Here is a 57671-nt window from a genome sequence, read left to right on the forward strand (position 1 = left end):
CACGGGACCATCTGAGCTGTTCAAAAGCGCATAATATCCATTGTGACTGCCGACCAGCCAACCCGAGGTCACTCCGGCCGTCGTTCGATTCCATTGTATATCGCCAGTTTCAGTGTATTTGAGTACAGTGAAGGACTGTTCCGCAAGGTTCAGATAGGAGACCAGGAAACCGCCATCCTCCAGTGGCTCCAAGCCAACCTGAGAATCCTCCCCATGAGATATCAAGCCATCTGTGGGTAATGTTTTGGACCACAAGGTGTTTCCATCCTCGTCCAATCGTGAAGCCTGCAACTCTCGTATTCCGTTCGGTTTTGTATATTCAATCAGAAACAGCAAGCCACCATCCGACGTCTCCCGCTGGACTCCCCTGCTGCTTGTTCCAGGCTGTACGTTCAGATCCTGCTGATGTTTCCATACAGCCTCCACAGAACTGTCCAGCTTGCCATATGTGACGTGTACTACACTTGCTTCTGTATCGTCCTCGACGTTCAGCGTTAAAAACCCACCATTTGCTGTGGGTTGAATGTAATTGTGAGCGTTTCCTAAATCCTTAATACTGCCAATGGCCGCACTTGTTTCGATTTCGGCTTGTTTGGGCACAAACGCCTCGGACACCTCGGAGGCATAGGACGGTGCAGCACTATATCCCATCAAGCATGCCGCCAAAGCAGCTCCTGCTGCCCATGTATACACACGTGTACGTAAAACTCTACTTTGCTTAACCTTCAAGCGTTCCAGCTCCCTTCATGACTTCCTCAGAGATGTTGTATGAACCTTAGATGTGATAAAACTAGAGACGGTTTCGCTTCAACTTGTAATGGTGTCACGTGGGCACGGAACTTTGTATGATGCTATGACGATTTATATATTTACCTCTTCAAGTCCGAACCTAAACATCCAAAACTCCAAAATTTAGAGACTACTCAGAGACTTTCTGTCGATGAATATACGTATAGATTTATTATCCCAGCGCTTGGTAAACTACGTGTCACATGCTTTAACGCAGGAATTTGATAAAAGTTTTCTTTTTTTACAAAAAAAATAAAGCCCTGCCAAGGCGAAGGCATAAATACAGTAGTTCGTATTCTGCCTTCCTGCCTGTGCAGGGCTTTTAAAGCGTACGTTAAACGATATCTATAGATCGACTGTCTGAAGCGCTTGGCTACGCTCTGTATCCCGTTCAAGGATCGGCTTTAAGTATCGACCTGTATAGGATTCTTCGACTTTCACGAGTTGCTCCGGTGTCCCGGTAGCCAAGATCGTTCCACCGCCACTTCCGCCTTCCGGTCCCAAATCAATCAGATAATCGGCTGTTTTAATCACATCCAGATTATGCTCAATGACCAGCACCGTCTCTCCTGAATCAACCAAACGATGCAGCACCGTCAATAATCGATCAATATCGTGAACATGCAGACCAGTTGTCGGTTCATCCAAAATATAAATGGTTTTGCCTGTGCTGCGACGATACAATTCGGAGGCCAACTTCACACGCTGTGCTTCACCGCCAGACAAGGTAGTCGCAGGCTGACCCAGCTTGATATACCCCAAACCTACATCCATCAGCGTCTGGATCTTGCGATGAATCTTCGGAATATTTTCAAAAAACTCCGTCGCATCCTCTACCGTCATCTCCAGCACATCGGCAATACTTTTTCCTTTGTATTTAACCTCCAGGGTCTCCCGGTTGTAACGCTTGCCTTTGCACACTTCACATGGAACATACACATCTGGCAGAAAATGCATCTCAATCTTGATGATGCCGTCGCCTCTACAAGCTTCACAACGACCTCCCTTAACGTTAAAGCTAAAGCGGCCTTTCTTGTAGCCTCGTACTTTGGCCTCGTTCGTCTGCGAGAATAAGTCACGGATATCATCAAATACACCAGTATACGTTGCAGGATTGGAACGCGGTGTACGGCCAATTGGCGATTGATCGATCTCAACAACCTTTTCGATATGCTCTAGCCCGCGAATTTCTTTGTGCTGCCCTGGACGCACTCTCGCCCGGTTCAGATCACGCGCCAACGTTTTGTACAAAATTTCGTTGACCAGCGTCGACTTTCCAGAGCCGGATACACCAGTAACAGCCGAGAAAACACCCAACGGAATTTTGACATTCACATTTTTGAGATTGTTCTCCTTGGCTCCGCGAATCTCCAGCCACTTATCAGCAGGCTTGCGCCGCTCGGTATTGACCGGAATGAACTTGCGTCCGCTCAAATACTGCCCGGTTAAGGAATTCGGGTCTTCCATAACTTCCTGCGGGGTCCCCTGCGACATAATCATCCCACCGTGGATTCCAGCTCCCGGCCCGATATCAATGATATAGTCCGCCGCCATCATCGTATCTTCATCATGCTCCACCACGATCAAGGTATTGCCAAGATTCCGCATATGCTCCAAAGCACTAATCAGACGATCATTATCTCGCTGATGCAGCCCGATACTAGGCTCGTCCAAAATATAAAGCACACCCATCAGACTGGACCCGATCTGTGTCGCCAATCGGATACGCTGTGCCTCACCGCCTGACAACGTGCCTGCCGCACGGCTTAAAGTCAGGTATTCCAGACCCACGTTAACGAGGAATCCCAGTCGGCTGTTAATTTCTTTTAAAATGAGATTGGCAATCGACTTCTCCTTCTCACTCAGCTCCAGTGTATGGAAAAAGTTTGAGGCTTCACCGATAGACAGGGCTGTTACATAAGCAATATTGCGCTCTTGAATGGTTACCGACAGGCTTTCTTTTTTCAGTCGATGTCCCTTACAGGTGTTACATGGCTTTGCACTCATAAAGCCTTCAATAAATTCACGTATGCCCTCAGAAGCCGTATCACGATACCGACGCTCCAAGTTGGGGATAATCCCCTCAAAGGTCACATAGGCTTCCTTACGTTGACCAAAATCATTTTCATAGCGGAAACGGATCTTCTGCTCACCCGTTCCATGTAAAATGAGGTTCATTTGTTCTGTCGTCAATTGACTAACAGGAATGTCCTGTGGAATACCGTAGTGCTCGCATACTGACTGTAAAAATTGAGGATAATAAGTGGAAGTTCCCCCACTCCAAGCCTGAAACGCCCCATCTTCCACACTTTTTTCAGGATCGGGAATGAGCAAATCAGGGTCAACCACCATTTTAACTCCTAACCCATCGCAATCCGGGCAAGCGCCGAACGGACTATTAAAGGAAAACATCCGCGGAGACAGTTCATCTATGCTGAATCCACAAATAGGACATGCAAAGTTGGAGCTGAACCGCAACTCCTCTTGCCCCATAATGTCTACAAGCAACTGCCCGCCTGAAAGATTCAATGCCGTCTCAATAGAGTCAGACAGACGCGCACGCACATCTTCCTTGACAACGATGCGGTCTACGACCACTTCAATCGAGTGCTTCTTATTCTTTTCCAACTCAATCTTCTCAGACAATTCACGCAGTTCGCCATTCACACGTACCCGCACAAAGCCCTGCTTGGCTATATCCGTAAACAGTGTTTTATGCTCACCTTTGCGACCCGATACCAATGGAGCTAGGATTTGCAGTCGTGTCTTCTCAGGATACTGCAAAATGCGGTCTACCATCTGTTCGACGGTCTGTGACGTGATTTCAATGCCATGTTCAGGACAATGAGGATGACCCACCCGGGCAAACAACAACCGCAGGTAGTCATAGATTTCGGTAACTGTTCCGACAGTAGAACGCGGATTCCGACTTGTTGTTTTTTGGTCAATGGAAATGGCAGGAGACAGACCGTCAATCGAATCAACGTCCGGCTTCTCCATTTGCCCGAGAAATTGACGGGCATACGCAGATAAAGATTCCACATACCTCCGCTGCCCTTCCGCATAGATCGTATCGAAAGCCAGCGACGATTTACCTGAGCCGCTAAGCCCTGTCAGGACGACGAACTTGTCCCGTGGAATCGTCACGTCAATATTTTTGAGATTATGCGCGCGTGCGCCTTTGATGATGATGCTTTCATTCGCCAAATGTTTCATCTCCTTAGCCGTAGTTCACGTCATGCTATATCGCATTGGATTATCCCATGGAAGTGATATATCGCAAAGAGAACGACCACATAGGCCGCCCTCACTATTTTTAAAAGCAAAGCAATCAAACATTTTATTTTCATATGTTTTGCTTCTAGCTTATTCTCAATGTTTAATCAGCTCGCAACTCCAGCAAAGCATCACGCAGCTCGGCTGCCCGCTCGAACTGTAGGTTCTTGGCGGCGTCTTTCATCTCTGCTTCCAGACGCTGAATGAGTGATTGGCGCTCCTTCTTGGAAAGTTTACCCGTCTCATTAGGAAGGTAATCATTCTTCGATTCTGCCACCTTAGTTGCTTCAATAACATCACGAATCTTTTTACGTATGGTTTGCGGGGTAATCCCATGTTCTTCATTATACTGAATTTGAATCGCACGCCGACGTTCCGTTTCCTTTATCGCTTTATCCATAGAATCGGTAATCTTATCGCCGTACATAATAACACGACCGTCACTGTTCCGTGCTGCCCGTCCGATTGTCTGTATCAGAGAGCGCTCAGAACGCAGGAAGCCTTCTTTGTCTGCATCCAAAATCGTGACCAGAGATACTTCCGGCAAATCAAGACCCTCCCGCAAAAGATTGATCCCGATTAGCACGTCGAAGGTCCCTAGACGAAGATCCCGCAAAATAGCCATCCGCTCCAACGTCTTAATCTCGGAGTGCATATACCGGACCTTGATGCCTACTTCTTTTAAATAGTCAGTCAAATCTTCGGACATCTTCTTCGTAAGTGTGGTCACCAGCACCCGTTCTTCACGTTCTATGCGAAGCCGTATTTCATTAATAAGATCGTCAATCTGCCCCTTGCTCGGACGCACCTCAATAATCGGATCAAGAAGCCCGGTAGGACGAATAATCTGCTGCACCATCGTTTCGCACTTCTCCATCTCATAGGGTCCTGGAGTAGCTGATACATAGATAATCTGACTTACCTTGTCCTCAAACTCTTCAAACTTCAACGGGCGATTATCCAATGCAGACGGCAAACGAAAACCATGATCCACCAGTACATTCTTACGTGCTTGGTCACCGTTATACATGGCACGAATCTGCGGCAATGTAACATGGGACTCGTCAATGACGATCAGCATATCATCCGGGAAATAATCCATTAGCGTATATGGTGTTGCTCCTCGCTCACGGAATGTCAGTGGACCTGAATAATTCTCGACACCGGAACAAAAACCAACCTCTTTCATCATCTCGATATCATAGCGGGTACGTTGCTCCAAACGTTGCGCTTCTAACAGCTTCCCTTGCTCCTTCAACTCTGCTAACCGCTCTTCAAGCTCACGTTCAATGTTGACCAATGCTACCTTCATCGTATCCTCATGAGTAACGAAGTGAGATGCCGGGAAAATAGCAATATGATCACGTTCACCGATCAATTCACCTGTAAGCACATTAATCTCGGTAATTCGTTCAATTTCATCCCCGAATAGTTCTACACGTATAGCATGTTCCCCATGGGAAGCCGGGAATATTTCAACAACATCCCCCCGTACACGGAAAGTACCCCGCACGAAGTTGATATCGTTCCGCTGATATTGAATATCGACCAAGCGGGACAAAATCTGATTGCGGGGTTTCTCCATGCCAACTCTAAGCGAAAGCAGCAGGCTTGAATATTCTTTCGGCGAACCCAAACCATAAATGCAGGAGACACTCGCTACAATAATAACGTCACGACGCTCAAACAGAGAGCTTGTCGCTGAGTGGCGAAGTTTATCAATCTCCTCATTGATGCTGGAATCCTTCTCAATATACGTATCGGAAGACGGGATATATGCTTCCGGTTGATAGTAATCATAGTAGCTGACAAAATAATCGACGGAGTTATTCGGAAAGAATTCTTTAAACTCACTCGCCAGTTGAGCAGCCAAAGTCTTATTATGTGCAATAACCAGCGTAGGCCGATTTAACTTGGCAATGGTTTGTGCGATGGTAAACGTCTTACCTGTTCCCGTAGCACCCAATAGCGTTTGATGCTTCTTTCCTTCTGCAATTCCCTCTACCAATTCAAAAATGGCCTGGGGCTGATCGCCTTGAGGTTGGAATTCCGACTGAATTTCAAAAGTCTTATCGCTAACAACGATATCACTCATTGCCCTGCATCACCCTTATCGTCTAAAATGGAAACATCATGATTTTACACCAGTCGAGCTTTAACGTCTTTACCTGTAACTCTATGTCGATATTTCCCGAGCAATGATACTTGGGAAATATGGTTGGATAAGAATGTTTGTTCCCGTATTATACCTCTTTCTTACTGCGGATGCAAACGATAAGTCTTGAATAGGAGTGAATTAAATTTTGGATATCACCATCGTATTGGGCATCATCGCAGGAATCATAGCATTAATCGGTGGCTTCTTATGGGAAGGCGGCGAATTTACCGGGCTGCTTCAAGGTACATCGGCTCTCATTGTATTTGGGGGAACTTTCGCCGCAGTTGTGATCAGCTACCCCGCTTCCAAGCTGAAGACGATCCCCACCGCTCTACGGATGGCATTTAGCCGTGAGGACAATCCTACGGAGCAATATATAGAAGATTTGGTTTCCATGGCTGCCACCTCACGCCGATCCGGTGTGCTTGCGCTAGAGCGTATTTCATCAGAGCATCCGAATGCATTTTTGCGCGAAGGTCTTCAGTTGGTCATCGACGGCACCGAGCAGGAACAGATCAAACAGATCTTAGAGCTTGAGTTAGATGCCATTGAACACAAACATGAAGGGTACGCCAAAATATTTGAATCCGCAGGCGGTTATGCCCCTACGATGGGGATTATCGGTACGGTTATGGGCCTAATCCATGTACTGGGCAGCCTGACCGAGCCTACTGCGCTTGGTCCGTCCATTGCTGTTGCCTTTATCGCAACCCTATACGGCGTTGCTAGCGCCAATCTGATCTTTCTGCCCATCGCATCCAAAATAAGAGCAGCCAGTGAGAGTGAAATTATCACGATGGATTTGCTGCTGCAAGGTATTCTGGCTATCCAAAACGGAGAGAATCCAAAGCTTGTACGCAAAAAGTTGGAGTTCTTTATCCGCTCAGAGCAAAATATAGATCGCAAACCGCCTCGTCGCTCACGCACTGAGGACGCATCTCCAAAGGAGGACTTCCATGAGAACGCGCGGTAAGCGCCGTGGGGGTCAAGGAGGCGGCGGAGACCATCGTGACCGCTGGATGATTACCTATGCCGATCTAATCACCCTGCTGCTCATATTTTTCGTTGTGATGTATGCCATGAGTAGTTTGGATGCTAAAAAATACGATGTCGTTGTTCAATCCCTTCAGGATACGTTCCACAAGGGAGATTCTATTTTGGAGCAAGGCTCGGGCATTACAGGTACTGCCGATCGTTATACCAGCAAGAATCCACCCACGACCAAGCAACCAGCAGCCGATAAAAAGGAAACCGGATCGACAAAGCTTACCGAACGTGAACAAGCATTCCGCACGCAGGAAAAAGAGCTGCAAAATTTAATGGGTGTCATTCAAGAATATATTACGGACAACAAACTGGAAAATCAGATTTTTGTGTCAGACCAGCCGCGTGGTATTGTCATTACGCTGAATGACCGCTTTCTATTTGACCAAGGCAGAGCGGCACTCAAGCAGGGTTCTGCAAACACGTTATCCAAGTTGGCCAGTCTATTTCGAGATTTGAAAACACCGATTAGCATTGAGGGCCATACGGACAACATTCCGTTCACTCGCTCATCAAACTCATCGATGTATAAGGATAACTGGGAGCTTTCCGGCGCACGGGCACTGTCTGTACTCCGATTCTTTCTCGACCGAGAGCAACTTTCACCCACAGGATTTCAGTATGCAGGTTATGCAGATACCCGACCGGTTGGTGACAATAGCACCGAAGCTGGACGACAAAAAAACCGCCGTGTCGAAATCACCGTACTACGCCAACTTCAACAGTAAAACCCAAAAACCTCCTGAGTCACGTAATAACGTGAATCGGGAGGTTTTTTTGATACATATTCATCATTAATACATGGCTTCCGCCTGATGTAGACGCAGAACAATAAACCGTACGAACAACGTGGATAAGAGCAGCGTACGAGATGCAATAGAGATTATTTTGTTTATTCTATATCCCACTATGTATTAGAAGCCCTGGTGAAGTTAGATTCTATCTTGTCATGATGCTTGAAGATTAATAAGATAGGACAAGCTCGTGTTGCTTCTCTTGTATTTGTGAACTTTGGGGGATGCTCTGTTGTCTACGATAGCTATATTTCCAGTCGCTGTATTTATTAAGAAGTCGATCTAACTCCATGGACTTGATTAACACCCGCCGATCCTTCAATCCCACCTCATTCGCCAAATCATTTAGTTCCTTCCGCTTTTCTTCGATGCATTCCTCCAATTGTTTCCATTTCACATCAATAAACCTCCTGTTCGGTGTGGTATTTACATTAGTTTACAAGCTGATACCTTCCCTACAGGTTAAAAATATAATAAAACCCAATTCATCCCTTTAACGGGATGAACCAAAAAAGCCAATCCATAGGAATTGGCTTTTTTGATAACTTGATAACTATTAAGCTCCAGTTCCATGTCCAAAAACAGTAATAGTATGGGACAATTCAAAGAAACTAAAAAGCCCTATAATTAGCATGTATTTCAGGTTTTTTACTTGCATTGATTAAAACCTCCTCCATGATACTTTCATATTCTGCTTTTTGGTCTTTCGTGGCCTCAAGTCTGAATCTTTCGAACAAAGCTGTACAGACCATACACTTTTCTTTGTTATTGATTTCAAGATATTTTCTTAAGCTTTTTAAAATATAATAAACACCTTTCTCATGGAAAAGGTTATTAAACATATATATGGCCAGTTGGTAACACAAATCAGCATAAGTGTCATAACTAAATGACTGCTTATAATAACTCGTACCAACAGATAATTCAGTATTAAAGGACATCAGTTCGTTAGAAAACTGCTGTAGAATATGTTCTATCAAAAAACCATACTTGTTAGCCGACTCTACTATCGTTAATAAACCCAACAAAATCTCGGGTGGGTTACTTTTAAGAAATTGAATATACATTGGCAAACTACTTGTATCACCCATAAGAATATTCAAGTTAAGTTGATTAACATTTGCCCAAAGTGTGAACCTTTGCACTTCTTTTTGTCCAATTTCCCCTAAATCTTCAAACCAACTCAAATCAGCATAGCCAGAAATAAACTGCATGGCCTCTTCGTATTTCCCTTGCTTTTCCAACGCATTTCCCTTCGTCAAGTAACCTTGACCATAGTAGACCACTAAATGTCTCTCAGTTTTCAATGTAGAATTCTTTTTATTAGTTTCTCTACTTTTACATACAATAGTTGCAAGCGCTCTTAATTCATCTGCATAACGCTCTGCTTCTTTCCAATGATGCAAGTTGTAATAAAGATTTGACAGTTTAAGCAGACCATCTAAATGATAATCTAAGGGTACCCGATTCCTAAAGGGTACAAATCTTAAGGCGGCTTCCAAATTTATCTTCATATTTTCACTAACAGATATTGAAAAAATTCTATAGTGACTGATAGCCAATCTCTCGGAATGTTGGTATTTCTCATTTTCAATGACACATTCATAGAAAGGAATTGCCTCTTGTAACTTCCCTTCTTCATAAAGCTCCTCTGCCAAAGCAAAGATTGTTGGAATGTGGTTAAGATCCTCCATTAAGCGTGAAAGCACTTTCTCAACACATCGCAGGTTTCCCACTTCGACACAACGAATCAGGAACGGCTTGACCCTTTTCCAATGTGGTCTTCCATCATAAAAACATTCATCCACATACAGATCATACAACCAGCCCTCTGGATAATTAAAGGCTTTGGTAATCAAGTCCATTTGTCTTACAGATATAGGTTTAGGTGGATTTCCGTTAAGCATCGCACTAAATATACCCCGGTTAAGCCCCGTAGCTTGTCCAAAACTATTAAACGTGTAGCCACCAAGTTTTAATTCTTTCTCAATTTCCGAACGAATCGTGGTTGCATTTTCCAATAAAAACACCCCCGGCATATTCAGATGATTTTAAAAAATCACCCTCCTCGACAATCAATTACAATATACTAGAAATTATATGAATAAATTGGATGATGGTCAACCCCTTTTCTACACTGTTTTATTATATTATGGAATTTGATGTTTATTAAATAGTTCTCACAAAAACTAAATATATAACAATTTAGGCAATACAATTACCTCCACGCCTGATCTGGCTTTGTCTACACTCATACTATAGGAGTGTGGAGGTCTATGGAAACGACGAAACTTATAGGAACGAAAATTCGCCAATTTCGAAAATTGCAGGGTATTACACAAGAACAGTTAGCAGAAGCATCCGATTCAACAGGTTCCTATATCGGCAAGTTGGAGCGCGGTGAGGTCAATGTGCAGATCAAGACATTGGAGAAAATAGCAGAGGCGCTGGACACAAATGTATTCGCATTTTTTGACTATAATCCATATGAAGAACTCAAAAGCCAGCCTTGGATTTGGGAATGCATTCATATCCTTTCCCAGCAGAATGAAGCGGGGCAAAATAAAGCTTATCGCATATTGAAGGAACTTTTCTCGTCAGAGAGTGAGCTTTTAGTGAGTAACTCAGGTGATTCGGATGCTAATGAGAAATTAAATTCTCAGAATTAGCCGTGCACCATACTCTTTAAATGTCAAAAAAGGCTATGTTTCTCTACCTATAGTAGAAATGTACATAGCCCTTTTGAGTTTTAAGGCGTCATTTGCTTAATGTTATATTCGACAGCTTTAAGTACTTTTTATATTCTGCCCGTTGTTCATGTGTCGAATGGTTTTTGTATTTCTCAAACAATAACGTGATAGACTTGATATAGTAAGCCTTATCATTCAACTGTGAGGATACTTTGAGACTGTTCAAATTAGTTTAGAGAACCATTTGCTTCATACCATAACGCACTTCTTCAAGCACTTTTTCATATTCTGCAAGTTGTTCATGTGTAATATGGCCTGTTAGTTTTTCGAATAACAAGGTTACTCCTTTAATAAAATTACTCTTCGTATTTAACTGAGTGGATACCCTAAGGCTTTTTATTATATTGTCAATAGCTTCTGAATATCTGCCTATGTTGAAATAGTAACGCGCAAGTTCCAGATACACGCGGGAATAATTCCATAAAAGAGTACTTATTTGATAGTGTGATGGTGTTGAGACGAATTTCTTATAATCAGCAATTTCGTCAGAGAAAACATCTAGGACATCTTCTAAAGAGAAATTATACTTGTTTGCCGACTCTATAATGGTAATTAGACCATGAGAAATTTCTTGGGGATTTTGCTGTATAAGCTCGACATAAGCTGCTAAGCTGCTGACATCTCCAATTAAAACTTTTAAATTAAGAAGATTAGCCTTTGCCCATAATTGGAGCATTTTCACCCCTTGTAGACCATTTTCATCCAATCCCTCAAACCATGACAAATCTTCATAATAGGGAATGAATTTTAAAGCCTCTTCATACATTCCTTGATTCTCCAACGCGTTCCCGTGCAATAAATACCCTAGACCATAGTATACGACAAGGGGCTTCTCACTATTGATGTTATCCAGTTTCCTATTTTTCGAACAACTATAAACTTGCTGATGATAGACACTTATAGCCAGTGTCCGAAGTTCTTTCGCATACTTTATCGCAATCTCCCAATTACTTGTGTTGAAATAAACATTGGTTAACTTCAATAATCCATCCAACTGATGATTCTCTGGCAAGCTTTTGCGAAATGGATCGAATTTAATAGCAGCTTTTAAGCTGCTTTCTAAATCTTCAGTAAGCGAGTAACAAAACAATCTGTATTGACTAATGGCCAAGCGCTCCGAGTGGTAATACCTTTCATTTTCTATTACACACTCGTAAAAGGGGATAGATTCCTTTTGCTTACCTACTTCGTGTAGTTCTTCTGCAAGCTCAAATATTGTCGACACATAGAACAAATCCTCCGTTAGTCTCGTCAATACCTTTTGAATACAGTCTCCCTTTCCTAACTCTACACAACGCAATAAAAAAGGTTTGATCCGTTTCCAGTGCCCTTTCCCTTCGTAAAAGCATTCATCTATGTACAACTCATACAACCAGCCTTCGGGATACCCTAATGCCTTAGTGATCAAGTCCATCTGCCGAACGGAGATTGGCTTGGGTGGGTTACTGTTCAGCATGGTACTGAATGTACCACGGTTAATACCAGATATTTTACTAAAGCTGCTAAATGTATATCCCCTTTGCTTGAGTTCGGTCTCTATCGTCGAGCGGATCGTAGGTGTATGTTTCATTTCAATCCCCCTCAATATAGTTGCAGTTATATCGTAAGTCATACTTAACATGTGATTTCGGTCGTAAGAACTTCATTTCATTACAAAATAATTAAAATAGTGAAATATATGGTCTATAAAGTCATTTTATTTTATGATGCCTTAGAAAGAAGCCTTTTTTTTACGAATTCCGTGATAATTGAAAAGTTAAATGAGGTACATCTGGAGAACCATTAAAAACAAACTTCAAGTTTTTTTATTTGAATGTCACAAATGTATATCTTTTTCAGTTATATAGGCAGAAGGGAGGGACGTTAATGGAAAAACTACATGCAAATAATCAAGACACAGATATCAATCTTGTCATAGAGCAGATCCAAGCAGGCGACAAACAAGCATACACACATATCATACGGCGTTATCAACAACAGATCTTTTTATATTGCTACTACTTACTTAAAAATCAGGAAGAAGCAGAAGATGCCGCTCAAGAAATATTCATCAAAGGGCTTGAGCACATCCGTCAGTTCGTACCTACAGTTTCTTTTTCAGCTTGGCTTTACAAAATCGCTCAAAATCACTGCACTGACTTATTAAAAAGAAACGCTAGAACATTCAAATCCTTCATTCAGTACAAACTGAACCTAAAGCAACAACCCATACATGAATATACAAATTTAATTCACGAGTTACTGGACCAGCTAACATTAAAAGATCGCCAGATTTTATTATTACGTTCGCTTGAGGATTACAACTACGAAGAGATTGCTACAATTATGGGACTGAAATCATCCACGATCCGAAAAAGATATGAGCGACTCCGTAAAAAGCTAATTAACTACAATGAAAAGGGAGGAAAACAAATTGAGCATTCATTTAAACCCGGAAGATAAAGAAATCGAGCACTTACAAAAGCTTATTCGGAATACTCCATTACAAGTGGATTTAATAGATAGAACTATGGAACGCTATAGCAATATGAAAACAAGACGTTATAAGCGCTCTAACTCTCGTTCAAAAAGAGTTCGCAATGCCTTTTTCGGAGCCTCTGCTGCACTTGTAATGGCGTTTACACTTGTCGTTAGTACTGGATTCATTTCACCAACAATGGCTGCATCCTTAAAACAAGTTCCAGGTATGAATTCTATATTCCAGCTAGCTGGTGATCTTGGTTTACAAACAGCGGACGAAAAAGGGCTACTATCCAAACCAAATCTTAGTGACACTCACGATGGCCTGACTCTCAGCGTACCGGAAGTTATGTTTGATGGAACACGTATATCCATTGCCTTAGAACGGCAAACCACTGACAAAAGATTTTTAAACACCGAATTACCCTTATTACTTGATGATTTAATACTTTCCATTAATGGAGAAGACATACACTCTTATGCACCTGCTAACACTAGCAACTCCATTGATCCTTATACGATACCTGGGAAAAATTCTAATTCAACAATTATACAATTTTCAGATTTACGTAACCAGGGAGGGAAGCCTTTCCCAGATAAGTTTAATTTAACAGTCTCCATGCCTGTCTCCGGCATTAAGCAACCATTTAAAATAGAAATTCCTGTGGAAAAGAACACCAAGAATAACTTGGTTTTTACACCGTCTCTTAAGCGAAAGTATTCAAACATTGACTATACCCTAGAAAAAGTTGAGCTCACACCGATTACAACCAGCATCACTACTCGCATAAAGCTACCTACTAATTCGAAAATTTCGTCACTTCCTTTTTTGGAGTATGAAATTTACGATGATAAAGGAAAACAACTAAAATTTATAAGCAACAACGGTTGGAGTGCTACGGATGGAAACGTTCTGATAACTGATTCACGTTTTGAACCTTTCACCTCTCTCCCCAAATCAATTACTATAAAGGTCGACAAGGTTATCTTAAGAAAAGATGATAAGAGCAAATTTGAATTAGACAAAGATGGAAATCCAAAAATAGAGTATTTCCCTGATCTAGAGATTACTTACCCGATTAATCCATGATAATAAATAAGTGAAGGAAGTGAAGCGTACTTCACCTCCTTCACTGCATATAAGTACTATCTATCTTCTAACATCAAAAGTATAAACTCCAAGCTTGTCTCCATTAGATTTATATGCGGCTACTTGGGCTGTTCCATAACCGATCATCTTAGCTTTATTTCCATGAAGTTCGACAACATCACTTCCATACAAAATCATCCAGTTAGAACCTTCCATAGCATATGAGCTACCTATACCTAATTTAAGTGGGGGAGTATCTTGCTTTGTAATAGGTGGCTTTTCTCCATTGGCAGGACTAAAGGTTACGGTTACTTTCGCTGGAGCTCCAACAGATATTGTTGAACTTACTGGTGAAGCCGAAGCTACTCCCCCTAAAGATAAAGCTAACGCGGAAATTGATAGTGCTAAGATTGCTTTTTTCATTTGTCATTTCTCCTCTTTAATAGTCTTCTTTAAAAGTTCTTAAGCTACTAAACACCTTGCTTTATGTCTGTGGCTACGTTTCTGTTACATTTTCCAACCCCCTTCCTTCTAATTAATTCCATTCTAATTCTTGATATGTTACAAAAAGAATAGAAATAAACATATCATTTCATTTTTTACAAAATAATCATATAGATGGCTTCTCGTATAAAAAAATGAGCAGGTAGGATACAAATCCCCCTGCTCATTTCAGCGATAGTATTTATATCATTTTAATTAGCTGTCGGTTCGGTTCCCCAAACAAGTACCCCATTATGATACAACGTAGCTTTCGTATGATCGGCGAATGAAGTTTGCGTGCCTTTATACGAGTAATCGTCACTTTCGTTATAGTTCGACCAGTCTGTTTTATGAATACGAGTTTGAATTCCGCCCGTGCTTCCTCTAGGTGCTAACACGCCTGCATCTGAGTTGAAGCTGACTTCCAAATAATAATCAGCACCGGTTGCAGCCTTATCCATTTTAACCAGTTTACCATTCAGCTTTGAGCAGCTCAGCATTGCATAGTCGCAGTTGAATGTCTGCTCACGGTCACCGTCGATCGTGTAGTAGTAGCGAATTTTCAACTCGTTGATCGGTACGGAGGCTGTACCTTTGTTTACAATTTGGAAATGCGGGTTCAAGTGATTGTCGTTCACATTTGTATCCGCTGTGCGATACTGGAGCACCAGTCCCGTTGTCGGCTGCTGAGTATCCGCTTTCGGTGCTGCGCTAGCCGTGTTCGAAAGCGTTTGACCTGCATCGTTCTTCGCTACGACTTGGTAATAGTATATCGTGTCTGCCGTTACGGCTGTGTCGGTGTAGCTGCTTTCGTATACATCGCTCGCTACGGTGGCGAACGTACCGTTTTCAGCCGTCGAACGCTTCACTTCATAGCTTGCGGCATTCGCCGATGCTGTCCAGCTCAGCTTTACTTTCGCCGTTTCGCCCGCTGCGTTCAGCGTGAAGCTGCCCGGTACTGATGGTTGCTCGGTAATGCCATACGTTTTTAAGTTAGTCGGGAGCTTTTCAAGCGTAATGACGTTCGGATGATTATACACTTTTTTCAGATGCTCCAGACTGTTTTGTTTGCCGTCTCTCAGGAAATCCCCATACCATGTAGCGAACCAGCTCCAATGGGCTTGATACGCCTTCATCAGATCAGGGTCCGGGATAGGTCCGTTTTCGCTCATGGCAACTAACTTTTTGTCCTTGCCCAATGTAACAAGGTCTTCGTATTTTGCAATCTGCGGGCTGTAGTCGCCTGCTTGCGGATAAGAGTCAAAGCTCAAAATATCCACATACTCATCTCCCGGATACCAATCCGGAGCAACAGAATTCCATACCCAAATCAAATTGTTCAGTTTGTGCACATTCGTCAAACGGTCATGCATCAAAATATACAATTTTTTAACAGGCTCAGGGCCTTTGGCGCCCCACCAGAACCATTTGCCTTCCGCTTCGTGCAAAGGACGGAACAGCACAGGAACTTTCGCATCCTGCAACTTCTTCAATTGCCCCGCAATTACATCGATGTCGCGAATAAGCAATGTATAATCTTCGGACTCTGGATGATTCATCGCATATTCGATATCGAATGTAGTTGAATCGGCATAAAAGCCTCTCCACCATTCTTTTCCCTGCGTATCGATCAGACCTTTCGGTGCGTTCCAATGCCATGCAAAGGTAACAATGCCCCCTTGCTTATCCCATGCAATCGCCTTTTCCGTCTCTGTGGAACTAAGACCGTGTTCCGCTCTGCTTGGCGAATAGTCGATCAGGTCAAGCGCTGCAATTGCTGGTTTTTTACCTACATTGGCTTGAAGCCAATCAATTTCGTTTATCTCCTCCTGACCAGAGAGCATATTCTTCCCGTATTGATCAACCAGGTAGTTCATCAATGCTCTTGCTTCTATCGTCGCATTCGGACTAATGAGCGTTTTGGTTACCGCATGCGGTGGACGGTCAGTAGCTGGCTCCAGCTTGACATAGTCGATATCATACCAGCCCCAGCCTGTTTCAAAACCGATCGTATTGGCCCCTGCATTCAACAGAACCTTACCACCGGAAGTCTCTTTAAAATCAGCCGATTTCGAAAGTATCAGCTCGCCAGACGCTTTGCCGTTTAAAGAGAAGTTCGTGCGTTTGTCATCATGAGGAGAACGGTAGCCGATTGTAAGATTGTACAAGCCTGCCGCCTCTGCCTGAATCGTCATCGCCAGGGAATCCCCCGGATTGTGGAAATTAGTTACATAACCAGTACCTGAGAAGCCAGTCCCGCTGGATTCCACAATGGTTCCCTTCAGCGTGCCCTCTTCGGCTTCATAGCGATTGGATCCGTCTACAGGCGCTCGAGGAACCGCTTTCAAAACATTGGATTCGCTTATTCCCGCCTTTGTTTTTGCGGTTATTTTATAATAATAAGAAGTGCCGTTCGTTACGTTGGTATCTGTATAAGACGTTTCGACCAAGTTGGATGCTACAGCAGTAAAAGGACCGTTTTCATACGTAGCCCGCTGTACACTGTACCCTACAGCTCCGCTGGAAGCGTCCCAGGATAAATCGACTTTCCCATCGCCAGCCTCAGCCCTCAGCGCAAAGCTTTCAGGACCTTCCACAGGTGGCACAGACGTATCATTGCCAGCAGTCAAGACGATATGATAAGCCGTCAATGGTGGTACTGTATAGGTAAAGCGGTTGCCTGAAATTTGCGTGATTGGTGCGGATTCCTTAATTTGCGAGCTATTTTTGTCGAAGCCCCATACTTTACCGGAACCGTAAGTCGTCTCGCCGGAAAGATCAAATTGGGCGCCGAATGCGCTGTCCATGCTTTTATTCATGACAACGAGGTGCAGTTCTTTGTAGGATGCATCTGTTACGGAAGCATGCACCGAGCTATTAACAATATCCGACGTTTGCGCGTTAACGCTGATATCACCGAAAGTAGAGCTTTTTCCGTCATAATTGCGATAAAGCTTGTAAGCGGCACTAACGTAGTTGTTGGCACCCTCCTTTAACTTCCAGTAGTTTGCCATATAAACGTCGTTTTTGCCCAAGATGCCCAACACATCGGCCATAGCGATACCGCCAGAAATATCATTTTCGCCGCCATAGCTATACTCAGTCAAAGCCAGCTTGGTTCCCGGGTAATACTTATCCACCGACTGCTTTAATCGAGGCAATAAAGGCAAGAATTCACTGTTCCATTGAGCGATCCAGCTATCTTCCTTGTAGGTCGGATCCCACAAAGTACGAGGCGCCTGCATTCTGGCTTTCTTCGTTTCGTCATTGCCTACCTCATTCGTAATTCGTATGCCTCCGCCCATCGCTTCGGGATACCAGTGGACGTCGAAAACATCCAGCAATCTCTTGCCTTCAGCTTGCGAGCTAAGGCGCATTTGATCCAGGTAATAGTCCACGAACCAGCTGTAGTTGCCTTTTACAGAGTTCCAATCAGGTGCGGTTTGAAGATCTGTATAGGCGCCAAAACCGTAAAGAACGGGCCCAAAAATTTCCGCACCCGCGTCAACCGCTTTAACAGCTTTGGATAAACTTACCGACCGGTCTACCAACTCTTTGGCTCCGACCTTTTCACCATGAATGCGCGGATGCGTGTGCGACCAGAGAGCGGGTTCATTGTCGAGCGCATATCCTTTCACTCCCGTCTTTGTTGAAGCAACGCCGTACTTTTTCACTAAAAAGTTGACGAATTCATCCGCATAAACCTGATTGTCATTCAGATCAGGCTGTAGTTGGAACGGCGCATTTTTAGCGTTTACGACCTGATTCCAACGAGCAGAAGGGGCCTTTTCACTTTCCTGCACACTTCCGTTTCCATCCTTGGCCACATAACCAGCCATCGGCAGCGTGACTAAAGAATATGTGCCCTGCTTCAGCGATTGATCGTGAAACGAGGTTGCCACCGCACCTGGCTTTTCACATTCGGCTTTTGTCAATCCGGCGTTGTCGCATAAATAGCTATCGCTGGACTGCATCCAGTCACTTCCTGCATTGGACATATTGTTTTCCCAGTTATATCCGGTCATTCGATTGCCACCAAGTCGTCTGGCAGTCAGATTCTCATCGCCTGCCAATTCCTGATTCGTACCGTAAATATAAGGGCTAATCGGCTTACGATCCTTGGATGTATCGACTTTAATGGTAACGGTCTTTGCCGTTTGACCGTGAACTACAGTTGGAGTCGGTAGAGCCCCCCCTACTATAATCGTGCATGCCATGACGACCGGCAGCCATTTGGAACGTTTGGACCAAATACCACTACTATTTTTCTCCTTCATGCCGCTTTCCTCCTTTAAGTTTGAAAAGAGCGGCACCCATACGAGTGCCGCTCTACAAGGCTTTAAGGCTCCTGATTCCAAACGAGTTTATCGTTCTGGTACAGCGTCATATCCCTGCTTGAAATGTTCCAGCCGAAGACAACACCCTCTTTCTTTGAAACTGGATTTATAATATTACCTTAACACAAAGGTATATTGACATTTTTAACTATTGTTTTAATTAGCTAGTATTAATTTCTTAAATAACCATATTGCTTGAGTATCCCAATAGCTCTTGCTTATCCACACTCGTCCTTCCTACCGTACTTTATCCTTTTGAATAAGCTTATAATAGATGCGCGCAGGCTCTGATTCTCCAGTGGATAAAATGTATTCTGCCAAAGGTGCGCACAGCTTTTGGAGGTAAAAGGAGTATAGTAGCTCGGCCGTGTCAAAATGAATTTTCAACACCTGCTTCATCAAACCTTCGAATTTGGAGTAATCCAGTTCTTCCGGGGTAATATCAAACGGGTACTCAGGAAAGGTTTTTTTCTGAATTTCAACAAACTGCTCCCTAAGCTTCGGTTGATTGCCTGAACGGGCAGCCGAGAAATTCATCATAAAAAAAGATACAAAGTCCGTCTCACGATCACTTAACTTATAGTACTCACACCAACGCATGAATATCAGTGGTTTTACCATATATAAATCTCCTTTAACAAAAGTTCAGATTTATCATGAATCTTACAAAAATCTAGTGGGTTCCATCTTATGTAATATATAGGTTAAGCCCCATTTTAAAATATGATTCCTTAAATGAATTTTGCTTTTTAACATATCCCCTTCTTATATATCTATGAAAGTGGACAACAAAAAAAGACCGTTTCAGTATCTTAATGACGCTGACCAAGTCTTCTCATAATCATCCGTATAATCGCATTCGTATTTATTCTAATCTTCTACATAGCTGCAAGGTTACAGGCTGCACGTGAACACATAAGCGGGCGGGACATTGCAGTTTACCTTTTTAATCTGAATGTCAGCAAAAAAGGTGCGGAAAAAATTGTGTTTGACCTTGCTGTACTGGAACGTAATAAATTTGCCTTCCTGACCCAAAACCTCAGCCGTTTGTCCCAAAATAAGGCTAGATAACGCGCCTGGCAGGCTGGTGAAAGGGAGCCCTGATACGACATAATCCACTTTTGGAACCTCATACTGTCGTATATACTGCGCTACATGCTCAGCCGATCCATGAATGATGTGTACCTTCTCCAAGTGTCCGTACTTGCTTTGTAGCGTTTTGTAAAACGATTCATTAGCTTCAATCACTAAAAGTAGCGTTTCTGGACGCTTGTTCAAAATCAGCTCTTGCGTAAACACACCGGTCCCTGCACCATATTCAATAATGCACGATGCTTTGTCAAAGTAAATCGGTGTGGCAATTTGTTTGGCCAACTGTCTTGAGCTGGGTATAACAGCGCCTACGCTGCGTGGATGCCTGATGTACTCTCGAATAAAGTGAATCGCGTTCATCTTTTCCTCTCCCTGCTTGACACACATGATAGACATTCGGTTCATCGACGCTTCTTATTACATATTCATTGTATACCGATCAGAATATTGATTTCAAGCAGGCTACTGTCGGCATATAAAAAGAGCGTAGCCTTATTCGACTCTAATCAAATAATGACTACCCTCTTATTGTAACATCTATTTGTTCATGGTATCCAACTGTGTACCCTCTGCCTGCGATGCCTGTCCAGCTTTACGTCGTCGTGCGCCTATATGCATGGCAACAATCCGATAGATGGAGGCCGGCTGTAGGGATACGGCCCAGCTCGCGTCTGCATCTGGTGCAAGCACGGCCCCTAGCTGGTGATGATCGCCATCGTACATGCCTCGCTGCACAAACTTGCTCTCGCCTTGCAGATTGCGTACTTCCAGCTTGCAAAAGGCAGAATTGATCCGCAAGGCCTGGTGTAACTCGGCACGGGTATTCACAACAATCCCATTCACGCGGTAAATGGCCTCGCCCGGCAATATGCCCATGGCTGTCGCCGGACTGTCTGGCAGCACAGCGAGCACACGCATCCCTTGCTCCGGATGGACAAACATCGGGCTAAGACGACTTTCCTCCATATTACCATACCAGATCAGCGCCTCATGAGCCAGAAAAGAGAATAACGCTGCTAACAATATCAGCGGACTCCACCATGCCGCCAGCAAGCTCAACAGAAGTAAAGCCACACTGTATAGGAGCAAGCGGTTCGAAGTGAGTACCGCCTTCTGTCGTGGTAGCTGGCCTAGCGTCACGCTGCTGAAGCCCATCAGGACTGGCAAGGCTGCCAGCATATACCCGGTTCCAGCATCGCCGCCGAACAACGGTGTCCAGGGAAGCATGAATCCTCCCTGAGTGGGTACCAGCAATAACAACGGAATGGGCCAGAGATCTTCCATCCGATAGCCGCCAACCAATCTCCCCCGTTTGCCCTCGACAAACAGTGGAGTGGCAGCTTTCCCCCCTTGCCAGCGAACCAACAGCGCCTCAGCCACATGCAGCACGGCGACCAACACCAACAGTGCTGGAATATCCAATCCGCGGATAGCCGCTACTGAAGTTCCGAGCGCTCCCACAGGTTGCCAGCCACTGGCCACATTTAGGAAAAATTGAACCACACCTAGCAGACCTACCGAATAAGCGAGACACAGGTAACGGACGCGTACCAGCATGAGCAGTAATGTTGCTACCCACAGGCACACGATGGAAGCCGGGTTCAGATGCACGCTGACGAACATTCCCAGAGCGGATAGCGCCATTCCAGCAAGCAAACCACTCCATACGACACGCCAGGTCTCTGAGGCCCAGCTATGCATTTTAGTATGAAATAGCTTGCGCTCCAGCAGCATTTGCCGACGATAACCAAGTGCCACAATGAGTATTGAGATATAATAAAACGGCTGCATAAGCAGGTATAAGCAAGCATTCAAGACGCTCCATCCCCATTGTAATGCCCATTCCAAGTCCATTCACACTCCCTTATGCCCCTGGCCCGCTGTATAGCGGATCACGTACACTTCATATCCATTTATTCTATATGAAATTGCCAACGTAGGGAAGACAAACCGACAGACTGCAAATAAATCCCAATATAAAAGGAGGCTGTTTCCAGCCCCCTTGTTGTAGCCTCACTATTATTTCGCTACGCTTGTCTTCATTTCCTTCCGAATCTCTTCAATCCCCTGCTTGAGTTGATTATCATTTTTCGGATCACGAATTTTCTCAATCAGCTTGGCTTCCATCGCTGCTGCTGTCTTCGCATCAATGATGCCACTAGCCGTCAGCTTCGCTTGTTTTTGAAAAGCAATAACAGAGCTTTCAGTTACTTTGTCAAAATAGCCATCCTCGCGACCTGGTTTGTAACCCAAACCTTGCAGAATGATTTGTGCATTTTTCACATCACTGCTATTCATATTGTATTTCAAGGACTTTTCCTTGTTCAGCGGTGCTGCTGTGAAGTATTCAGGCTGTTCCACCGCGATGTTCGGCTTAATCCCTTTTTTATGAATCCACGTTCCATTTGGCGTTAACCATTTGGCAATCGTGATTTTGAGCAGGCTACCGTCACCCATTTGCTTGTCATAGCTGGTTTGTACAGTACCTTTACCAAAGGAGTTTTCCCCGATCAACACAGCACCTGCTGATTGCTGGAGAGCACCTGCCAGAATTTCGGACGCACTTGCGCTACCTTTATTCATTAGCAAAGTCACAGGGTAATTTTTACGTGAACCTTTGGATTTCTCTTCTTCACGCTTCTGATTCTTGTCTTCCACTTGTACAATCGTTTTGCCGGAAGGTACAAATTGCTGCGCAATCTCAATGACAACGGAAAGCACGCCGCCCGGGTTATTACGCACGTCAATGACGAGCCCTTTTAGCCCTTGCTTCTCGAGCTTCGCCAACTCTTCCTTGAATCGTTCTGCTGTATTCAAGGAGAACTGGGTGATCGTGATGACGCCTACACCGTCGCTTTCCATATGAGCTGTTACAGTTTCCATATCAATATTGTCACGGGTAATCGTGTATTCGAGCGGATCAGGAGAGCCACTGCGCTGAATTTTGACTTTCGCCTGACTGCCTTTAGGTCCACGGATTTTGGAAACGGCCTTGTTCAGATCCAATCCGTCCAGTGTTTCACCATTAACAGACAAAATAATATCCTTAGAGCGTAGCCCTGCCTTTTCAGCCGGCGAGCCTTTAATTGGCGTGACTACAACTACTTTTCCGTTTTCAGCCGCTACTTCAGCTCCGATCCCGGTAAAAGAGCCTTCTATAGATTGCTCGAACTGTTGTGCAGTTTCTTTACCCATATAAGAGGAATACGGGTCGCCGAGCGACTCCATCATACCATTGATGGCGCCATCCACCAGCTTGGTACGATCCACATCCTGATAATATTGTCCCTGAATCAGGTCCATCGCCGTTTCGATTTTGCGGATATCACTTCTGGAAGTAGAACTGCTACCTGTCACACTCGCCAGCAGTCCTTCGCCCAGAGCGCTGTTCCCTACTGTAGTCGTTCCAGTATAGGCAAAAGTGAGCAGACTGCCGCCAAGCAGCCCGATCACCATCAAGAGTATCGCTGTACTTTTTTTCAACATCTAATCGTCCACCGCCTTCTCATTATCTTGTATCCTATTGCCTTACAACGCATATCCATCCACGAAGTATACGTCTAGCTTGTACGGAATATGTTAATTGTATCCTACTCCGTGTCTCAATGCACATGTTCTTCATCGGATATTAACCATTACAGCAAAGCCCTATCTACAACCGTAATGGCTATAAATAGGGCTTACCTTTTTTACTATAAATAGTTCATCGGATTTACAGGTTTATTATTTTCGCGCACCTCAAAATGACAGTGAGGTCCTGTGGAATTGCCCGTCGAACCAACTTCTGCAATTTTTTGACCACGTTTCACAGTCTGCCCCGTATGAACCACCGTACCGCCATTGCGAATGTGTCCGTATAGGGTCCATAGTCCGTCTCCATGGTCAATTACAACTGTGTTTCCATAACCACTCCACCACTCGGCAACAATGACAACACCGTCTTCAGCTGCATGAATATCAGTTCCCTGCGGAGCCGCCATATCAATACCTGTGTGGCCTTTAAGCTTACCAGTAATCGGATGTACCCGCATGCCAAAAGTAGATGAGAGTCTGTAATGAGATACAGGTAAAGCCAACGTACCTGATCCACCCGTATACGTACTGGCTGCCGCATGGCTGGAATTTGAGGCAGCGCCTGAGGAAGAAGATGCATATCGTTTGGCTTCAGCCGCACGTGCAGCTGCTCTGGCGCGTGCTGCTTTGGCAGCCTGCTCCGCTCTGAGCTTGTTCTTCTCCTGCACCAGACCCACACGTTTATTCGCGAGGGCTACCAGCATGTCATTTTGCTCTTCGCTGATTTCATCTGACTCCGCAATATCATGATCATAATTGGAAATCAGTCTTTGCTTCTCTTTCTCCTTCGAATTCAGTTCTGCTTTGGCGCCCTGCTTGAGCGCATACAGCTTCTTGGCATTTTTATATTCCGTATCCAGCTGCTTCTTCTTACTTACGACCAGAGCCTTGTCCTTTTTATGCTCGTCCAACAGGATTTGATCCTGCTCCACGATCGTTTTCAGGGAATCTACCCGGCTAAGAAAGTCACTAAAACTGGACGAAGACATCAGCACGTCCATATATGAGACGGTTCCATCCGTATACATCAAACGCACACGAGTTTCCAGCATTTTTTCCCGTGACTGGATACGATCAATGGCCTCAGCTAAATCTTTTTTAGTCGCACGCAGATTATCTTCCGTTTGATCAATCTGAACCGCAACACGAGTCAGCTGATCACTGACACTGTTAATCTGAGCAAGCACAATTTTTAGGTTTTGCACGGTTTTATTTTTGTAATGTTGGGCATACTGTTTATCTTGAGCAGCCTTTTCCTGTTGTTGCTTGGCAGATTGGGCCTGCTTTTCCAATTTGTTCAGCTGCGAATTGATCTCACTCATGCTTTTGGCATATCCGTCAGAAGGCTGGATTAGCAATGCGGCTACCAAGGTAGCGGCCAACACAGATCCTGTTTTTTTCAACTTGCACTCCCCATCCTTTATCGCAAAATAACACCGGGCTTCCCCGTTCTATTAAATCGACCACGACGTCCAACCAGCGCTTCTTATACTTTTAAGAACTTGCGCATGGACAGGGTACTGCCAACAATTCCGACCAGCATCCCCAAAATAATCAGCAATGCACTCAACTGAATCCAAATGCCTTCAAGTGGCATAAGCTTCAACATATTCAGAGCTATATCGCCCTGAACGGCTGTGAGCAAACGCTGATAGCCAGTAAATAAAATACCTACGGTAATCAAGGAACCAATGAGACCGATAAGCGCTCCTTCAATAAAAAACGGCCAGCGTATAAAAAAGTTGGTCGCACCGACCAGCTTCATAATGCCAATCTCTCTTCGTCGTGCCAATATGGTCACGCGAATCGTATTCGAGATGAGGAACATGGACATGATCGCCAGTCCAGCGACGAATATAAAGCCTACATTACGAATGAGCTTCGTAATCGTAAAGAGCGTCTCTACGGTGCCTTTTCCATAACGAACCTTTAAAATCGGTTTCTCTGGATGCAACGTATTCAGCTTCTCAATCTTTTCGGCCACAAATGGAACCGTTGTTGGTTCAATAACCTCTACCACAATTTTGTCCGGCAGTGGATTGCTGTCCTTGTCAAAACCCTCCAGCAGCTCCTTGCCGCTGTCACCCAAATCTTTGCGCAGCTCTTCCAAACCCTGAGCTTTAGTCACAAAGGTCGTTTTGCTGATTTCTGGCATCGCCGCGATTTCCTTTTGCAGTGTTTCACGCATGTTTTGCTCTACATTCAGCTCCAGAAATACGTTAACCTCCACCTGACTATCTGCCTGATCAGCCAGGGAATTGACGTTGAGCACCAGCATGATAAATACGCCCAATATGAGCAGTGACACAATAATCGAGGTGACGGATGCCACGGACATCCAGCCATTGCGGAATATGTTTTTGAAACCTTCCCGCACATGACGTAAGAAGGTGTTAAAAGTCATATCCGTACTCCCCTCTTACCTGATCCCTTACGATGTTGCCATTTTCAATGGCAATCACGCGTTTACGCATAGAGTTCACGATGTCCTTATTGTGGGTCGCCATCACAATGGTCGTGCCTCGAAAATTAATTTCGTCCAGCAACTGCATGATCTCCCACGATGTTTCCGGGTCCAGATTTCCCGTAGGTTCATCGGCAATGATCACGGAAGGATTGTTTACGATGGCCCGTGCAATCGCTACACGCTGTTGCTCCCCACCGGAAAGCTGGGCAGGCTCACGATTCATTTTTGTTTTCAAGCCAACCAGTTCAAGCACTTCGGGTACCCGTTTGCGAATCAGCTTCTTGGGAGCTTCAATAACTTCCATAGCAAAAGCCACATTCTCATAAGCCGTCAAACGCGGCAAAAGCCGGAAATCCTGAAAAATGACTCCGATGTTACGACGAACGTAGGGAATTTTACGCTGCTTGAGCTTCCCGATATTAAAACCATTGACTGAAATTTGCCCCTTGGTAGGTACTTCTTCTCTATAAATAAGCTTCATAAAAGTCGATTTCCCCGCTCCAGACGGGCCGACTACGTATACAAATTCATTGCGGTCAATTCTGACCGATACTCCTTGAAGTGCGTGGGTTCCGTTAGTATAGGTCTTCCACACATCCTGCATTTCAATCACTCGATCACTTCCCGTTGCTTAATCATATTACGCATAACCTAATATCCATTCGACATATTCCATGCATTTCCTTTAAAAACTTCTCTATTTCATCATACCGTTTATCATTGTAACAAATTTGTTACCTAAATAGTACCGAAAGTTTTCTGCTTTTGGCACATATATATGAATATTATGGCACACGAGTACGCTATCAAGCTTATCAGACAGGAGACATCTGCATTATGAAAAAAATTCATTTATCTGTCATTTGGATATGGTCTGGTGTTCTGGCGCTAGCCATGTTGTGGGGAGGACTTCATCTGTACGCCGACAGACAAACACTGCCGGAGGGAGTGAGGGTCGGAGGAATTAACGTAGGAAGCATGGATCACACAGCCGCTCTTCGGCTGGTGGATAAAAAATTGGATGCATTGAAGCAACGTCCACTACTTCTGACGGACAGTGACAGCAGTGCACAGGATATAAAAATTACACTCGGGGAAGCAGGAATTCATTATAAAGCGGAGGCATTTCGGAATGCCGTGACGGCACTCAGCTCGGAGCATCTATGGACTCGTGTGCAGACACGTTTTAGCTTCGAGAAGGAATGGTCTATCACATCTTTCCGACAGGAGGAGATATTAAGGGCCCAATTCGGAGCCGATTGGGAGGAGCAACGATATGGCATGCCTATCAATGCTGTGCGACAGATTGACGGGAATGATCAGGTTCGTTATATTCCGGGGCGCTCTGCCCGACGCCTAGATTGGCCCAGATTGGACGCCGCACTAGATAAGGCGCTGCCCAAGGATTTTACCGCTTCGGAAGAGCCCGTACGAGTGGAATTACCTTTCCGTCAGCTGGAGCCGAAAATTTCAGTAGACAGTCTGCGTAACGAAGGGATTGAGCGCAAAATCGTCCAGTTCTCCACCAGTCTAGGCAGCAGCTCGGAAGGACGCGTGTACAACGTTAACTCAGCGGCAAGCACCGTTGATGGTTTAATTCTCAAGCCTGGCGACATATTCGACTACGGCCAATTGATTGCCAAGGCTGAGCGCACTCATGGCTTTCGTGAAGCTCCAGTGATCGTGAACGGTCAGTTGGAGTCCGGTATAGGCGGCGGGATTTGTCAGGTATCCAGCACGGTGTATAATGCAGCGCTGCGAGTCGGTTTGGACATTGTTGAGCGCCGCAACCATTCCTTGCCGGTCAGCTATCTGCCCAAAGGTCAGGATGCGACTTTCGCTACGGGGTCCATTAATTTCCGTTTTAAAAACAATACAGGCAAGCATTTGTTACTTCGTGCGGCTGTCCAAAACCGAACACTTACTGTTAAATTTTTTGGTACATTTCCGTCCAATATTTCGTATGAACTGGAATCCCATACGGTTCGCGTACTTCCCATACCGGAGAAAAGACTCCGTAATGACTCACTTTCCCCCGGCTTCTATCAAGTACTTCGGCAGGGCAAAGAAGGGTATGTGGTAGAAACATTTCGAGTAAAAAAGGTAGACGGAAAAGCCGTAGAGCGCACCCGAATCAGCCGCGATACGTACCGAGCGCAGCAACGCATTATAGCTAGTTATGGCGGTGGCACATCGTCTGAGCCACAAACACGTGAACCCGAGAAGTCTATTGTCGAGGATGGTATAAGCGAATAAACGAAAAATCCCCCTTCCATTGTCGGCTGGACTTGTTCCAGACAGAATGAAAGGGGGATTTTAGCTATAAATTACTCGCTGCGTTTACCCAAAACAGAAATTTCTACAGGCTCACTTTCGTTACCGTCTGCATCTTTAGCTTTGATTACCAGTCTAACCGTTGCTTTTTGAGTAAGCACACTGATACTAAATGTGCCATCATCTTTGGCTACTGCACTACCGATAGGCAGTTCGTTGGAATAGGCGGTTACTGTGGAACCTGCTTTAGCTGTCCCCGTAATTGTACTTTCTCCGTCATACACATCGTTGACTTTCAGTACTCCCGTAGTTGCAACTGTGTCTGTAGTGCTATCTGTAGTCGTATCCGTAGTTGTGTCTGCATCTGTGTTGGTATCTATTGTTGTAGAGTTGTTCGTAGTCGTGCTATCTGTGCTGGTATTTGTGCTGGTATTTGTGCTGCTATCTTCTGTTTCGCTGCCAGAAGTAGTCGACGTGTTACCATAAGTGGAATCTGTCACGTTGCTGTATGTGGAATCCGTTACCGTTCCACCAGGAGTCGTCGTCAGATTATCAACAGGGCTCAGGTTGTAGCCGGAAGCAGCGTCCAGAATAGCAATTGCCTCTGCACGAGTCAGCGACTTCAGTGGCTGAAATTTACCATCCGGATAACCGTTGATGATTTTTTGCTCCGCAGCTGCCGCTACACTTTTCTTTGCCCAAGATCCAATTTTGTCGGAGTCAATAAATTTAGTAACATCTGCTGCGTTACCCGCAGTGAGTCCAATAGCTTTGCCTACGATAGCCGCAGCCTCTTGACGTGTTACCTTACCATTTGGTTTGAGCTTGTTACCTGCATAGCCGCTTATGTAACCTGCATTCACGGCACTTGTCAGCTCGTTGTATGCCCAGTGAGAAGCTGGTACATCTGTGAACGTTCTGCCTCCATTACCGTTTACTTTTACACTGTCCGCATACGTTACGTCTGTCACAGCTGGAGTATCCTGCGTGAACGTACCCAAGCTGCGGTTCAGAAGAACAATAAATTCTGCACGTGTGATTGCCGCATCCGGTTTTACCGCGCCGTCCAATTGTCCTGTGGCTGACCAGCGTTGCACCTGATCTCCTGCCCAATGTCCATTTGTAGTTTGAGGAGCAGCTGCCGCTGCGCTGAATGCGCTAAGAATAAGACCTGTACTCAATACACCTGTAACTGTATTTCTTAACTTTTTTCCCATGCTATAAATTCCTCCTCTGATTGGATTCATCATTCTTTTTTAAACACTTTACCAGAAATCAAACCCAAATAACCCCCAAATTAAAAAAATCGTCCCATATAACCATACCCCCTCCTAATGTAGGATAAATAAGAAACGGGACTTAATACCTAGTCGCTCACTTGGATATGTATATTTAGACAGGCTAAGGTATACTGAATGAATACTCAGTCATATGCTGAACACCGCAATGAGGTCACAAACCCCTAGGAAAAGAGGTCTTCTTATGGCTCTTATTCAATGTCAGTTTTATTCGGAAGTTCTTGGTCTGAGCACATCCATGAATGTTATTCTTCCTCAGGCAACCCGTTCACAAATTGGACTAGAGGGCAAGCAAGGAACCGGGCCACATCCGACGCTGTATTTGCTGCATGGCCTATCGGACGATGATTCAACCTGGTTGCGTCGAACCTCCATTGAACGCTATGTGGCCTCATTGGGCCTGGCTGTCGTTATGCCCCAAGTACATCGGAGTTTCTATACGAATATGGAGCAAGGAGCGGCTTATTGGAGCTTTATCAGTGAAGAATTGCCGGCTTTGGCACGTTCATTCTTTCCTCTATCCGACAAGCGTGAGGATAATTTTGTAGCCGGACTTTCTATGGGTGGATATGGTGCTTTCAAACTGGCACTCCAGCATCCAGAGCGGTTTGCAGCCGCTGCCAGTCTTTCGGGAGTCATGGATTTACACGCATCACGCACCGATCCTATGCAAAATGCGATGAGTCCAGCGGAATGGCTTAACATTTTTGGGCCAGATGAAATACGCGGAACAGATCACGACTTGCTAGAGTTGCTACAACGTCATGCTGCCTTGGGGACCTCACTCCCCCGACTCTACCAATGCTGCGGTACGGAGGATTTCTTATATAAGGGGAATCAGACTTTTCGTGAAACATGTAGTACCGTCGGGGTTCCGCTGACCTACGAAGAAGGTCCTGGAGCGCATGAATGGGGATACTGGGACGCGAAAATTCAGGATGTTCTGGCATGGCTACCGCTCAAAGAGCACTAAACAGGTTAAAAAAATCCCCGTAGCTTCTCTCATCGCACCATGGCGAAGGGATAGGCTCGGGGATTTATTATATGCACATTAGGGATTTGTTGTGGTCTCCGTTGATGGAGATTCTTTAGTTAGTGACTTAGGCAGTACTTTATACAGGCGCCACTCGCCATTAAACTCACGTTCAAGCTGAACCCATGGGGCACCATGTTCATATAAGTTCGGATATACCATATTGATCTTACTCAGTGGCATGCCTGACATGATCTTAGGTACAAGGATATAATCCACATGGTGATCCTGCGGATAACTTAATGCCTTATTGAACGAATAATCGCTGGTGATCAGGAAGCGTTTAGGATGTTGGCTGTAAACAATCATGGTGTAGGCTGAAGCCGAATCGGTCATAATGGTAGACTTCGGCAGATGCTCATCCAACCAAACGGCAATCCTACGATCTGACTCCTGTCTCACATAGTTCACATTACCTGTCCGTGTGAGAAAGCTGTTCTCATCCGGTGCAATATCCGGGCGAGTCAACGCATAGGAAAGTAATCCAGCGGTAAGCAGCAGACTGACGGATACCAGGCCAAAGGCTGCCCTCCGCCATCGTCCCTGAAGCTGGCTCAACTCATAAGGCAACCAGGCTATGGTAATTGGGAATACATACATAAAATAACGAAACCATCCATACGAAGATTGCTTCATCATAAGTAAAAACTGCAATCCCGGCACTGATAGGAACAGCAGCAAAATAATCAGGGTTCCCCATCGGAACAAGCGTCCACTCAACAGACGAATGAACAGAATAGCCAACAACGGTACCGAATACCAAAGTGTTTTGGAAGCAATAAATTTCAAGGCTACCAGCGGATTGGAGAAAATCTCTACAAACTTATCATCATTCAGCAGCTCTGCCGATTGGGCCGTGTTCGAATACTCCGAATTCAGGAAGTAAAAAGCATTCCCCATAATGAGATAGTTAAAGAAAATCCATAACAGCCCGGAAAAGACCACGGGGAGCAGAAGCAGTAACCACGTTGCCTCGACCTTGTGCAGTTTTTCTCGCAAGGCCAGCTCGCGTCTGCCCATGTTTCGATGGAGAAACAAAACCGCCAAGACCACGCCACCTGCCATTGCCACGCCCAGAGGAACCGCTTCATAACGAGTCCAGAACGCCATGGCAAGCGCTAATCCAGAAACAATCAGACTTGCCGTCATGCGATCCTTGAGCCACAATGCAAACTCAATCACCGTCATCATAATGAAATATATGTATAGCGAATCACTCAGCCCATTGGCACCAAACAGTAAAATAAACGGATTCAGTGCATACAACAAAGCCAGCAGCAAGCTCATACTAGAGCTAAGCCCTGTTCTGACACCCGCCCGATATAGCAACATAGCGGTCAAAGCAGAAAAGGTAGCACTCAAAATAATAGCAGCCAATCCATAGGTGGCTAATGCCGGAAAGATTGGATACAGCAGTAGAATCACCATTTCCAGAAGACTGGGTAGTGGATTCCAGATAAATCCGATGGCGCCCAGATGCGGGTCGCGGCTGTACAGCACGTAAAATGCGTTAGCTACGCGACTGAGCGCGTCTGTGTGCATATATCCCAGAACATAGCTGAAATAGATGCCCGCAGAAAGTTCCAATGCAAGTATAAATACAAACAGACCTATAGCCATCCATCTGCTTGCAGACCATTTGCGAAAGGACATTCCTCTCGTTCCCCCTCAAACTTCTTGCGGTGATACAGCTGTAGCCCACTCACACCCTACAGCTGTATTCTTCCCTCCGCTACGATGCACTAAAATATAATAATTATTTCGATTCTTCATACTCTATTTTGTACAGTCGCCACTGCCCGTCAAAGTCATGTACCAACGAGGCCCACGGCGCTCCCTTTTCGAATAAATCAGGATAGCTCCGGTTTACCTGATCCAGCGGTACCCCATCCACCAAGCGCGTGACCAAGACATAATCCACCTTGGAAGCAGGCAGATCTATTAAAGATTCCCCAAAATCATAATCACTCGTAATCATAAACTTCTTCGGAATTTTGCTGCTCAAAATGATCGGATAGGCGGCATAAGAATCTGTCAAAATAAGAGATGAACCATAATACTCATCCAGCCACGGCGCTATTTTCCGCTCAATAATTTGACGTTCGTAGCTTTCATTACCACTATGCGTCAAATAGCTGTGTTCATCTGCTGCAATCGCGGGGTTCGTCAGTGCGTAGGATAACAAGCCTGCTGTTACCAACATCCCTGCCGTTACCAGTGAGATTCCGATCCCCCGCATTTTCCCCTTCAACAGACTAAGCTCATACGGCAGCCAAGCAACCGTAATCGGGAATACATACATAAAATATCGGAACCAGCCAAACGAAGAATGCTTAAACATCAGTAAAAGCTGAAGCCCGGGTACCGATAAAAAGATTGCTAATAGCGTAAGCGTGCTCCAACTCCACAGACGTTTGTCCAATAGGCGTATAAGCAAAATGGAAATTAACGGAGCCGCATACCATAAGGTTCGTTGCCCGACAAACTTTAGCATCAGCACAGGGTGAGCAAACATTTCTACAAAGCGCTGATCCTCTAACAAAGCCGCTGATTGTGTGGAATTGGAATATTGCGAGCGTAAAAAGTAAAGCGGGTCGCCCATGATAATCCAGTTAAAAAAGAGCCACAGCAAACCGGAAAAGACAAGCGGCAGCAACAATAGAAGCCATGTCGCTTCTACCTTGTACAGGCGCTCTTTTAAAAACAATTGCGTTCTAACGCTCTCTCTGTTTGTACGCCACCGATGCAGAAAAAAGATCGTCAGCAATACACCCAAAGCCATCGCAACGCCAAGCGGAACCGCTTCATAGCGCACCCAAAAAGCGAGTGCAAGTGCAAAACCGGATACGATCAAATTCGCCGCCTTGCGATCCTTCAACCACATACAAAATCGACTCACTGTCAACAGGATGAAAAAGATATATGGCGAGTCACTTAAGCCGTTGAAGCCAAACAGAAACATAAATGGATTCAGTGAAAATAATAGCGCAATCAGCAAGCTGGTTGCACCGTGAAGCCCCAACTGTTTGCCCGTCGCATACAATAATGCCGCGCTCGCCCCTGCAAACAGGCTGCTCACAATCACTGCCGCCAGCCCGTGGGAAGCGAGTACTGGAAATAAAGGATAAAACAACAGCACGATCAGTTCCATCAAACTGGGCAGCGGATTCCATACAAACCCGATAGCACCCAAGTGTGGATCACGACTGTATAGCACATAAAATGCATTAGCCACTCGACTGAGCGCATCGGTATGCATATAGCCAAGATGCCATGCAAAATACACACCCACCGCCAGTTCAAGAGCAGCAATAAAAGCAAACAATGACAGCAATTTTCCGTGTTTTCTTAAAATCATGAAACCTCTTTCTGACGCTGTTGCGGAACGGAGAAGATCCAGTAGCGGTTCCAGAAATAATTATGAACAGGCACGATGATGGTAGTTAGTACTTCACCGATCAGATACGACCAACCGATCCAGTGAATGGTCACGTACATCAGGGCGGCATTTAAGAGTAAGCCACAGGTACAGACCAATAAATATTTAAGAAACTGGGTGCGGCTTCCCTCACCGGTAGGCTCGAACGTCCAGTTTCGGTTCAGCACATAGGAAACGAGCAGCGTAACCACGAATCCTATTGTAGTAGCCATTACTGCAGGTACCGTAAACAGCTCCACCAGCAGCACAAGTACACCAACATGGATACCTGTACCCAGCAGTCCTACAATACCGTATTTAATGATTGGATACTTTAGATATGAACGTCTGATCATGTTGATTAAACTCCCTGTCCACCCACAATCGGTCAGCATTCGCCCGTTTATCTGCTATCAGATAGCGAGGTCTAGCTTTGACTTCGTGATATATGGCGGCAATATATTCTCCTACTACTCCGATCGACAGCATGAGTACACTGCCGATAATCAAGAGCAGCAAAATGACAGTGGTAAAACCGGTCACAGCGTCACCCATTAATTTACGCATTAACGTCTGAATCCCCAATACGACTGAAATCAGCATAAAAATGAGGCCCATCAGACTTACAACCCGCAATGGTACTGTCGAAAACGAAACGATCGCTTCTGCTGCCAGTCGAGTCAGCCCTAACGGACTCCAGCGGCTTGGACCCTCTTCGCGTGGAGCCACTCGGAATGAAATCTGGGTTTTACGGAAACCGAGCCAGGCCGTCATTCCGCGAAAAAACGGCATCCGCTCTGGCATCGCCATCCAGGCATCCACCACTCGTCGATCCAGTAGCTTATAATCGGAGGCATCCTTGAGATTAAAGCCCGTCAAGCGGTTCAAGGTCGCGTAGAACAAAGAAGCTCCAAGCTTTTTGCCCACCGACTCTTCTCCCCGGAATTCTTTCACACATTCGACCAAATCATAACCTTCATTTTGCCATAAACGCACCATTTCTCCAATCATCTCAGGAGGGTGCTGCAAATCACCGTCCATGACAATGATTGCATCGCCAGAGGCATTTTCCAGACCTGCGCACAACGCCAGTTCCTTACCGAAGTTCCGACTCAACCGGAGCGCGAGCAAAGAGGGCATTCGATGGGATAATTCAGACAATTTAAGCCACGTATCGTCCTTGGAACCATCATCTACAATGATGAGTTCATAGCGTGAGGTGACAACAGACAGTACCCCATCAATCACCTTAAGCGAACGCTCAAGATGCGAGCTTTCATTGTACATGGGAATGACGACGGATAAAAAAGGTGTTTTTGTCTCCATTCTTGCTCCTTCTTTCTTCATATTCAGGAGGACTGTGCCGGGGTATCATCCAAGTCGTGCATATCGGTCAGACCATGTGTCGTCTTTTCCCAATAGAACGGCTTGGTAATGAGCTGCCAAGCTGCTTTCACCGCAGCTATACTCATTAGTACCCAATATAACGGCGAGAGTAGCCCATATTTGACCATCGCGTATGAAAATGTTCGTTCACCGCGCTCTTCCAGTTCCCCGATGACCCAATACATTCCGGCCACGTTACTGAATACGAACAGAAAGTTACCGATATAAAATTCCGCGCTGGCCAGGTAATACACATATCCCGGGAACAGCTTGGGAATAAAGGACAATTCCCAGCCAAACCATAAAATAAGCAATCCCCAAAAAATCGGATTCAGCAACGGCAACATTGGAGTTGCCAAAATCATCACCTGAAAGCCGAAAAAACCTTTCCAGCCCACTTCGCGCACCAGCTTCACCGGATTGCGCATATGAACCAGCCACGTCTGCATATACCCCTTGATCCAGCGCGACCGCTGACGAATCCAGTTGCCCACGCGGCTGTTAGCTTCCTCCCATGTACGGGAATCGACAATAGCAGTTTTGTAGCCGCCTTTATACAGACGTATGCCCAGATCGGCATCCTCGGTTACATTATAGGGGTCCCACGCATTAATATCTTTCAATACAGATACCCGAAAATGATTGGATGTGCCACCTAAAGGAATTGGGGTATCTAACTGCATAATACCCGGCAGCAGTAGCTCGAACCACATACTGTATTCTTGAGTGAACCAGCGGGTCAGCAAATTTTGTGTACTATTAAAATAGTTGAGCTTCGCCTGAATACACGCATAATGCTCAGGGAGTGAATCGAACGCTGCAATGACCTTTTTAAGCTGATCAGCGTCGGGACGATCCTCAGCATCGTAAATCACGACAAACTCGCCACGTGCCCGAATAAGTCCATAATTACATGCCTTCGGCTTGGTTTTCGGCAAACCGTCTGGAACGACCAGTGTCGTGTAATAGGCCGGCAGCTTCATTTCCCGAAGTAGCTCGATCGTCTCAATGTCATCCTCTTCAATCAGCAGCCGCACGTCCAGCTTGGACTTGGGATAATCCAGCTGCTCCAAATTTCGCAACAACATCGGAAGCACGCCCGCTTCCTTATACATAGGTACAAGAATGGTATAGATCGGCAGTTTCTTTTCATCCATGGCGTCAACCTCTTCCTTCGTAAAACGAAGCTGCGCCCCACGCCGGGAACCAAGATAAATAATGCCAAATTTAAATAGCGTCATCGCAAAATAAAACAGCTGAATCATCATATTGATGATCAACACCGTTTTCCAACTGTTCCAGAAGAGACCGAGCAGTGTAATCATACCCATGGCTGCGAACACCCAAAGTTGTCCCTTTGTAAAAGTCGTCCGCGCCGAATTGTGCGGTTCTTTTTCCAACAGCCCGGTCGTGCTCTCCTGCATCATTTCTTCACCGTAGATTTTACCCCAGAGCTGCTCCATCTCTTCCTTCGTAGCAAGCACCTGCTCTACCGGCATACCCAGAATTTCCTCCAGCTTCAAGCGTCGCTCTTCTGGCAGCGGATCGCTGACCGCCACAATATATCGGTTCATATATTGATGGATAACGACCACGCCATAAGCCATTGCCACTTGCTCGGGTAGTTTGTACGCCGCATCCAGCGCGAGTTCCTCACCAATACGCCCGATCCGGTTCTGTGTAGCAATCGCGCGGTACAAATCCGCAGGTTCCAGCATTTGCAATGACAGCAAGATGTCGCCCAGCAGCCCGCCGCTCTTCGCCTGGAACTCCAGTGCGCGTTCCAGTTGTTCCGGCAATATATAACCGGAACGAACCAGCATATCGCCTAGGCGCTCCTTGGACTCGTCGCCGCCAACCTGTTCCTGTAGCTGCTCGGCTGTAATGAAGCCCATTTCTACAAGAATATCGCCCAGCCTACCACCGTAGCGCTTCTGGTTGCGGATGGCATCTGTCAGCTGATCGCGGGTGATCATCCCGTTCTCCACCAGTTGATCCCCCAGACGGGCCTTGCCGTTTCGGCCGCTCCGCGTTCCTGTTGCTGCCTCTTCGCCTTCCGTACCAGGGATACTGGAAGCAGTGACCATAGCAGCTCCTGCTGCTGTCTGTTCCTGGCCAGATGCATATTGGACTTGAGCCTCCTGCGCCTGTCCATCCTGTATCCCTTCATCCAGCAATTGTTCCACAGCTGCTGCTGTATCATTGGCGTTCCGTATAGCCTCGATACGAAGTTCTGTATCCTGAAGTCGCCGTTCCAACTCTTCGATATGAAAATCAAGCTTGTACAGCACCGGAGCCTGCTCTGACCGCTGAGCCTCTAGCTGTTGTTGCAGTTGTTCGATTCGCTGACGCTCTTCTTTTATTCTTCTCTTGGTTTGGCGAATTGAAACTCCTCCAACCTGCCACCTAAGCTTGTCACCCATGAATTCCCGCCCTTTCAATCCAGCGCCGCTCTTCCGCAAGCGCATCTGCAAGCAGCTGCTTTAACTCCGCATCCCGCTGCTTTTTCCGTTCCAGCGCCGCGTGAAAAAGTTCCCGCTCCTCGCGCAGTAACTCCTCCGCTTGTATCCGTTCCTCATGCAATGAAGATATCAGTTGATCGGCTTCAGAAGCGCGATAACCGATCCAAGCGCTCTTTAACTGACGCGCCGTCCTTTTAGTTCTCATAATACCTCCCTGAATCATCCCGACTCTGCCTTTTGCTACGTCACTACTTTAAAGCATATACATGCCGTTCTCCCAAAACCAGGACATACCTCTATTCTCATTCAAGCCCTTCATTTACACATTTATGAAATTCACTTGACCAAAAGAGCCCCTAGTAACTTGACATTTATTTATTGAATATAGTTCTTGTCCTATTGAATTGGTAATTCAATGAAAAACTTAGTGCTATTCTACCATAATCACCGTAGACGTAGTATACAAAAATGTAAATTCTAGAAACTTTCACACTAGTGTAGTAATAGGTATTTGGAACTATGAATTAATGCCCCAAAAAGCACAAAAGACACCGCGAACGGTGCCTTAGAATCTTTGATTGCTAATTCCTTAAAATTTGATTTTACACAGTATACCGCTACTGTGCAAGAGAATAATATCTTTCTTTACTGATTAATTTTTCGGCTTGTGCCCTTCAAACCATGTTGATGTATTCGCCAGGAGCTGTTCACTGCGCCCAATGGCTGCCTGTACCTGACCGGTAGCGGTTCCACCATATACATTCCGTGCATTCACTACCGCTTCCGGTTGAAGTACCTCATAGATACGCTCATCAAACAAATCCGAAAACTGCTGAAATTCGTCCAGTGTCAGATCAAGCAAATATTTTCCATGCTGGATGCAATACAGTACGGTTTTGCCAATGACCTCATGCGCCTGACGGAACGGAAGCCCTTTGCCGACCAAGAAGTCCGCAATATCCGTTGCATTGGAGAAGTCCTGGTTGACCGCTTGACGCATGCGATCCTTGTTCACCTTCATCGTGGCGATCATCGGTGCGAACAGTTGCAAGGCTCCTTCCAGCGTGGCAACGGTATCGAACATCCCTTCCTTGTCTTCCTGCATGTCCTTGTTGTATGCCAGCGGCAAGGATTTCAATACAGTCAACAAGCCCACGAGGTTTCCATAGACACGTCCGGTTTTACCACGTACCAACTCCGGTACGTCCGGATTTTTCTTCTGCGGCATAATGCTGCTGCCTGTACAAAAAGCATCATCCAGCTCGACAAAACCAAACTCCGTGCTGCTCCATAGCACCAATTCTTCGCTCAGACGAGACAAATGCGTCATAATCAGCGAGGCGCCAGCCAGGAACTCTACGATAAAATCCCGATCGCTGACGGCATCGAGGCTATTTTCATATACGCCATCAAATCCCAGTTGCTCGGCTACAAAATGACGGTCGATCGGAAAAGTGGTCCCGGCCAAAGCACCCGCGCCAAGCGGCAACACGTTAATCCGCTTGTAGCTGTCTTTGAGTCGGTCAATATCACGCTCCAGCATAGACACATACGCCAGCAGATGATGTGCAAATAAAATAGGCTGCGCACGCTGCAAGTGTGTGTATCCAGGTACAATCGTGTCCAGATTATCCTTTGCCTGGCCGATTAATGCAGCTTGTACATCATGCAGCATACCCACCAGCGATACCACTCGTCCGCGCAAATACAAGTGCATATCCGTTGCTACCTGATCGTTACGGCTACGCCCAGTGTGCAGCTTACCCCCGACCGGACCAATGGCCTCGATTAGATTTTTTTCGATATTCATGTGAATATCCTCATCCGAAACGGAAAATTCAATTTCCCCACGGCGGATACGCTCCAGAACGGTGTGCAGTCCTTCCTTGATCGTGTCTGCATCCTCCTGCGGAATAATTCCACATTTTCCCAGCATGGCCACATGAGCCAAACTGCCTTGAATATCTTCTTCCGCCAACGCCTGATCAAACCCGATAGAAGCCGTATATTCCTCTACCAGCTTGTTCGTTTGCTTCGTAAACCGTCCGCCCCATAGCTTACTCATTGTATGATCCCCTCTCTGCAATACAAGCCGCCCTCGTCGTTTGGACAAGAACGGCCCGCATCCCGTACATTTTTTAGGTTACATCATTATTTATGATTTTGTGTTACACCCGCGTTAACCTTCAAACGCAGAGCATTCAAGCGGATAAAGCCTGTTGCATCGCCTTGATCGTAGGCTTGTGTCGGATCGGCTTCCATGGTCGCAATGTCCGGATTGTACAAGCTAACCGGACTTTTAACGCCTGCGCCGATAATGTTGCCTTTGTACAGCTTCACGCGCACGGTACCACTAACATTTTTCTGACTCTCATGAACCAGAGCCTGCAAAGCGACACGTTCCGGTGCGAACCAAAAACCGTTGTAAACCAAGGTAGCATAACGGGTAATCAGACTATCACGCAGATTCATAACCTCGCGATCCATCGTGATGGATTCCATTTTGCGGTGAGCTGTGAACAGGATCGTACCGCCCGGCGTCTCATAGACTCCCCGACTTTTCATACCAACAAAACGGTTTTCCACCATATCCACGCGTCCGATACCATGCTTGCCGCCGAGCTCATTCAGTTTTTCCATCACTTGCAATGGACTAAGCTGTTCTCCGTTCAAAGCGATGCAGTTACCTGCTTCAAATTCCAACTCCAAATATTCTGCTTCATCAGGAGCGTCCTCAGGCGCGTTACTGAGCAAGAACATTTCTTTATTTTCAGGAGCACTTGGATCAAACCAAGGGTCCTCCAGCACGCCGCTTTCATAGCTGATATGCAGCAGATTACGGTCCATGGAGTATGGCTTGGCTGCAGAAGCAGTTACCGGAATGTCGTGTTTTTCCGCATAGGCAATCATTTCTGCACGGCCCGGGAACTGATTGCGGAACTCTTCCAGCCGCCAAGGTGCAATCACCTTGATATCCGGCGTCAACGCCGCCGCGTTCAGCTCGAAGCGTACCTGATCGTTACCTTTGCCTGTTGCCCCGTGAGCAATGGCTGTTGCTCCCTCGGCAATCGCAATATCGACCATCCGCTTAGCGATCAATGGACGTGCAATACTCGTTCCGAGCAAATATTGTCCTTCATATAAGGCACCCGCCTGAAACATCGGATAGATAAAATCCTTGGCGAATTCATCACGCAGATCATCAATGTACACTTTGGAAGCCCCTGTAGCGAGTGCTTTTTCCTCCAAACCGTCCAGTTCTTCTTTTTGACCAATATCTGCGGTGAAAGCGATGATTTCAGCATCATAAGTTTCTTTGAGCCATTTCAGAATAACCGACGTATCCAGACCGCCGGAATATGCGAGTACGATTTTTTCTTTTGCCATTGTTAAAGTCCTCCCCGAATGCTTCTAGCCTTTATCTTCTTTACCTATCAATACCTATCAATCTTATGCCATTAAAGCAACTAACAGCGCTTTTTGCGCATGCAGACGATTTTCTGCTTCATCAAAGATGACCGAATTCGGACCATCGATTACGCCTGCGCTCACTTCTTCCCCACGATGCGCAGGGAGACAATGCAGGAATAAATAATCCGGCTTTGCCAGCTTGACCAGCTCTTCATTCACCTGAAAGTCGGCAAAAGCAAGCTCCCGCTCCTTCTGCTCTTCCTCAAACCCCATGCTCGCCCACACATCTGTGTAGATCGCATCCGCATCTTGTACTGCTTCCTGCGGACTTTGGGTTATAACGATCTCACTACCTGTCTGTTTGGCAATTTCACGGGAAGCTGCGACCACACTCGGGTTAGGCTCGTATCCAGCTGGACTTGCAATGGAGACATGCACTCCGAGCTTCGCTCCACCAATCAAGAGAGAATGCGCCATATTGTTGCCGTCTCCGATATAAGCCAATTTGAGCCCTTTTAGCTTGCCCTTTTGCTCATACAAGGTTTGATAATCAGCTAGCACTTGGCACGGATGCGCCAAATCACTCAATCCATTGATCACAGGAACGGATGCATAACGTGCCAACTCTACCACATTATCGTGCCCAAAGGTACGAATCATAATGCCATCCAGATACCGTGACATGACTTGGGCCATGTCGCTAATCGGTTCGCCGCGTCCCAGCTGGATGTCATTTTTGCTGAGGAAAAGAGCATGCCCGCCCAATTGATACATACCGACTTCAAAAGATACCCGTGTACGTGTAGAGGATTTCTCGAAAATCAGTCCGAGCGTTTTCCCTTTTAGCGGCTGATAGGTTTCCCCGTTTTTATGCTTACGCTTAATTTCAACAGCGAGATCAATTAAATACTGGATTTCCTCTGGCGAGTAATCGTCCAGCTCCAGGAAGTCCCGCCCTTTCAAATTCATCTGCTGCAGTGCGCCGCCCTGGCTCATGCTATCGTCTCCTTTTACACTCTAGTCTAGGATAATTTAACCTTTACACTAAGCCACATGCTCCCGAATCAATTCAGCAATCCATGTTACAGCCTGATCTATTTCGTTTTTCGTTACATACAAGTTAGGCAACAGACGAATCACGTTCGGTCCTGCTGTAATGAACAGAATGCCCTTCTTCTGTCCTGCCAAAACAAGCTCCGCTACCGGTTCTACACACTCAATGCCGACCATCAGACCTTTTCCACGGATATCCTTTACAAAAGGACTATCTCCAAGCTGCTTTTGCAGACTATGGAAGAGGTAATCTCCCATCTCAGCTGCACGTTCTGGCAGCTTGTCATCAATAATCGTTTCAATAGTAGCTTGAACCGCTGCCATAGCAAGTGGCGTACCTCCAAAGGTAGAACCATGACTGCCCGCTGTGAACGCTTCACGCAAATATCCTTTACCTAGCATCGCACCCACAGAGAACCCACTGCCCAGTCCTTTCGCCAATGTAAAGATATCCGGCTCTATACCATAATGCTCAAAGGAAAACAGCTTGCCCGTCCGTCCCATACCTGTTTGCACTTCGTCAATGATCAGCAGCAAACCATGCTCGCGGCATAGCTTTGTGATCACATCTACGAAAGCAGGGTCTACCGGATACATGCCGCCTTCGGCTTGCACCATTTCCAGCATAATTGCCGCCGTATTCTCACTGATGGCTGCTTCGAGCGCAGCCTGATCATGAAGCGGAACGCTTTTGAATCCGGCGGGAAGCGGTAAAAAGCCTTCTTTCACTTTGTCCTGACCCGTAGCGGTCAAGGTTGCCAGCGTCCGTCCGTGAAAGGATTGCGTGAACGTAATAATTTCGTAGCGACCGGTCTGCTTTACCTTCTGGTGGTAACGACGTGCCAGCTTAATTGCAGCTTCGTTGGCTTCGGCCCCGCTGTTGCAGAAGAACACGGCATCTGCGCTGCTATTTGCTGTCAGCAAGGCAGCAGCCCGTTCTTGCCCTGGAATATGAAACAGATTGGATACATGCCACAATTCATCGATCTGTTTTTTCAATCGTTCAGCTACTGCTTGAGGCGCATGGCCGAGATTGGTAACGGCAATGCCTGACATGAAATCCAGATAACGCTTGCCCTGATCGTCCCACAGCCAGCTTCCTTGTCCTTTCACCAGTGTAAGCGGGTATCTTGCGTAGTTTGGAAAAAGAGAGCTATTTGTCTGCGTTTTTGCCGGCTCCATTTCCGCTTGCACTCCACTTCCATCCGTACTTGGCATTTCCTTGCTCACCAGCGTATTCGGTTCCTTACTCATTATGTTCACGCTCCTTTATCGTTTGGTTATATAGGTCGAGCTATATATATTACAATTACTGCATACGCACGATGCGTGTTCCAATCGATTCTCCGCCTAGCACACGACTTAGTACCTGCGGTTCGCTACCGTTCACAATGACGACTTCCTTCACTTTGCCGTGGATACAGGCAATAGCCGCTCTCACTTTCGGGATCATACCCCCATATATTTCACCTGTGCTAATCATATCCTCAATTTCCTGTACGGTGATAGAGTCCAGCACTTTCTTTTCTCCGCCATACTTCTTCAATATGCCTGGTACATCTGTAACGACGATCATCCGACTGACCCCCAGATGAGAGGCTACCGCACCCGCCGCTGTATCCGCATTAATGTTGTAACGCTGACCAGATCGATCAATCCCGATGGGGGCAATTACAGGCATATAGTCCATATCCAGGACACCTGTAATAATCGAGGCTTGAACAGATGTTACCTCTCCGACCCAACCGACCTCAGCAGCATTCGACACAGGCTTGGCTTCGATTAAATAACCATCACTACCTGACAACCCCAACGCTCGGCCCCCATGCAGTCCTATTCTACGTACAATCTGCTTGTTAATGCTACCCGCCAGTACCATCTCCACGACATCCAGCACGGGTTCGGTCGTTTTGCGTAATCCATGAATGAACTCTGTTTCGATCCCCAGCTTCGCCAAGTTGTCGGAGATCGCAGGGCCACCGCCATGTACAATGACAGGTTGAAGACCTTCCGACTGCAAACGCGCCAAATCTTCAAAAAAGGAATCAGGTAACGCAGCCAGCGTACTTCCTCCGCATTTCATCACAAAATTACGACGTGCCACTCCCGCATGATTCGCTTGATCCGCGTGTTCCACTGCCGATTGCATATCATCTCTCCTTTTCTTCTCCGCATATCCGTGCAATTTTTAAATGATGCTGGACTTATATCCGCTCTTTGCTTCTATTAACTACTATCCTTATTCAATCCGTATTTTATTCGGGTATCTATGTCCGATAAGCTGCGTTAATCCGCACATAATCATAGGTTAGGTCACAGCCCCATGCTGTAGCGGTTCCGTCTCCGTGATGCAAATCAACAATAATTTGCACCGTATCTCCCCGCAAATAGGCTAGCGCCTCTTCTTCATCAAAAGCGACCGGACTTGATTGGCTTAGCACAACAATATCACCCAAGCGAATATCTACCGTTTCTGGATTAACTGGCTCTCCAGCACGCCCTACGGCCGCAATAATCCGTCCCCAATTCGCATCTGCTCCGAAGACGGCTGACTTGACCAGACTAGACCCAACCACCGTCTTGGCTATCGCTTGAGCGGACGCATCGCTTACCGCTCCGCTTACAGACACCTCTACTAGCTTCGTAGCACCCTCTCCATCGCGAGCAATTGCCTTCGCCAGTTCTCGGCAGATATAGGTGAACGCCTCGGCAAAAGCGTCCCAATCGGGATGCCCTACGTGCAGTTCACGGTTGCCAGCCAGCCCACTTGCCATAGCAATCAGCATATCGTTCGTGCTCGTATCCCCATCCACCGTAATCATATTAAAGCTGGTATCCGTTGCCTGCTTTAATAGTTGATGAAGCGCCGTCTGTCCGATTACTGCATCACAGGTCATAAAAGCGAGCATCGTTGCCATATTCGGATGTATCATGCCCGATCCCTTGGCCGCCCCGGCGATGTGCACGGTCACACCGTCCACTTCAACCGCCACACATGCTTCCTTTTTAACCAAGTCCGTTGTCAGAATGGCTTGGGTAAATTGCTCTGCTCCATCGTTTGCCCCGTTCATACGGTCAGGTAAGGAGGATATACCTTCAAGCACACAATCCATTTTCAAATGCTCGCCGATCACGCCTGTCGAGGCGACGGCTACATTGCTCTCAGCAACACCCAGTTCATGAGCCGCAGCCGAACGCATAGCGTAGGCATCCTGCTCTCCTTGTTGTCCCGTGCAGGCATTGGCGTTTCCGCTGTTCACCACTACTGCCTGCAATCGACCATCTGCCAAGCTCTCGCGGGTCACCTTCAGCGGTGCAGCCTGAAACACATTGGTGGTGTACACCGCAGCAGCTGTCGCTTCTACCTCACAACGAATCGCGCCCATATCGTTGCGGTTCGAATTTTTTAGCCCGCAGTGTAATCCTCCGGCTGTAAAACCACGCGGAGTTACGATGTTACCCCCGTTCACTACTGTAAACTCTACTTTGCCCATAATTATGTGCCCTCGTTCGCAACATATTCGATGAATGACAGCTGTTTGTATTCCAAATTCCCGCTCGCTGCCGTTATCCGTATCCATGTTGCAGTTACTTGCTACTTACGGATATACCGGTATGAAGCCTAGCCCGAGGTTCTCCTCCCATCCCATCATCAAATTTAAATTCTGAATCGCCTGCCCAGCGGCACCCTTCACAACATTATCAATGACAGAAATAATCGTAAGACGCCCGGTTCGGGCATCTGCTGCAAAACCGATGTCACAGTAATTCGAACCCATTACTTCCTTCGTTGCTGGCCATATACCTTCGCCACGTACACGGACAAAAGGATGGCCTTTATAATAATCCCGGTATAACCCGATAAGATCTTGATCTGTATGGTCACCCTTCAGCGTGACATAAATCGTACTCATAATTCCTCGGGTCATGGGAACAAGTTGTGTTGTAAACGTAATCGTAACGTCCTCGCCCGCAATATCGCCCAGTACCTGTTCGATCTCAGGGATGTGCTGGTGCTTATTCACCTTATAAGCCTTAAAATTCTCGTTCATTTCCGCATAGTGCGAAACGAGGCTTGTTCCCCTACCCGAGCCGGATACCCCGGATTTGGCATCCACAATCAGCGACCGATGGTCGATCCAATCCGCTTTCAGCGCAGGAATAATCCCCAGCAATGTTGCAGTCGGATAACAGCCCGGATTTGAAATAAAAGAAACGCCCGCCAGCTTTTCTGCATACACCTCACTGAGTCCGTATACCGCTTGCTTGAGATATTCGGGGGAAGCCGCAGGCTTTTTATACCAAGCTTCATACATTTCCCCGCTTCGGAGCCTAAAGTCCCCGGAAAGATCAATGACCTTCAGTCCGACATCAAGAAGCTGCGGCACTAACTTGGTACTAACGCCCGATGGCGTAGCAGTGAAAACCAGATCGGCCTTAGCAGCAATTTCGTGGACTTCGACACCGTCCAAATCCTGCACCACAATGTCCGTCAGATGTGGAAATCCGTCACTGATTGGGACACCCGCGCTGGACGAAGAAATAACAGATACAATCTCTACTTGCGGATGATGAACCAAAAAACGAATCAGCTCCACCCCGCCATACCCGGTGGAACCGACAATTGCCACTTTTAACTTGCTGCTCACAGACCTTCCTCCATTCCGTTCGTATGAAATATGTATTATTATACGACTCTATTTATATAAATACAACACCTCATGTCATGTTATTCCCCCTAATTTAAAATATGCGCTCTTGTCTATTCTTTTGACCGACAAGCTATACGAGCTATAATAAAGTAAATAAAAAAATAGACAGCGAACTTCTTGAATACAGCTTGCCACTTTGCATAAAGAATAAGGGAGATATTCCCTTTACATGATCTCACTTATTGGAGTTCATCTCGATTGGTCATTTGCTGCACTTTATGGACTTGTTGAACATGAAGGGAGTACATGTAGCACTACATACAAGAGGAAATCACATGCGCTGCATCTAGTGAATCTGCTCAGAGGAACCGCTGAAGCGGATAATTGGGGTCGAAAATAAACCTATACGTTAGGGGTGTTACACATCGAAACATATACAGCGAATATCGTTATAGATGCAAAAGCAAAGTTAGGCGAGGGTCCCAGCTGGGATCAGCGGTTTCAACGTTTATTTTGGGTCGATATTAAAGGCTTTCAATTGCATATCTACGATCCTTCTACATGCACAGATCGTACAATAAATGTTGGTGAACATATTGGTGCAGTTGTACCTTATCTCAAAAATAAAGTGATCGTAGCGCTGATTAGCGGTCTATATTGTTTAGATATTGAGACAGGGGCCAAAGTATTAATTCATGATCCTGAGGAAGGTAGACTAGGTAATCGTTTTAATGATGGAAAATGCGATCCTGCCGGACGTTTTTTAGCAGGAACCATGAGTCTAAATGGCGAACATGCGCAAGGAGCATTGTATAGTCTGAACACAAAAGGCAAGGTCTCCTTACTGGTTGGTAAAGCTTCCATATCTAATGGATTAGCCTGGAGCGCAGATCATCGTACAATGTATTACATTGATACTCCAACATTGGAGGTGGTCTCCTTCGATTACGATGTGGTGCAAGGCACTATTAGGAATAAGCAACTGGTGGCTAGATTGGATGAAAGTGAAGGGTATCCAGATGGCATGACAATCGATGCAGAGGGCATGTTGTGGGTCGCGAGATGGGGTGGTAAACGTGTCTCCCGTATCCATCCTGCTCATGGAGAAGTAATTGCTGAGGTATCACTTCCCGTCAATTGTGTGACTTCGTGCGCTTTTGGCGGTGAACAGCTGGATGAGTTATATATTACGACTGCTCAAGATGATGATAGTGCCGATCAACCCTTAGCAGGCGGCCTATTTATGGTCAAGACAGGGGTAAAAGGAACGCCTACCTCGTATTTTAATCAAGGACAAACGGCAAATTGGCTTGAACGATTGGTAAAATGAATCTAGTAAAGCATGCTGAAGAGAGAAGAGCCTACTATATTAGTGGGCTCTCCTGCATGGATTCAGTTAAGAGCATGCCTCCAGAAAGCCCTCTTTGTTTCAGCTTTCCTTCTTAAACCCTTCACCCAATACCTCACGAGTATTACTTATTATCACAAAAGCTTCCGGGTCTACCAAGCGGACGAGCGTTTTAAGGCGAGTTACCTCGTTTTGTCCGACTACAACCATAAGCACAGGACGTTCTTCGTTCGTGTAACCGCCCCGTCCTGCCAGCTCTGTCAATCCTCGGTTCAAATCCTGCAAAATAGCCTGCGTGATCGTTTCTTTCTGATTGGATATGATGTAAGCCACTTTGGAGTAGCCCAATCCCATTTCCACGGCATCAATGACCTTACCCGTTACAAACAAGCCGATCAACGCATACAGCGCCCGTTCCGGCGAGAGGGCGAAACCAGCCAGTGTAATCACCGTGCCATCCATCAACATAACACAGAGAGAAAGACTAAAACCCGTATATTTTTGAATAATCTGCGCCAAAATAGCCAATCCACCCGTCGAGCCCCTGCCCCGAAACACGGTACCTAAACCCAATCCTACTCCGATTCCACCATATAGCGAAGCCAGCAACGGATTGGTTGTCGGAACTGCCCAATCCTTCGTAACATAAACGAATAGCGGCAGCATAATACTTCCCAGCAGAGAACGCAAACCGTATTTTTTCCCTAACAGCAGGACCCCTGCTATAAATAATGGAATATTCATTCCCCACTGCGTATAGGCTGGTTCCAGGCCAAACAGCTCCTCGCCCAAGATAGACAAGCCCGATACCCCCCCGGATGCAATCCGGTTTGGGAGCAAGAACATGTTAAAGGTCAGCGCTGTAATGAAAGAGCCGAGTATAATCAGCAAAATATCGGTCACGTTGCGTGCGGGTCCGCTGGCGGCAATCAGAGGCTTGCGTCGTCTTCGGCGAGCAGCGGGAGGATTCAATTGAGGCATCATTCGTGTTCTCCTTTAATTAAAAAATACCGTTACACAAAAATTCCTACAGTCTGCAGGCACATGGTCTGCGGACTGTAGGAAAACGTACAGGCTATTATTCTGCGTCCAGCTTAATTTGGCTGCGCAGGTAACCATCGATGAAGGGATCGAGATCGCCATCCATGACAGCCCCTACGTTGCCAGTTTCCACGCTAGTACGGTGATCCTTAACCATGCTGTATGGATGGAACACGTAGGAGCGAATTTGGCTGCCCCATGCAATATCGGACTGTTCTCCGCGGATTTCATCCAAATGCTGACGCTGCTCTTCGATCTTACGCTCGTAGAGCTTGGAACGGAGCATCGTCATGGCACGCTCTCGGTTCTTGATCTGGGAGCGTTCATTTTGACAGGTCACGACAATACCGGAAGGTAAATGCGTAATCCGAACGGCTGAATCGGTCGTATTAATATGCTGACCGCCCGCACCACTGGCCCGGTACGTATCAATTTTAAGATCTTCCGTGCGGATCTCAACGTCCACATCATCCGCAATTTCAGGCACCACATCACAGGATACGAACGATGTATGCCGACGGCCGGAGGAATCAAATGGAGAGATACGAACAAGCCGATGCACGCCTTTCTCCGCTTTCAAATAGCCATAGGCATTATAACCTTTGATCAAAAGTGTTACACTCTTAATTCCTGCTTCATCACCCGCTAGATAATCCAGGGTCTCTACCTTAAAGCCCCGTTTTTCAGCCCAGCGAGTATACATCCGTAGCAACATTTGTCCCCAGTCTTGGGACTCCGTTCCGCCTGCTCCCGGATGCAACTCCAGGATGGCATTAAGTTTGTCATACGGCTGATTCAAAAGCAATTGCAACTCAAACTCCTGAAGCTTGCTCAGCAGAGAACTGACACTATTCTCGATTTCTCCAGCCAGTGTTTCATCGCCTTCCTCATCAGCCAGCTCAGCCATCATGCCGGCATCTTCGTATTCCTGACGAAGCTGTTCATAGCTGTCTACTGAAGACTTAACAGCGTTCATTTCTGCAATTACACCTTGGGCTTTATCATTATCATCCCAAAAGTCAGGTGCAGCCATCTTTACTTCAAAGTTTGCGATCATTTCCTGTTTGAGATCTAAGTCAAAGAGACCCCCTAAGGTTTGTTAGTTTCTTGCCTATTTCTCGCAAATCATGCTTTACACTTGGATCAATCATGCTGTCATTCTCCTTTTAATATATGGTTAGGGGAAGTAAAAGCGTTGTGAGTTACGGCTGGGTGAAGAGACGCTGCGCGAATGATTTGATCTTACGATCGCTGTTGCAGCGAGATGCCCTTGATTGGATTAACACATTCAAAGGTGGGCATCTCACTGCAAAGGCGAACGCTGACGCTTCTCCAGATTCAAATCCTTCACTTCGCTACCGACCGCCGTAAAGTCAAACGACTTATAGATAATCGGCTCAGGTATGTGAGCCGAGTCAAGAGCTGAATTAACTGACAAGCAAGCTAAGACCCGCTTGCTTGTCATAATTATAGAAATAGGGACAATCTTCTCAAGAAAAAAATATTCAAACTGATCCTCCAACAAAAACACTATAAGCTGAAAACATCAGTGCATCCCCTGTATGGCACAAAATGGCCGACGGTCAGTGGTTGAACTGCCGCCTGCCATTATATGCACTGCAGGGAATAGTGTATCTCAAGACTCTCCCTTAATTTCAATCCGTTATTTTCTACGCGGACGCGAAGGAGCGGATTTCTTTTTAGGAGCAGCTGGTTCACCACTCGTCGAGATTTTGTCTTCGTCGATGACAGCCTGACGCTCTTGATTGGATTCAATTTGTGCTTTCATGATGTATGTCGCTACTTCCTCTTGGATGCTAGCAATCATAGCATGGAACATTTCGAAGCCTTCAAATTGATACTCGCGCAGAGGATCGGTACCGCCATAAGCACGCAAGTGAATACCTTGACGCAATTGATCCATAGCATCAATATGGTCCATCCATTTGCTATCGACCGCACGCAGTACGATAACTTTCTCGAACTCGCGTACCATATCTTCGCCAATCATTTCTTCACGGCTGTGGTATCTGTCGGTAACTTTTTCGAAGATCATATCCACGATCTCCTCTTTTTCCTTGCCCCACAGGTCGTCACGTGTAAGTGTATTTTCCTCAAGCAGGTTGTTATTCACATACTCTGCTACTTCTTCAAGCTCCCAGTTTTCAGGAATGTCATCACCGCAATGAGCTTCCACCACACGCTCAATGACAGGCTTGATCATGTCAAACACAATTTCCTTGATGTTCTCTGATTCCAGCACCTCACGGCGTTGTTTGTAAATAATAGCACGCTGCTGGTTCATTACATCATCATACTGGAGAACAACTTTACGCTGATCAAAGTTGTTGCCTTCGACGCGTTTTTGAGCTGATTCGATAGCACGTGTAATCATGCGACTTTCGATGGGTTGGTCTTCCTCGAAGCCCAAACGCTCCATCATATTCAGTACGTTGTCCGCACCAAAACGCTTCATTAACTCATCGCCCAGCGATAAGTAAAACTGTGTGGAGCCCGGATCACCCTGACGTCCTGCACGTCCGCGAAGCTGATTATCAATACGACGGGATTCATGACGTTCTGTACCGATGATGTGCAAACCACCAAGTTCTGATACGCCTTCACCCAGTACGATGTCAGTACCACGTCCGGCCATGTTGGTAGCGATGGTAACTGCGCCTGCTTCACCTGCACGGGAAATAATCTCAGCTTCCTCAGCATGATACTTGGCGTTAAGCACTTTGTGACGAACGCCTTTGCGTTTCAGCATTTCAGAAAGAAGCTCCGAGTTTTCAATAGAAACCGTACCTACTAATATCGGCTGGTTCTTTTTGTTACGCTCCAGGATTTCATCTACCACAGCATGGAATTTGCCTTTCACGCTCTTGTACACTATGTCAGGCATATCTACACGCTGGTTAGGCTTATTCGTCGGAATTTGGAGCACTTCCAGACCATATATTTTTTTGAATTCTTCTTCTTCTGTTTTAGCTGTACCCGTCATACCCGCCAATTTGCGGTACATACGGAAATAGTTTTGGAATGTAATTGTCGCCAATGTCATGCTTTCATTTTGTACAATGATGTTTTCCTTTGCTTCAATAGCTTGGTGCAAACCATCACTGTAACGACGTCCAGCCATCAAACGACCTGTAAACTCATCGACAATTAGGACTTCACCGTCAGCCACGACATAGTCCACATCCAAACGCATAATAGCATTAGCCTTCAATGCTTGTACAATGTGGTGATTGATTGTAACACTTTCCTGATCGTACAGGTTTTCGAGACCAAAGAAATTTTCAGCTTTGGATACGCCGTTTTCGGTCAATGCAACTGACTTCACCTTAATATCCAGGGTGTAGTCTTCTTCAACATTCAGGCTCTTCACAAAACGGTCAGCTGCAAAATACAGCTCGGTCGACTTCTGAGCTTGTCCTGAAATAATCAATGGTGTACGGGCTTCATCGACGAGAATGGAATCCACTTCATCAATGATACAGAAGAACAACGGACGTTGTACCATCTGCTCTTTGTAAAGCACCATATTATCGCGCAGATAATCGAACCCGAACTCGTTGTTTGTACCGTATGTGATGTCACAAGCATACGCTGCCTGCTTGGCGGCATGATCCATATTCGCCAAATTCAGTCCTACAGTCATCCCCAGGAAGTTGTAGATTTGTCCCATTTCTCCGCTGTCACGCTGCGCCAAATAGTCATTGACCGTAACCACGTGCACGCCTTTGCCCAACAGAGCATTCAAATAAACCGGCAGTGTTCCTACCAGTGTCTTACCTTCACCGGTTTTCATTTCGGCAATTTTACCTTCATGCAGCGCAATACCGCCGAGCATCTGTACGTCATAATGACGTTTACCCAGCACCCGTTTGGACGCTTCGCGAACAGTAGCAAAAGCTTCTGGCAAGATTTCTTCAGCCGTAGTCCCCTGTTCGACCCGAGCTTTAAATTCCGCCGTCTTTGCTTGCAACTCCTCATCCGAGAGCTTTTCAAAATCCGGCTCTATCTTATTGATCAGTTCAACCGTCTTCATTAAACGCTTGACGTCACGTTCATTGGTATCTCCGAAGATTTTCTTAACAATTCCTAGCATGGTTTACCCCTTTCGCGCAAAACAATTAATAGAATCAATTTCACAATTAGAAAGGGTCCATGATGAAATTGATTCCCGATATGTTTGACAGGCCCGGCTGTACCAGCCCATCGTGCGATGTTCTTTGCATAAATTGTAACAGTTTGTAGGACATGCCGCAACACAAGCAGCCTCCAGATTTGCATCCGGTTAAAGATACCAAAACAATTGACGCACGAAATACACAACTTGGTTACACTTATCCAAGTTGAATTTTCCTTACATTTACAAAAAAACATATAAAAGAGCCTTATCCCGCCAGGTTCGCAAGGATAAGGCTCGTGTTTGTTTTCATTTTCCTAATATCCATGAAGCATACTTCAATCGAAATCGTTCTAGACATTTTAAAATGTGAAAAGTTCCTACTTACAGGCTATTCCCGTTCGATCAGACCGTATTTACCATCATTGCGCTTGTAAACTACGTTAACTTCTTCGTTATCAATATTGGAAAATACAAAGAAATTATGTCCAACCATGTTCATTTGAAGAATAGCTTCTTCCACATCCATAGGTTTCAATAAGAAACGCTTGGTGCGGACGACTTCCAGCTCATCCAGTTCTACATCCTCATCTTCAGCAACAGCCACGCCACCTGCCGAATCCTCCACAAAAAGTGTTTTCAAACTACCTTCCTGACGGAATTTTCGGTTTAGCTTGGTTTTGTGCTTGCGAATTTGCCGTTCAAGCTTGTCTACCACGGCATCAATGGATGCATACATGTCATCGCTCTCGTCTTCGGCACGGAGTACAAGCCCCGGCAAAGGAATGGTTACTTCTACAGTGTGCAAATCTCTGGTTGTGCTTAACGTTACACTTCCATCAGACGTCGGGGGTGCATCGAAATACTTTTCAAGTCTGCTGAATTTCTTATCAACGTAGTCCTTCAAAGCGTCGGTAACCTCGATCTGTTGACCTCGTACTGTTAAGTTCATAGGGCACGCCTCCTTTGCCCCTTCAGTATAGCACATATGTTAACGCCAAGTAAAAAAAGAGACCAACATTTCGAAGCTATTTTACAAAATTCTTCTTTTTTCGCTAAAACGCTTCCCATAACGTCATTCTTTGAAAACAGGTATGTTTAAAATCGACTTGCATACATATGTGAATAATGAGTGCATATACGAATATTGCTCCGCTGACGTCATGACAAACAACTATTTTGGGCTTCATGCTAAGCGATTTTATCGAAAAAGGGGGTGTCCCTTTCCCGCTGGACAGGTACATGGACTTGTGCGGTATGCAAGGCCTGGTTACAACCCAGACAATTTATACGAAAGGATTATTACACCCAGCCTAGCTGGCTCTTCCTATACGGAGATCTCAAGATAACAGATTTGGAAGAGATGGAAAGTAGGAAGCTAATCCATGGCTTTTATTCAGCGTTACGTAACGAACCAGACGGGGGCTGTCACCTTTATAGGGAATACACTTGGGCTGGCACGTTCTAATTCGGTAGGAGTGCCGGGAACAGCGACCAGCATTGGCGCTTTCATCACAACCAATACAGCCTCTCGCTTCGGCACGTATCCATTTGGCACGACTTCTACCTTTACCAGTAACTCATCGACAGCATTCCTTGTGCTCCCTGCGGGCAGTACAGTGCTGTATGCTGAGCTTATTTGGGGAGGAAGTTATGCCAACGGCAGCACCAATGTATTGTCCAGCGCCAGTAACCCGGTCACATTTCAGACACCTGCTTTATCTACCACGGTCAGCCCTGAATCTGCAACATCAGTCAACGTCACCAGTCTCAGTACCTATGTGAGAACAGCAAATGTCACAAATCTGGTCATTCAAGGCGGTGCAGGGGCATACACGGTCGGAAATGTGACGGGCACCATCACGGTTCCGGATTCCACCAACACCAACCATGCCGGCTGGACGCTGGCTGTGGTGTACAATAACCCATCTCTGCCCTTCCGTAACCTGTCGCTGCGTGTAGGCGGTGAGGGGGTCAGCAGTGCTACTGGCTCGGTCAACGTTGTAGTGAGTGGCTTTGCCACTCCTGTACAGGGAACTCTGCGCGGCAGGGCGCTGATTAGCGCCCAAGAGGGTGACGTGGACATCACTGGTGACCGTGCGTTGTTTGGACCTACCACATCCAGTTTGACTGCGCTGTCTGGGCCTAATAATTTTTCGACTAATTTTTTCGCTTCGCAAATAAACGGAGATGACGGTACATTGGTCACGACCGGGACCTTCGGTACAACTAATGCCGTAAATGGGACACCTGGAACGCAGGTGACCGGCGGACGGCAAGGCTGGGACATTACCAATGTCGATATTTCCTCCACGCTGCTCAACAGCCAAACGACAGGTGTCCTCCAGCTGACAACCAATGGCGACATTTACACTGTAAATGCCAATGCCATTCAAATTGATATCAATGCTCCGCTGGTGACCCTGACCAAAACTGCCAGCTCTACAGGATTGGTTATTGGCGATACAGTTACCTATACGATTAACATTTCGAATACGGGACTCGTCAGTGCTTCCAACACAGTACTTACCGATACCATACCAGCCGGGGCTACCTTCGTACCTGGCAGTGTTGTTGTCGCGGGCACAGCCCAGCCAACGGCCAATCCCGCTACAGGTATCACAGTGGGCAGTGTAGCTCCTGCTTCCACGGTGACCATTACATTCCGTGCAACCGTCACTTCATTGCCAGCAAACACCCAGCTAGGTAATCAGGCATCCGCATCCTTTTCCTTCCAAACTGTACCTGGAGGGCCTGTCATTTCTGGCAACGTTCCGTCCAACACTGCCAGTACACCGATCTACCAGCCCGTCATCGGGATTGTTAAAAGTGCCAATACAACGGCTGCTACAGTCGGAGATACGATTACGTACACGTTTCAAATATCCAACACGGGCAGCATTGCTGCAAATCTCAGCTTTTCGGAGAGCATTCCCGCCGGATCATCCTTCATACCGGGTAGTGTGACCATTGGCGGTTCCTCCGTGCCTGCTGCCAATCCCGCTACTGGTTTTTCAGTAGGAACGATTAATACAGGTGCTACTATACCCGTGACCTTCCAGACCCTGGTCAATGTGGTTCCCGCCTCTGGTAATTTGACCGATCAGGCGGCTTACACGTATACCTTCACACCACCTGACGGACGTGTATTGAACGGAAGCGGGACGTCCAACACGCTCACCATTCCCGTCTCCTCACCAAATGTGACCGTGACAAAGGCCTCTTCTCTGGCAGCAGCCGCAGTCGGAGAGACTGTTCAGTTTACCCTAACCGCCACAAACAACGGAATCGCCAATGTGACCAATGTAGTCGTTACCGATCCGCTGCCAAACGGAGTTGCCTTTGTACCTGGTAGCGTCACCGTGAACGGAACTGCTTCTGCGACTGCTACACCTGTGAACGGCATTCCGATCGGTACTTTAGCTCCAGGCGCATCGGTTACGGTTGTATTTCGGGCAGCCATTAATTCTCTGCCTTCTCCTGCACAGATCAACAATCGTGCAACTGTCAGCTTCACTTCTGGGGCCTTTACCGGATCATCTTTGTCCAATCTTGTAACCATACCTGTCGTTATCGCGGCGCCGACAATTACCAAGAGCGCAAGCTCCAACCGTGCCAGCGTTGGCGGAATAATTACTTATTCATTCCTCATCGCTAATACCGGAACAGTCGTATTAAACACGACCTTAACGGAAACTGTACCGACAGGCTCCACCTTTATTCCCGGAAGCGTCATTGTCGGCGGATCCTCAGTGCCAGGCGCCAATCCTAATACGGGAATTTCAGTGGGCACCGTAAACCCTGGTGCACAAATTACAGCCTCATTCCAGACGACAGTAGATTCCCT

Annotated in this window: 43 protein-coding genes (2 of these 43 running past the window's edge); 9 read left to right on the top strand and 34 right to left on the bottom strand. The window is 46.1% G+C overall.

Annotation, left to right across the window (positions count from 1 at the left end; genetic code table 11):
- From NSQ57_RS22430 to uvrB, 3 genes are all read right to left on the bottom strand, one after another.
- Nucleotides 1-729: the 5' portion of a hypothetical protein gene (locus NSQ57_RS22430; RefSeq protein ID WP_029514534.1), read on the bottom strand. Its footprint begins 483 nt before the window's first position; the window shows 729 of its 1212 coding nt (coding positions 1-729); the start codon lies at nt 727-729; the stop codon falls past the left edge of the window.
- Nucleotides 730-1134: 405 nt separating this feature from the next.
- Entirely contained in the window at nt 1135-3996 is a 2862-nt protein-coding gene (uvrA, locus tag NSQ57_RS22435) for an excinuclease ABC subunit UvrA (RefSeq protein ID WP_029514535.1), read from the bottom strand.
- Between the two features lie 172 nt (nt 3997-4168).
- The gene (gene uvrB, locus NSQ57_RS22440) at nt 4169-6160 is read right to left on the bottom strand and encodes an excinuclease ABC subunit UvrB (protein ID WP_029514536.1); all 1992 of its coding nucleotides are present in this window, start codon (nt 6158-6160) and stop codon (nt 4169-4171) included.
- A gap of 208 nt (nt 6161-6368) precedes the next feature.
- On the opposite strand from uvrB, the gene NSQ57_RS22445 reads away from it, so the two are divergent.
- A complete protein-coding gene (locus NSQ57_RS22445) occupies nt 6369-7196 on the top strand; it encodes a flagellar motor protein (protein WP_029514537.1) in 828 nt (275 codons plus the stop codon).
- Nucleotides 7180-7995 (top strand): flagellar motor protein MotB, encoded by an 816-nt coding sequence (locus tag NSQ57_RS22450; protein WP_342425314.1) that lies wholly within the window; start codon nt 7180-7182, stop codon nt 7993-7995. The genes NSQ57_RS22445 and NSQ57_RS22450 overlap by 17 nt, the downstream gene beginning before the upstream one ends.
- Before the next feature lie 235 nt (nt 7996-8230).
- On the opposite strand, the gene NSQ57_RS22455 is transcribed toward NSQ57_RS22450, so the two are convergent.
- Nucleotides 8231-8458 carry an aspartyl-phosphate phosphatase Spo0E family protein gene (locus tag NSQ57_RS22455; RefSeq protein WP_023990607.1) on the bottom strand — a complete coding sequence of 76 codons (228 nt, stop codon included), beginning with the start codon at nt 8456-8458 and terminating at the stop codon, nt 8231-8233.
- A 214-nt stretch (nt 8459-8672) separates the two neighbouring features.
- On the bottom strand, nt 8673-10082 hold the full coding sequence (locus NSQ57_RS22460) for a DNA-binding protein (protein ID WP_340957038.1): 1410 nt from the start codon (nt 10080-10082) through the stop codon (nt 8673-8675).
- A 255-nt stretch (nt 10083-10337) separates the two neighbouring features.
- On the opposite strand from NSQ57_RS22460, the gene NSQ57_RS22465 reads away from it, so the two are divergent.
- Nucleotides 10338-10730, top strand: coding sequence for a helix-turn-helix transcriptional regulator (locus tag NSQ57_RS22465; RefSeq protein WP_342425315.1), 393 nt, complete (start codon nt 10338-10340; stop codon nt 10728-10730).
- A 253-nt stretch (nt 10731-10983) separates the two neighbouring features.
- On the opposite strand, the gene NSQ57_RS22470 is transcribed toward NSQ57_RS22465, so the two are convergent.
- Nucleotides 10984-12381 (bottom strand): helix-turn-helix transcriptional regulator, encoded by a 1398-nt coding sequence (locus NSQ57_RS22470; protein WP_342425316.1) that lies wholly within the window; start codon nt 12379-12381, stop codon nt 10984-10986.
- Between the two features lie 296 nt (nt 12382-12677).
- Here NSQ57_RS22470 and NSQ57_RS22475 point away from each other — a divergent pair, with 296 nt between their 5' ends.
- Nucleotides 12678-13253, top strand: a complete 576-nt coding sequence (locus tag NSQ57_RS22475; protein WP_342425317.1) for an RNA polymerase sigma factor — start codon at nt 12678-12680, stop codon at nt 13251-13253.
- Nucleotides 13225-14361, top strand: coding sequence for a DUF4179 domain-containing protein (locus NSQ57_RS22480; RefSeq protein WP_029514543.1), 1137 nt, complete (start codon nt 13225-13227; stop codon nt 14359-14361). The genes NSQ57_RS22475 and NSQ57_RS22480 overlap by 29 nt, the downstream gene beginning before the upstream one ends.
- A gap of 60 nt (nt 14362-14421) precedes the next feature.
- On the opposite strand, the gene NSQ57_RS22485 is transcribed toward NSQ57_RS22480, so the two are convergent.
- The 9 genes from NSQ57_RS22485 to ftsE form a co-directional block, all read right to left on the bottom strand.
- On the bottom strand, nt 14422-14784 hold the full coding sequence (locus NSQ57_RS22485) for a hypothetical protein (protein WP_029514544.1): 363 nt from the start codon (nt 14782-14784) through the stop codon (nt 14422-14424).
- Nucleotides 14785-15056: 272 nt separating this feature from the next.
- Nucleotides 15057-19121: a glycosyl hydrolase gene (locus NSQ57_RS22490; RefSeq protein ID WP_342425318.1), complete on the bottom strand. Its 4065-nt coding sequence runs from the start codon at nt 19119-19121 to the stop codon at nt 15057-15059.
- 297 nt (nt 19122-19418) lie between these two features.
- Nucleotides 19419-19802 carry a hypothetical protein gene (locus NSQ57_RS22495; protein ID WP_029514546.1) on the bottom strand — a complete coding sequence of 128 codons (384 nt, stop codon included), beginning with the start codon at nt 19800-19802 and terminating at the stop codon, nt 19419-19421.
- A 273-nt stretch (nt 19803-20075) separates the two neighbouring features.
- Nucleotides 20076-20633 (bottom strand): rRNA adenine N-6-methyltransferase family protein, encoded by a 558-nt coding sequence (locus tag NSQ57_RS22500; protein WP_029514547.1) that lies wholly within the window; start codon nt 20631-20633, stop codon nt 20076-20078.
- Nucleotides 20634-20810: 177 nt separating this feature from the next.
- A complete protein-coding gene (locus NSQ57_RS22505) occupies nt 20811-22127 on the bottom strand; it encodes a PDZ domain-containing protein (RefSeq protein ID WP_342425319.1) in 1317 nt (438 codons plus the stop codon).
- A gap of 165 nt (nt 22128-22292) precedes the next feature.
- A complete protein-coding gene (locus tag NSQ57_RS22510) occupies nt 22293-23759 on the bottom strand; it encodes a S41 family peptidase (protein ID WP_029514549.1) in 1467 nt (488 codons plus the stop codon).
- A 206-nt stretch (nt 23760-23965) separates the two neighbouring features.
- The gene (locus tag NSQ57_RS22515; RefSeq protein ID WP_029514550.1) at nt 23966-25249 is read right to left on the bottom strand and encodes a M23 family metallopeptidase; all 1284 of its coding nucleotides are present in this window, start codon (nt 25247-25249) and stop codon (nt 23966-23968) included.
- 83 nt (nt 25250-25332) lie between these two features.
- Nucleotides 25333-26250 (bottom strand): permease-like cell division protein FtsX, encoded by a 918-nt coding sequence (ftsX, locus tag NSQ57_RS22520; protein WP_013312238.1) that lies wholly within the window; start codon nt 26248-26250, stop codon nt 25333-25335.
- A complete protein-coding gene (gene ftsE / locus NSQ57_RS22525; RefSeq protein WP_023990620.1) occupies nt 26240-26926 on the bottom strand; it encodes a cell division ATP-binding protein FtsE in 687 nt (228 codons plus the stop codon). Before ftsE ends, ftsX begins: the two co-directional genes overlap by 11 nt.
- Before the next feature lie 224 nt (nt 26927-27150).
- On the opposite strand from ftsE, the gene NSQ57_RS22530 reads away from it, so the two are divergent.
- Nucleotides 27151-28569 carry a VanW family protein gene (locus tag NSQ57_RS22530; RefSeq protein WP_342425320.1) on the top strand — a complete coding sequence of 473 codons (1419 nt, stop codon included), beginning with the start codon at nt 27151-27153 and terminating at the stop codon, nt 28567-28569.
- 71 nt (nt 28570-28640) lie between these two features.
- Here the strand turns inward: NSQ57_RS22530 and NSQ57_RS22535 are convergent, their stop codons facing one another.
- Nucleotides 28641-29804: an S-layer homology domain-containing protein gene (locus tag NSQ57_RS22535; RefSeq protein ID WP_342425321.1), complete on the bottom strand. Its 1164-nt coding sequence runs from the start codon at nt 29802-29804 to the stop codon at nt 28641-28643.
- A 265-nt stretch (nt 29805-30069) separates the two neighbouring features.
- On the opposite strand from NSQ57_RS22535, the gene NSQ57_RS22540 reads away from it, so the two are divergent.
- A complete protein-coding gene (locus NSQ57_RS22540) occupies nt 30070-30858 on the top strand; it encodes an alpha/beta hydrolase family protein (protein ID WP_209947871.1) in 789 nt (262 codons plus the stop codon).
- A 78-nt stretch (nt 30859-30936) separates the two neighbouring features.
- Here the strand turns inward: NSQ57_RS22540 and NSQ57_RS22545 are convergent, their stop codons facing one another.
- From NSQ57_RS22545 to argC, 13 genes are all read right to left on the bottom strand, one after another.
- Nucleotides 30937-32571 (bottom strand): glycosyltransferase family 39 protein, encoded by a 1635-nt coding sequence (locus tag NSQ57_RS22545; RefSeq protein WP_069010684.1) that lies wholly within the window; start codon nt 32569-32571, stop codon nt 30937-30939.
- 103 nt (nt 32572-32674) lie between these two features.
- Entirely contained in the window at nt 32675-34276 is a 1602-nt protein-coding gene (locus NSQ57_RS22550; protein WP_342425322.1) for a glycosyltransferase family 39 protein, read from the bottom strand.
- The gene (locus NSQ57_RS22555) at nt 34273-34692 is read right to left on the bottom strand and encodes a GtrA family protein (RefSeq protein WP_029514556.1); all 420 of its coding nucleotides are present in this window, start codon (nt 34690-34692) and stop codon (nt 34273-34275) included. Before NSQ57_RS22555 ends, NSQ57_RS22550 begins: the two co-directional genes overlap by 4 nt.
- A complete protein-coding gene (locus tag NSQ57_RS22560) occupies nt 34655-35662 on the bottom strand; it encodes a glycosyltransferase family 2 protein (RefSeq protein WP_029514557.1) in 1008 nt (335 codons plus the stop codon). Before NSQ57_RS22560 ends, NSQ57_RS22555 begins: the two co-directional genes overlap by 38 nt.
- Before the next feature lie 23 nt (nt 35663-35685).
- Nucleotides 35686-38145: a glycosyltransferase family 2 protein gene (locus tag NSQ57_RS22565; RefSeq protein ID WP_039271449.1), complete on the bottom strand. Its 2460-nt coding sequence runs from the start codon at nt 38143-38145 to the stop codon at nt 35686-35688.
- On the bottom strand, nt 38138-38389 hold the full coding sequence (locus tag NSQ57_RS22570) for a hypothetical protein (protein WP_029514559.1): 252 nt from the start codon (nt 38387-38389) through the stop codon (nt 38138-38140). Before NSQ57_RS22570 ends, NSQ57_RS22565 begins: the two co-directional genes overlap by 8 nt.
- 447 nt (nt 38390-38836) lie before the next feature.
- On the bottom strand, nt 38837-40249 hold the full coding sequence (argH, locus tag NSQ57_RS22575; protein ID WP_013312248.1) for an argininosuccinate lyase: 1413 nt from the start codon (nt 40247-40249) through the stop codon (nt 38837-38839).
- An 86-nt stretch (nt 40250-40335) separates the two neighbouring features.
- Nucleotides 40336-41571 carry an argininosuccinate synthase gene (locus NSQ57_RS22580; protein WP_069010680.1) on the bottom strand — a complete coding sequence of 412 codons (1236 nt, stop codon included), beginning with the start codon at nt 41569-41571 and terminating at the stop codon, nt 40336-40338.
- A gap of 63 nt (nt 41572-41634) precedes the next feature.
- Entirely contained in the window at nt 41635-42591 is a 957-nt protein-coding gene (gene argF, locus NSQ57_RS22585; RefSeq protein ID WP_039271452.1) for an ornithine carbamoyltransferase, read from the bottom strand.
- Nucleotides 42592-42639: 48 nt separating this feature from the next.
- Nucleotides 42640-43902: an acetylornithine transaminase gene (locus tag NSQ57_RS22590; RefSeq protein ID WP_342425323.1), complete on the bottom strand. Its 1263-nt coding sequence runs from the start codon at nt 43900-43902 to the stop codon at nt 42640-42642.
- Nucleotides 43903-43957: 55 nt separating this feature from the next.
- Nucleotides 43958-44797 (bottom strand): acetylglutamate kinase, encoded by an 840-nt coding sequence (gene argB / locus NSQ57_RS22595; RefSeq protein WP_029514564.1) that lies wholly within the window; start codon nt 44795-44797, stop codon nt 43958-43960.
- A gap of 118 nt (nt 44798-44915) precedes the next feature.
- Nucleotides 44916-46142 carry a bifunctional glutamate N-acetyltransferase/amino-acid acetyltransferase ArgJ gene (argJ, locus tag NSQ57_RS22600; RefSeq protein ID WP_069010676.1) on the bottom strand — a complete coding sequence of 409 codons (1227 nt, stop codon included), beginning with the start codon at nt 46140-46142 and terminating at the stop codon, nt 44916-44918.
- Nucleotides 46143-46247: 105 nt separating this feature from the next.
- The gene (argC, locus tag NSQ57_RS22605; RefSeq protein WP_342425324.1) at nt 46248-47297 is read right to left on the bottom strand and encodes an N-acetyl-gamma-glutamyl-phosphate reductase; all 1050 of its coding nucleotides are present in this window, start codon (nt 47295-47297) and stop codon (nt 46248-46250) included.
- A 418-nt stretch (nt 47298-47715) separates the two neighbouring features.
- Between argC and NSQ57_RS22610 the strand changes: the two genes are divergently transcribed.
- Nucleotides 47716-48630 carry an SMP-30/gluconolactonase/LRE family protein gene (locus NSQ57_RS22610; protein WP_165146250.1) on the top strand — a complete coding sequence of 305 codons (915 nt, stop codon included), beginning with the start codon at nt 47716-47718 and terminating at the stop codon, nt 48628-48630.
- Nucleotides 48631-48729: 99 nt separating this feature from the next.
- Here NSQ57_RS22610 and NSQ57_RS22615 read toward each other — a convergent pair whose 3' ends face one another.
- The 5 genes from NSQ57_RS22615 to raiA all read right to left on the bottom strand — a co-directional run bounded on the left by NSQ57_RS22615 (nt 48730) and on the right by raiA (nt 54776).
- Nucleotides 48730-49629, bottom strand: coding sequence for a YitT family protein (locus NSQ57_RS22615; RefSeq protein ID WP_342426138.1), 900 nt, complete (start codon nt 49627-49629; stop codon nt 48730-48732).
- A gap of 97 nt (nt 49630-49726) precedes the next feature.
- Nucleotides 49727-50840 (bottom strand): peptide chain release factor 2 gene (prfB, locus tag NSQ57_RS22620; RefSeq protein ID WP_141695457.1). Its coding sequence is split into 2 segments (ribosomal slippage): nt 49727-50767 and nt 50769-50840, totalling 1113 coding nucleotides; the frame shifts between segments, so codons are not numbered across the junction.
- Between the two features lie 152 nt (nt 50841-50992).
- Complete coding sequence (locus NSQ57_RS22625) at nt 50993-51127, bottom strand: hypothetical protein (protein ID WP_280921432.1); 135 nt, start codon at nt 51125-51127, stop codon at nt 50993-50995.
- A 225-nt stretch (nt 51128-51352) separates the two neighbouring features.
- Nucleotides 51353-53803, bottom strand: coding sequence for a preprotein translocase subunit SecA (gene secA / locus NSQ57_RS22630; RefSeq protein WP_342425325.1), 2451 nt, complete (start codon nt 53801-53803; stop codon nt 51353-51355).
- Nucleotides 53804-54215: 412 nt separating this feature from the next.
- The gene (gene raiA, locus NSQ57_RS22635) at nt 54216-54776 is read right to left on the bottom strand and encodes a ribosome-associated translation inhibitor RaiA (RefSeq protein ID WP_342425326.1); all 561 of its coding nucleotides are present in this window, start codon (nt 54774-54776) and stop codon (nt 54216-54218) included.
- Nucleotides 54777-55209: 433 nt separating this feature from the next.
- Here raiA and NSQ57_RS22640 point away from each other — a divergent pair, with 433 nt between their 5' ends.
- Nucleotides 55210-57671: the 5' portion of an adhesin gene (locus NSQ57_RS22640; RefSeq protein WP_342425327.1), read on the top strand. The gene runs 8614 nt beyond the window's last position; only the first 2462 of its 11076 coding nucleotides appear in the window; the start codon lies at nt 55210-55212; its stop codon lies beyond the right edge, outside the window.

This window comes from Paenibacillus sp. FSL L8-0502, assembly GCF_038593055.1.
GTDB lineage: Bacteria > Bacillota > Bacilli > Paenibacillales > Paenibacillaceae > Paenibacillus > Paenibacillus polymyxa_D.

Bases quoted from the DNA above. Each gene is read 5' to 3' on its own strand.
- uvrB (WP_029514536.1), bottom strand. From the start codon at position 6,160: ATGAGTGATATCGTTGTTAGCGATAAGACTTTTGAAATTCAGTCGGAA.
- NSQ57_RS22450 (WP_342425314.1), top strand. From the start codon at position 7,180: ATGAGAACGCGCGGTAAGCGCCGTGGGGGTCAAGGAGGCGGCGGAGAC.
- NSQ57_RS22465 (WP_342425315.1), top strand. From the start codon at position 10,338: ATGGAAACGACGAAACTTATAGGAACGAAAATTCGCCAATTTCGAAAA.
- NSQ57_RS22470 (WP_342425316.1), bottom strand. From the start codon at position 12,381: ATGAAACATACACCTACGATCCGCTCGACGATAGAGACCGAACTCAAG.
- NSQ57_RS22475 (WP_342425317.1), top strand. From the start codon at position 12,678: ATGGAAAAACTACATGCAAATAATCAAGACACAGATATCAATCTTGTC.
- NSQ57_RS22485 (WP_029514544.1), bottom strand. From the start codon at position 14,784: ATGAAAAAAGCAATCTTAGCACTATCAATTTCCGCGTTAGCTTTATCT.
- NSQ57_RS22490 (WP_342425318.1), bottom strand. From the start codon at position 19,121: ATGAAGGAGAAAAATAGTAGTGGTATTTGGTCCAAACGTTCCAAATGG.
- NSQ57_RS22495 (WP_029514546.1), bottom strand. From the start codon at position 19,802: ATGGTAAAACCACTGATATTCATGCGTTGGTGTGAGTACTATAAGTTA.
- NSQ57_RS22500 (WP_029514547.1), bottom strand. From the start codon at position 20,633: ATGAACGCGATTCACTTTATTCGAGAGTACATCAGGCATCCACGCAGC.
- NSQ57_RS22505 (WP_342425319.1), bottom strand. From the start codon at position 22,127: ATGGACTTGGAATGGGCATTACAATGGGGATGGAGCGTCTTGAATGCT.
- NSQ57_RS22510 (WP_029514549.1), bottom strand. From the start codon at position 23,759: ATGTTGAAAAAAAGTACAGCGATACTCTTGATGGTGATCGGGCTGCTT.
- ftsX (WP_013312238.1), bottom strand. From the start codon at position 26,250: ATGACTTTTAACACCTTCTTACGTCATGTGCGGGAAGGTTTCAAAAAC.
- NSQ57_RS22530 (WP_342425320.1), top strand. From the start codon at position 27,151: ATGAAAAAAATTCATTTATCTGTCATTTGGATATGGTCTGGTGTTCTG.
- NSQ57_RS22535 (WP_342425321.1), bottom strand. From the start codon at position 29,804: ATGGGAAAAAAGTTAAGAAATACAGTTACAGGTGTATTGAGTACAGGT.
- NSQ57_RS22540 (WP_209947871.1), top strand. From the start codon at position 30,070: ATGGCTCTTATTCAATGTCAGTTTTATTCGGAAGTTCTTGGTCTGAGC.
- NSQ57_RS22545 (WP_069010684.1), bottom strand. From the start codon at position 32,571: ATGTCCTTTCGCAAATGGTCTGCAAGCAGATGGATGGCTATAGGTCTG.
- NSQ57_RS22550 (WP_342425322.1), bottom strand. From the start codon at position 34,276: ATGATTTTAAGAAAACACGGAAAATTGCTGTCATTGTTTGCTTTTATT.
- NSQ57_RS22555 (WP_029514556.1), bottom strand. From the start codon at position 34,692: ATGATCAGACGTTCATATCTAAAGTATCCAATCATTAAATACGGTATT.
- NSQ57_RS22560 (WP_029514557.1), bottom strand. From the start codon at position 35,662: ATGGAGACAAAAACACCTTTTTTATCCGTCGTCATTCCCATGTACAAT.
- NSQ57_RS22565 (WP_039271449.1), bottom strand. From the start codon at position 38,145: ATGGGTGACAAGCTTAGGTGGCAGGTTGGAGGAGTTTCAATTCGCCAA.
- NSQ57_RS22570 (WP_029514559.1), bottom strand. From the start codon at position 38,389: ATGAGAACTAAAAGGACGGCGCGTCAGTTAAAGAGCGCTTGGATCGGT.
- argH (WP_013312248.1), bottom strand. From the start codon at position 40,249: ATGAGTAAGCTATGGGGCGGACGGTTTACGAAGCAAACGAACAAGCTG.
- NSQ57_RS22580 (WP_069010680.1), bottom strand. From the start codon at position 41,571: ATGGCAAAAGAAAAAATCGTACTCGCATATTCCGGCGGTCTGGATACG.
- argF (WP_039271452.1), bottom strand. From the start codon at position 42,591: ATGAGCCAGGGCGGCGCACTGCAGCAGATGAATTTGAAAGGGCGGGAC.
- NSQ57_RS22590 (WP_342425323.1), bottom strand. From the start codon at position 43,902: ATGAGTAAGGAACCGAATACGCTGGTGAGCAAGGAAATGCCAAGTACG.
- argB (WP_029514564.1), bottom strand. From the start codon at position 44,797: ATGCAATCGGCAGTGGAACACGCGGATCAAGCGAATCATGCGGGAGTG.
- argJ (WP_069010676.1), bottom strand. From the start codon at position 46,142: ATGGGCAAAGTAGAGTTTACAGTAGTGAACGGGGGTAACATCGTAACT.
- NSQ57_RS22615 (WP_342426138.1), bottom strand. From the start codon at position 49,629: ATGCCTCAATTGAATCCTCCCGCTGCTCGCCGAAGACGACGCAAGCCT.
- secA (WP_342425325.1), bottom strand. From the start codon at position 53,803: ATGCTAGGAATTGTTAAGAAAATCTTCGGAGATACCAATGAACGTGAC.
- raiA (WP_342425326.1), bottom strand. From the start codon at position 54,776: ATGAACTTAACAGTACGAGGTCAACAGATCGAGGTTACCGACGCTTTG.